This window comes from Virgibacillus sp. LDC1, from assembly GCF_025792345.1.
Lineage (GTDB): Bacteria > Bacillota > Bacilli > Paenibacillales > Paenibacillaceae > Paenibacillus_AQ > Paenibacillus_AQ lautus.
The window spans coordinates 2,018,502-2,076,172 of sequence record NZ_JAOXLZ010000001.1 but is presented as its reverse complement, the minus strand read 5'-3'; the positions used below and the strand labels follow the sequence as shown (position 1 = coordinate 2,076,172).

Annotated in this window: 46 protein-coding genes (2 of these 46 cut by a window edge); 38 read left to right on the top strand and 8 right to left on the bottom strand. The window is 50.1% G+C overall.

Annotated elements, in window-relative coordinates:
* From OHJ21_RS09285 to OHJ21_RS09245, 9 genes are all read left to right on the top strand, one after another.
* A protein-coding gene (locus tag OHJ21_RS09285) for a heparinase II/III family protein (protein ID WP_486021021.1) crosses the window boundary here: on the top strand, positions 1 to 1,254 show its 3' portion. The gene continues 1,251 nt to the left of window position 1, outside the view; the window shows 1,254 of its 2,505 coding nt (coding positions 1,252-2,505); the start codon falls outside the window, past its left edge; it ends in the stop codon at positions 1,252 to 1,254.
* The gene (locus OHJ21_RS09280) at positions 1,242 to 2,204 is read left to right on the top strand and encodes an ABC transporter permease (protein WP_326120551.1); all 963 of its coding nucleotides are present in this window, start codon (positions 1,242 to 1,244) and stop codon (positions 2,202 to 2,204) included. Before OHJ21_RS09285 ends, OHJ21_RS09280 begins: the two co-directional genes overlap by 13 nt.
* 33 nt (positions 2,205 to 2,237) lie before the next feature.
* Positions 2,238 to 3,113, top strand: coding sequence for a carbohydrate ABC transporter permease (locus OHJ21_RS09275; RefSeq protein ID WP_100537387.1), 876 nt, complete (start codon positions 2,238 to 2,240; stop codon positions 3,111 to 3,113).
* Between the two features lie 88 nt (positions 3,114 to 3,201).
* Entirely contained in the window at positions 3,202 to 4,797 is a 1,596-nt protein-coding gene (locus OHJ21_RS09270) for an extracellular solute-binding protein (RefSeq protein ID WP_486019896.1), read from the top strand.
* Between the two features lie 124 nt (positions 4,798 to 4,921).
* Positions 4,922 to 6,625, top strand: coding sequence for a polysaccharide deacetylase family protein (locus OHJ21_RS09265; RefSeq protein ID WP_486019895.1), 1,704 nt, complete (start codon positions 4,922 to 4,924; stop codon positions 6,623 to 6,625).
* A gap of 23 nt (positions 6,626 to 6,648) precedes the next feature.
* Complete coding sequence (locus OHJ21_RS09260) at positions 6,649 to 7,887, top strand: DegT/DnrJ/EryC1/StrS family aminotransferase (RefSeq protein WP_486019894.1); 1,239 nt, start codon at positions 6,649 to 6,651, stop codon at positions 7,885 to 7,887.
* Positions 7,868 to 9,775, top strand: coding sequence for a hypothetical protein (locus OHJ21_RS09255; protein WP_486019893.1), 1,908 nt, complete (start codon positions 7,868 to 7,870; stop codon positions 9,773 to 9,775). The genes OHJ21_RS09260 and OHJ21_RS09255 overlap by 20 nt, the downstream gene beginning before the upstream one ends.
* Positions 9,762 to 10,790, top strand: coding sequence for an alpha/beta hydrolase family protein (locus tag OHJ21_RS09250; protein WP_486019892.1), 1,029 nt, complete (start codon positions 9,762 to 9,764; stop codon positions 10,788 to 10,790). Before OHJ21_RS09255 ends, OHJ21_RS09250 begins: the two co-directional genes overlap by 14 nt.
* Before the next feature lie 92 nt (positions 10,791 to 10,882).
* Positions 10,883 to 12,334 carry an extracellular solute-binding protein gene (locus tag OHJ21_RS09245; protein ID WP_486019891.1) on the top strand — a complete coding sequence of 484 codons (1,452 nt, stop codon included), beginning with the start codon at positions 10,883 to 10,885 and terminating at the stop codon, positions 12,332 to 12,334.
* Between the two features lie 140 nt (positions 12,335 to 12,474).
* Here the strand turns inward: OHJ21_RS09245 and OHJ21_RS09240 are convergent, their stop codons facing one another.
* The gene (locus tag OHJ21_RS09240; protein ID WP_009595412.1) at positions 12,475 to 13,383 is read right to left on the bottom strand and encodes a helix-turn-helix transcriptional regulator; all 909 of its coding nucleotides are present in this window, start codon (positions 13,381 to 13,383) and stop codon (positions 12,475 to 12,477) included.
* Positions 13,384 to 13,481: 98 nt separating this feature from the next.
* On the opposite strand from OHJ21_RS09240, the gene OHJ21_RS09235 reads away from it, so the two are divergent.
* Positions 13,482 to 13,946: a VOC family protein gene (locus OHJ21_RS09235; protein ID WP_009595424.1), complete on the top strand. Its 465-nt coding sequence runs from the start codon at positions 13,482 to 13,484 to the stop codon at positions 13,944 to 13,946.
* A 78-nt stretch (positions 13,947 to 14,024) separates the two neighbouring features.
* On the top strand, positions 14,025 to 14,594 hold the full coding sequence (locus tag OHJ21_RS09230) for a YdeI/OmpD-associated family protein (RefSeq protein ID WP_009595404.1): 570 nt from the start codon (positions 14,025 to 14,027) through the stop codon (positions 14,592 to 14,594).
* Between the two features lie 74 nt (positions 14,595 to 14,668).
* On the opposite strand, the gene OHJ21_RS09225 is transcribed toward OHJ21_RS09230, so the two are convergent.
* Complete coding sequence (locus OHJ21_RS09225; RefSeq protein WP_009595399.1) at positions 14,669 to 15,166, bottom strand: SMI1/KNR4 family protein; 498 nt, start codon at positions 15,164 to 15,166, stop codon at positions 14,669 to 14,671.
* 251 nt (positions 15,167 to 15,417) lie between these two features.
* Between OHJ21_RS09225 and OHJ21_RS09220 the strand changes: the two genes are divergently transcribed.
* Both OHJ21_RS09220 and OHJ21_RS09215 read left to right on the top strand, forming a co-directional pair.
* Positions 15,418 to 16,173: an isocitrate lyase/PEP mutase family protein gene (locus OHJ21_RS09220; RefSeq protein ID WP_486019889.1), complete on the top strand. Its 756-nt coding sequence runs from the start codon at positions 15,418 to 15,420 to the stop codon at positions 16,171 to 16,173.
* Positions 16,174 to 16,507: 334 nt separating this feature from the next.
* Positions 16,508 to 19,573, top strand: a complete 3,066-nt coding sequence (locus OHJ21_RS09215) for a 3-keto-alpha-glucoside-1,2-lyase-like domain-containing protein (protein WP_486019888.1) — start codon at positions 16,508 to 16,510, stop codon at positions 19,571 to 19,573.
* A 222-nt stretch (positions 19,574 to 19,795) separates the two neighbouring features.
* Here the strand turns inward: OHJ21_RS09215 and OHJ21_RS09210 are convergent, their stop codons facing one another.
* Complete coding sequence (locus OHJ21_RS09210; RefSeq protein WP_486019887.1) at positions 19,796 to 21,247, bottom strand: RNA-guided endonuclease InsQ/TnpB family protein; 1,452 nt, start codon at positions 21,245 to 21,247, stop codon at positions 19,796 to 19,798.
* Between the two features lie 175 nt (positions 21,248 to 21,422).
* Between OHJ21_RS09210 and OHJ21_RS09205 the strand changes: the two genes are divergently transcribed.
* From OHJ21_RS09205 to OHJ21_RS09115, 19 genes are all read left to right on the top strand, one after another.
* Positions 21,423 to 23,186 carry a cache domain-containing sensor histidine kinase gene (locus OHJ21_RS09205; protein WP_486019886.1) on the top strand — a complete coding sequence of 588 codons (1,764 nt, stop codon included), beginning with the start codon at positions 21,423 to 21,425 and terminating at the stop codon, positions 23,184 to 23,186.
* Entirely contained in the window at positions 23,173 to 24,798 is a 1,626-nt protein-coding gene (locus OHJ21_RS09200; RefSeq protein WP_486019885.1) for a helix-turn-helix domain-containing protein, read from the top strand. The genes OHJ21_RS09205 and OHJ21_RS09200 overlap by 14 nt, the downstream gene beginning before the upstream one ends.
* A gap of 130 nt (positions 24,799 to 24,928) precedes the next feature.
* Complete coding sequence (locus tag OHJ21_RS09195; protein ID WP_486019884.1) at positions 24,929 to 26,332, top strand: ABC transporter substrate-binding protein; 1,404 nt, start codon at positions 24,929 to 24,931, stop codon at positions 26,330 to 26,332.
* 72 nt (positions 26,333 to 26,404) lie between these two features.
* Positions 26,405 to 27,304 carry a carbohydrate ABC transporter permease gene (locus OHJ21_RS09190; protein WP_486019883.1) on the top strand — a complete coding sequence of 300 codons (900 nt, stop codon included), beginning with the start codon at positions 26,405 to 26,407 and terminating at the stop codon, positions 27,302 to 27,304.
* A 152-nt stretch (positions 27,305 to 27,456) separates the two neighbouring features.
* Positions 27,457 to 28,359 (top strand): carbohydrate ABC transporter permease, encoded by a 903-nt coding sequence (locus tag OHJ21_RS09185; RefSeq protein WP_486019882.1) that lies wholly within the window; start codon positions 27,457 to 27,459, stop codon positions 28,357 to 28,359.
* 32 nt (positions 28,360 to 28,391) lie between these two features.
* A complete protein-coding gene (locus OHJ21_RS09180) occupies positions 28,392 to 29,402 on the top strand; it encodes a glycoside hydrolase family 130 protein (RefSeq protein ID WP_486019881.1) in 1,011 nt (336 codons plus the stop codon).
* Positions 29,403 to 29,441: 39 nt separating this feature from the next.
* On the top strand, positions 29,442 to 30,818 hold the full coding sequence (locus tag OHJ21_RS09175; RefSeq protein WP_486019880.1) for an FAD-dependent oxidoreductase: 1,377 nt from the start codon (positions 29,442 to 29,444) through the stop codon (positions 30,816 to 30,818).
* Positions 30,815 to 31,822: an SGNH/GDSL hydrolase family protein gene (locus tag OHJ21_RS09170; RefSeq protein ID WP_486019879.1), complete on the top strand. Its 1,008-nt coding sequence runs from the start codon at positions 30,815 to 30,817 to the stop codon at positions 31,820 to 31,822. The genes OHJ21_RS09175 and OHJ21_RS09170 overlap by 4 nt, the downstream gene beginning before the upstream one ends.
* Positions 31,823 to 32,108: 286 nt before the next feature.
* Complete coding sequence (locus OHJ21_RS09165) at positions 32,109 to 33,335, top strand: copper amine oxidase N-terminal domain-containing protein (protein WP_486019878.1); 1,227 nt, start codon at positions 32,109 to 32,111, stop codon at positions 33,333 to 33,335.
* A gap of 74 nt (positions 33,336 to 33,409) precedes the next feature.
* A complete protein-coding gene (locus OHJ21_RS09160; protein ID WP_486019877.1) occupies positions 33,410 to 33,745 on the top strand; it encodes a cupin domain-containing protein in 336 nt (111 codons plus the stop codon).
* A 295-nt stretch (positions 33,746 to 34,040) separates the two neighbouring features.
* Positions 34,041 to 35,318, top strand: coding sequence for a cytosine permease (gene codB, locus OHJ21_RS09155; protein ID WP_100537367.1), 1,278 nt, complete (start codon positions 34,041 to 34,043; stop codon positions 35,316 to 35,318).
* Positions 35,287 to 36,555, top strand: a complete 1,269-nt coding sequence (locus tag OHJ21_RS09150; RefSeq protein WP_486019876.1) for a cytosine deaminase — start codon at positions 35,287 to 35,289, stop codon at positions 36,553 to 36,555. The genes codB and OHJ21_RS09150 overlap by 32 nt, the downstream gene beginning before the upstream one ends.
* 386 nt (positions 36,556 to 36,941) lie before the next feature.
* The gene (locus OHJ21_RS09145; protein WP_100537365.1) at positions 36,942 to 37,973 is read left to right on the top strand and encodes a Cfr family 23S rRNA (adenine(2503)-C(8))-methyltransferase; all 1,032 of its coding nucleotides are present in this window, start codon (positions 36,942 to 36,944) and stop codon (positions 37,971 to 37,973) included.
* A gap of 173 nt (positions 37,974 to 38,146) precedes the next feature.
* On the top strand, positions 38,147 to 38,410 hold the full coding sequence (locus OHJ21_RS09140; RefSeq protein WP_100537364.1) for a CD3324 family protein: 264 nt from the start codon (positions 38,147 to 38,149) through the stop codon (positions 38,408 to 38,410).
* A gap of 444 nt (positions 38,411 to 38,854) precedes the next feature.
* Entirely contained in the window at positions 38,855 to 39,454 is a 600-nt protein-coding gene (gene rplD, locus OHJ21_RS09135; protein WP_486021020.1) for a 50S ribosomal protein L4, read from the top strand.
* A 336-nt stretch (positions 39,455 to 39,790) separates the two neighbouring features.
* Positions 39,791 to 40,270: a GyrI-like domain-containing protein gene (locus tag OHJ21_RS09130; protein ID WP_326113753.1), complete on the top strand. Its 480-nt coding sequence runs from the start codon at positions 39,791 to 39,793 to the stop codon at positions 40,268 to 40,270.
* 12 nt (positions 40,271 to 40,282) lie between these two features.
* A complete protein-coding gene (locus OHJ21_RS09125) occupies positions 40,283 to 40,771 on the top strand; it encodes a phage tail protein (RefSeq protein ID WP_326113517.1) in 489 nt (162 codons plus the stop codon).
* Positions 40,764 to 41,189 carry a DoxX family protein gene (locus tag OHJ21_RS09120; protein ID WP_326113518.1) on the top strand — a complete coding sequence of 142 codons (426 nt, stop codon included), beginning with the start codon at positions 40,764 to 40,766 and terminating at the stop codon, positions 41,187 to 41,189. Before OHJ21_RS09125 ends, OHJ21_RS09120 begins: the two co-directional genes overlap by 8 nt.
* A 382-nt stretch (positions 41,190 to 41,571) precedes the next feature.
* Entirely contained in the window at positions 41,572 to 41,934 is a 363-nt protein-coding gene (locus OHJ21_RS09115) for a hypothetical protein (RefSeq protein WP_100537359.1), read from the top strand.
* Between the two features lie 290 nt (positions 41,935 to 42,224).
* On the opposite strand, the gene OHJ21_RS09110 is transcribed toward OHJ21_RS09115, so the two are convergent.
* Positions 42,225 to 42,740, bottom strand: a complete 516-nt coding sequence (locus tag OHJ21_RS09110) for a hypothetical protein (protein ID WP_486019875.1) — start codon at positions 42,738 to 42,740, stop codon at positions 42,225 to 42,227.
* Positions 42,741 to 43,276: 536 nt separating this feature from the next.
* On the opposite strand from OHJ21_RS09110, the gene OHJ21_RS09105 reads away from it, so the two are divergent.
* From OHJ21_RS09105 to OHJ21_RS09090, 4 genes are all read left to right on the top strand, one after another.
* A complete protein-coding gene (locus OHJ21_RS09105; RefSeq protein ID WP_326113521.1) occupies positions 43,277 to 44,266 on the top strand; it encodes an ABC transporter permease in 990 nt (329 codons plus the stop codon).
* A gap of 16 nt (positions 44,267 to 44,282) precedes the next feature.
* Positions 44,283 to 45,194: a carbohydrate ABC transporter permease gene (locus OHJ21_RS09100; RefSeq protein WP_100537356.1), complete on the top strand. Its 912-nt coding sequence runs from the start codon at positions 44,283 to 44,285 to the stop codon at positions 45,192 to 45,194.
* A gap of 51 nt (positions 45,195 to 45,245) precedes the next feature.
* Positions 45,246 to 46,862, top strand: coding sequence for an extracellular solute-binding protein (locus tag OHJ21_RS09095; protein WP_486019874.1), 1,617 nt, complete (start codon positions 45,246 to 45,248; stop codon positions 46,860 to 46,862).
* Positions 46,863 to 47,034: 172 nt separating this feature from the next.
* Positions 47,035 to 48,051 carry a glycoside hydrolase family 130 protein gene (locus OHJ21_RS09090; protein ID WP_394055611.1) on the top strand — a complete coding sequence of 339 codons (1,017 nt, stop codon included), beginning with the start codon at positions 47,035 to 47,037 and terminating at the stop codon, positions 48,049 to 48,051.
* Positions 48,052 to 48,118: 67 nt separating this feature from the next.
* Here the strand turns inward: OHJ21_RS09090 and OHJ21_RS09085 are convergent, their stop codons facing one another.
* Positions 48,119 to 50,440, bottom strand: a complete 2,322-nt coding sequence (locus tag OHJ21_RS09085; RefSeq protein WP_486019872.1) for a helix-turn-helix domain-containing protein — start codon at positions 50,438 to 50,440, stop codon at positions 48,119 to 48,121.
* 190 nt (positions 50,441 to 50,630) lie between these two features.
* Positions 50,631 to 51,560 (bottom strand): LysR family transcriptional regulator, encoded by a 930-nt coding sequence (locus OHJ21_RS09080; RefSeq protein WP_486019871.1) that lies wholly within the window; start codon positions 51,558 to 51,560, stop codon positions 50,631 to 50,633.
* Between the two features lie 130 nt (positions 51,561 to 51,690).
* Between OHJ21_RS09080 and OHJ21_RS09075 the strand changes: the two genes are divergently transcribed.
* Both OHJ21_RS09075 and OHJ21_RS09070 read left to right on the top strand, forming a co-directional pair.
* Positions 51,691 to 52,782, top strand: coding sequence for a polysaccharide deacetylase family protein (locus OHJ21_RS09075; RefSeq protein WP_486019870.1), 1,092 nt, complete (start codon positions 51,691 to 51,693; stop codon positions 52,780 to 52,782).
* Positions 52,783 to 52,906: 124 nt separating this feature from the next.
* On the top strand, positions 52,907 to 54,148 hold the full coding sequence (locus OHJ21_RS09070; protein WP_486019869.1) for a YbfB/YjiJ family MFS transporter: 1,242 nt from the start codon (positions 52,907 to 52,909) through the stop codon (positions 54,146 to 54,148).
* Between the two features lie 97 nt (positions 54,149 to 54,245).
* Here OHJ21_RS09070 and OHJ21_RS09065 read toward each other — a convergent pair whose 3' ends face one another.
* Positions 54,246 to 56,852, bottom strand: coding sequence for a GH116 family glycosyl-hydrolase (locus OHJ21_RS09065; protein ID WP_486019868.1), 2,607 nt, complete (start codon positions 56,850 to 56,852; stop codon positions 54,246 to 54,248).
* A 192-nt stretch (positions 56,853 to 57,044) separates the two neighbouring features.
* On the bottom strand, positions 57,045 to 57,671 hold the 3' portion of the coding sequence (locus tag OHJ21_RS09060; RefSeq protein ID WP_165789644.1) for a LacI family DNA-binding transcriptional regulator. It continues 360 nt past the right edge of the window; only the last 627 of its 987 coding nucleotides appear in the window; the start codon falls outside the window, past its right edge; its stop codon occupies positions 57,045 to 57,047.

Sequence of the window (57,671 nt, the reverse complement as noted above, 5' to 3'; positions counted from 1 at the left end):
GCAGCGTTGTGGTACCTGCATAAGCATGCTGCAACGCATCACGCATCGCTTCTATATTTACGGAAAGAGACCTCACCAACAAGCCCATCGGAACTGTACGGCAAGAGCGCTTCCGCGGTGTTCCGGAGCATTGGCTGGGCCGCCCTGCGGTCGGGATGGGGCGATGAGGATCATCTGCTGTGCTTTACCTCAAGCTGCTCGGCAAAGGACCATAATCACAAGGACCAGAACAATCTGGTGATCAATGTCGGCGGAGAGTGGCTGTTGACCAATCCCGGCTACCAGGATTATGTACCTGGTCCGAAGGCGGATTACACGACCGGCACGGTCGGCCACAATTCGCTGCTCGTCAATGGTCAGGGGCAGATCCACCTGGGAGGCGGGGGTCTCCAAGAGGAATTGTTACTCCCGTCATTTGAGGCGGTTGTCGGGGACGCTGCGGAAAGCTATGGCGGGCTGCTGAAATCCTTCCGACGATCTGTCCTACATATCGATTCGTCATATTACTTCGTCGTGGATGAGGTGGAGCTTCATCAGGATTCGGATGAGGTCGAGCTGCTGTTTCATACGACCTCGGCGGTTCAGGATGGGGAAGAGCTCAAGGCTCCGGGCGAGAATCTGGGAAGTGAATCCGTTGTATTCCAGGGTGAAAAGGCCGCTCTGCAGCTTATGATTCCTTTTCCCAAGGAGAAGGTGCTCACCCTCCGCGAGTACCCCGGAGCTGAAACCTACGGTCCTTATGTAGCCGTGGGTGGTACGAGGGGGAAAAGACGGCGGTTCGTCACGTTGATCAATCCGCGGGTCCATTACGGCGAGAGGTTGGCCATCCGTCAGGAGGAGCAGGATACCGGAAGCCTGGCTGCCGGGTTAACGGTGGAAAGGCCCGGCGGGGCGGAGGATATCTGGCTGTTCTGCGCTGACGCTGTGGAAGCCTGCTACCGGGGGGTTACTTTCCAGGGAGAAGCCGCCCGCATATCGGGTAACGGCCTGCTTAATTTGTGGAAGGCTGAACGTTTGTCCGGCGGGGACATCGATTTTGAGGCGGAGCTGCCTCTGAGCGTATACAGCGATGCCCGCCGTTCATCCTGCATTGTTCATAACCCCCACCCTGTGGAGGTCTCCTTCAAGCTGAAGCAGGTAACTGCTGGCATGGAAGTCGAACAAACCGCACCACCTGGCTATTATGAATGGAATCTTATGAATATCGACAGAGGTGATCAGGCGGAAGGGAGAGAAGCTGTGTGGAAACCGTGATTTCGGAGGTCAATCCATCCGCTGCCGCCAAAAAGAGCGCATGGGAGCAAATCCGGACCCGAATGTGGAGGGACCGTTATCTGTACCTGCTGCTGTTGCCGGGCCTGCTTTACTTTATCGTGTACCGGTATCTGCCCATGCTGGGCATATCGCTTGCCTTTAAAGAATACAGCCCGTTCCGGGGGTTCGCGGAGAGTCCTTGGGTCGGATTCGCGAACTTTGCCCGGATTTTCGAAAGCCCGGAGGTTATCCAGGTTATCTGGAATACGCTGACCATTTCCTTTCTGCAAATCGCGTTCGCATTTCCGGCGCCGATCATTCTGGCCATCATGCTGAACGAGGTGGCAAATCCGCTCTTGAAAAGAGGGCTGCAGTCCATCGTTTACATGCCGCATTTTCTATCTTGGGTCGTGGTGGTCGGCATCGTGACGATCTTTTTCCGCAACGAGGGCTTGATCAACGACGTGCTGCGAGAATTGTTTGGCTTGCAGCAGACGATCCCTTTTCTCACCGAGCCCGATTATTTCCGAGCTTTTCTGGTTTTGGAGGTCATCTGGAAGGAAGCCGGCTGGGGAACGATTATTTTCCTGGCGGCGCTGGCAGGCGTTAATCCGGCTCTTTACGAGGCAGCCGTCATGGACGGTGCAGGGCGCTTCCGCCAAATCTGGCATATTACGCTGCCCGCCATCCGAAGTACGATCATTATCATGCTGATCATACGTCTGGGCGACGTGCTGGAGGTCGGCTTCGAGCAGGTGTTCCTTCAGCTGAACGCTTTTAACATGCACATCGGCAATACGCTCGACACCTTTGTGTATTACAAGGGGATCCAGCAGTCGGACTACAGCTTCTCCACCGCGGTCGGCGTATTCAAGGGTCTGGTCGGTCTTGTGCTGGTTATGGCCGCTAACAAGCTGTCCAAGCGGTTCGGCGAGCAGGGCGTATATTAGGGGCTTCGATTCTTTCTGGGAGGAGGTCGACGTATGAAGCAAAAATCCATTGCGGACCGCTTGTTCAGTGGCGTGAATATCAGCCTGCTGCTTGTCATATCCGCAGTCATGCTTTTTCCGTTTGTATATTTGTTCTCGGTTTCATTTTCCTCGTTCGAGGATTTTCTGGGCAGCAAACTGCTGCTCTGGCCGTCCAAATGGACGACCGACGCCTATGAATATATCTGGGCATCCAGGACGTTTCGGCAGGCGCTGCTGAACACGTCGGTGGTTACCGTGCTCGGCACCATCGTCAATCTGTTTTTTACGGCGACGATGGCATACGCCTTGTCCAGGCCGATCGTCGGCCAGCGCACCGTCATGTTTATGATCGTCTTTGCCCTCTTGTTCTCGGCCGGCATGATTCCGACCTATCTGGTCGTCCAGGAAACGGGGCTGCTTGATTCCATCTGGTCGCTTATTTTGCCGGTGGCGATCGCGCCCTTCAACCTGATTGTCATCCGTCAATTTTTCATGAACATACCAAGCGATATGATCGAGGCGGGCATCGTGGACGGCGCGAATGACCTGCAGATTTTCGGACGCATCATCCTGCCGCTCTCGAAGCCTGCGCTGGCGGCATTCAGCCTGTTTTATGCGGTCACGCACTGGAACAACTATTTTGCGCCGATTCTGTACATCAATGATCCGGCCAAATGGACGATCCAGGTCGTGCTGAGACAGATTGTGGTGGTGGGGGAAACGACAGGCACGCTCGGGGGAGATAACATGTTCCTCGAAAATCCGCCGCCTCCCGAAACGATTCAGATGGCCGCCATTCTGATGGCGACCCTGCCGATCCTGATCATGTATCCGTTCCTGCAAAAGCACTTTGCCAAGGGCGTTATGCTGGGCGCCGTCAAGGGTTGATGACTTCGAACGGCCGGATCATGGAGCTGTCCGAATGAATCATAAATGGAGGTCACACTCCAACATTGATAAGAATGGGGGAAAGCTCATGTTAAAGAAACGCAGACTTACCGCAGTCATGGCGGCATTGCTCTCCATCAGCATGGCTGCATGCGGCGGCCAGCCGAAAGCGGAGGAGCAGCCGAAAGCGCCGACTTCGGGAGGGAAGAACCCGTTAGAGGCTAACGAAAAGTTTACGATTACGGCAATCGATTTCCGTTACGGAGATCCGCCGCCGACCTCGAGTCCAGGCATTGACATGATCAACGAAAAATTCAATGTAGACTACAAGCCTGTCTTTGTACCGAATACCGCATTTGATGAGAAGATCAACGCCGTATTTGCATCGGGTCAGATTCCGGATATGATCGGCTTAATGTCGACCGACCTGAAAAATCGCTACAATAAGTTTGCGAAGCAGGGGGCGTTTTTGGATCTCGAGCCGTACATCAACGATTATCCGACCTTGAAGGCTGTGCCCGATTACATATGGGACTCCATGCGGGTAAACGGCAAAATCCATGCGATTCCGCAATATGCCCCGAAGTATCAGGTCGTCACCGTGCTCCGCAAGGACTGGCTTGATAAGCTTGGCATGAAACCACCGACAAATTACGAGGAGCTGAAAGAGGTAGCGCTGGCGTTTACGAACGGAGATCCGGACGGCAACAACAAAAAGGACACATACGGGATCGCCATCGGCCAGGACATTAACCCGAACTTTAACCAGGGACCGTATTGGGACCCGGATGCCTGGTACCATCAGGATGCTCAGGGCAACTACATCCCAGGCATCATTGGCGAAGGCCGCCGGGAGTTCATCACCATGCTGTCCGAGCTTTATAAGCAGGGAGCGATGTCGAAAGACTACGCGGTACTGAACTGGGGAGACACGAACAAGGAGTTTTACTCCGGCAAGGCAGGCATCTTCATCGGAACGCCTCGTGGAATGTCGCAGGATTATATGAACGGTCTGCTGGCGATCCATCCCGAAGCCGAGTTTGTGCATCTGGATCCGTTTATGGACCAATATGGGAACCAGGGACTTATGGCCGGAGCAGGTTATAACGGTCTCACCGTGCTTAGCGCCAAACTTCAAGATGAACCGGAAAAGCTGAAGAAAGTACTGGAGATGATCGATTTCGGACGCAAATTCTACCCGCAGGATCAGAAAAATGAAAAGAATGCCGATTTTGACTGGTATTCAGGCAAAGTCGGTTCTGGTTACGTTATGAAAGACGGCCTGCCTGTCTTCAACGAGAACTTCGGCAGAGACGGTCTTGGCCCATCAACGTATTATGTTGATAATTCCTCGTGGGTACCGCAGGACTCGGACAATGTATATTCCATTACGTATCAGACCAAGCAGCTTGTGGATCTTGTAGCCGCCATCGAGACGATGTACAAGGATATGAAGCTTTATATCAACCCGATCAATGGACTGGAGTCGCCGACCGACAACTCGAAAGGCGCCGAGCTGAGAAAGTATGTCATGGATGAGCAGGTAAAAATGATTGCAGGCACCCGTCCGGTTTCCGCTTGGGATAAACTGGTTCAGGAGTATCTGGACAAAGGCGGTGCCCAAATCATCCAGGAATACAACGCGAATATCAAAGAGAAGGATCCGAAGGCCCTGTTTAAGTGAGACTTTTGAAATGCGCCTTATACATGATCTGTAGGACAGCGGGGCAAATCTTTTTGCCCCTGTTCTGCATTGGGATACCTAGCGCCTATGGAAATGCGAGCTGTGGAGGAGGGAGACATGAATCATGAAAAAGACAGCGAAAATCGGTCTGTGGTTTAACAGGCAGTCGGCGGAATACTTCTGGGGACACGGTCAGGACCTGTTTCAGCTTTATGTGGAGGAGGTGCTTGGTCATGCAGGCATTCCTTATGCAAGGTTTGACGATGCCAAATCCCTTGAGTTATATGAACCCGATATCATCGTCGTACTGCACCCGGGAGAGAAGGAAGAGGATCTGAACCGACTGGAGCAGTGGGCCCGCCGAGGAGCGACACTCATCAGTTACGGCGGATTGAACCGCATGGCCGGCCGGCTGGGCTGTAGCCGCTTTGCCATCCGGGAAGCGGTGTATGGGGACCTGTCAGGGTTAAGCTATGCGCAAGGCATACCGGTTCTAAGGGCGGTATGCAGCGATCCGTGGATGGTGTCAGAGAAATCCGTCATCCCGGTTCAAGCGGATGGCGTTCTGCGCCGGCTCCGTAAAGCTGGTGCCGAGTCAGCCGCAGCCGTTCTGGAGTTTCCGCTAGGTGCAGGCCGGCTGATCCGCTGGAATGTGGACATCCCCGCGAATATCGTTATGCTGCAGCAGGGCAGCGGCCCGGTCGTCCAGGACGGCATCCCTGCACCGGACGGTACGGGAGCGGTGGACGAAGGCATTTTGAAGGCCGATGACCGGTGTGAGCTGGATTGGAATGAGGACCGCTCGGTGACGGAGACCGGGATGCCATACTTTGATACGCCGTATGCAGACTGGTGGCGCGAGGTGATGGTCCGCCAGCTGATGGAGGAAGCGGATGCGCAGGGAATGACACTTCCGTTTCTGGACTATTGGCCGGAAGGCGTCAATCAGGTGGCCATGATCTCGCACGACAGCGACTTCAACATGGAGGAGGCGGCCCGAACGACCCTGAGCGTGCTTCAGAATAACGGCGTCCGCTCGACCTGGTGCATGATCGAACCGGGCTATTCCCCGTCGCTCTACAAAGAAATTCAGGCTGCCGGACATGAGCTGGCATTTCACTATAATGCTTTGGAGCAGGAGAAGGGGATATGGAGCGCCGAGGAATTTGCCCGTCAACTGAACGTAATCCGGAGCACCAGCGGCGCGCCGATCATTTCGAACAAGAACCACTATACCCGCTTTGAGGGCTGGGGAGAGCTCTATGTATGGTGCGAGCAGAACGGCATCGAAGCGGATCAAACTAGAGGGCCGAGCAAAAAAGGAAATGTCGGCTTTCCGTTCGGTACCAGCCATCCGTATTACCCGATCGCTCGTTCGGATGACCGCAACCGGCTATACCGGGTGCTGCAGATCGGCTTTCTGACCCAGGACCTGGAGCATCCCACGCTTTCGGATGCGTCGGTGATTGCCCCGTTTCTCGAAAAGGTGGCGGAAGTCCGCGGCGTCGCCCATTTTCTGTTTCACCAGCAGCACATCCATCATCTAGGGAACGTCCGGCATGCGTTTTCGCTAGCGGTCGAAACCGCGAAGGGGCTCGGTTATGCGTTCTGGACGAGCGAGGAGATCACCCGCTGGGAGCAGGCCAGACGAGCTGCGGTGCTCCGGGTAGGCGCAGACGGTACCCTCATCACCGAGAATCTTCCGCAGGGAGCGGTAGTGCGCCAGCCGTCGGATGCAGAGGTGGACCCGTCAGCTTCGCAGGCGGTCATTCGCTTTGGGCGGCCGTGTGCAGAAGCGGCAAGCATTATGAAAACAGCATCCGAATAACGACAATGAGGAGGAATCAGACAGTGGCACCGTTAGCGATTCATGGGGGAACGCCGGTCAAGACCGGTCCTTTTGGCACAGGCAAAAGATTCGGGGAAGAGGAGGCCGCGCAACTGCTCGAAGCGCTGGAGCAGAACACGCTCTTTTATCATTTCGGCACGAAGGTTAAACAGTTTTTGGCCGATTTCAATGCGATGTACGGCCGGGAATACAGTGTAGCGACATCCTCCGGCACCGCGGCGATTCATGTCGCGCTGGGTGCGGCTGGCGTCTCCGTAGGGGATGAGGTCATTACAAGCCCGATTACGGACCAGGGAACGCTGATCGGCATTCTGTACCAGAATGCGATTCCCGTGTTTGCCGATCTGGAGCCGTACACTTACAATCTGGATCCGGTCTCGGTCGAAGCCTGCGTTACGCCAAGAACGAAAGCGATCCTTGTCGTCCATCTGGCGGGATATCCGTGCGATATGGACCCGATCATGGAGGTCGCGAGAAAGCACGGCATCAAGGTTATTGAGGATTGCGCACAGGCCTATCTGACCAGGTACAAGGGCAGGCTGGCCGGCACCATCGGCGATTATGGCTGTTTCAGCACGAACGATTTCAAGCATATCTCCACCGGGGACGGGGGCATGGTGCTGATCAATTCGGGAAAGCGCGAGGATTACGAAACCGCTCACGCCTTTGCGGACAAAAACTACCGCCGTCTCGGCACCACGGTTGACCGGGGAACCAGCTATATTGCGCCGAATTACCGGATGACCGAGCTGCAGGGAGCCGTCGGAATCGCCCAGCTCAAGAAGCTGCCCTGGATATGCGGGCGGCGTCAGCAATATGGCGACCGGCTCAATGAAGGATTGCAAGGAATCCAGGGCGTCATTCCGCCGCAGGTCGACCCGGAGCATGACTGTACATACTGGTTCTACATGCTGCGACTTGACTTGGATAAGCTGACCTGCAGCCGTGAAGAGTTCTGCAGGGCGCTGGAGGCAGAGGGAATCCCCAACCGTGCCGGCTATATCCCGCAGGTATGCTATTTGCAGCCGCTGTTCCAGAACCGGCAGGCTTATCCGGGGAGCCATTTTCCGTTTGACGGCAGCAGCGTCTCTTATGAGCCTGGCCGTTGTCCTGTCGCGGAAGCGATATTAGACACGGCGGTGCAGATTCCGATGAACGAATTCTACACGCCCGAGGATATTGAGCATATCATCCAGGCTGTTGCCAAGGTGGGCGCTTATTATGCGAAAAGCGATGAATAATATGGAAGAAGTGAACGACAGCAAGGCAACGGGGACGATGGGGGCTTTCGAGCGGATCGGCGTACCCGTTGATGTCGACGAGAGCAGATCCGCGGCGGTGTGCCGGAGAGCCGACGGGACCGAGCGCATCGTAATCGCAGCCCGGGGATATGTGCTGATCACGGATCCGGGAACAGGTAACAGCATCCAGCTTTATTTTCCGGAGGGCGAGGGCCAGTATCCGTTTGCGTCGATCAGTGATTCCCAGGGACGGTTCTATACGGGAGCCGGGTGCTATTTTTACGTCGTAGATCCGTTCAAACCGGCATTTGTCGGTCAGTACCGGGTACCTGAAGGGGAAGAGGGAGCCGGCTTTGCATTTGCCGTGAATGGAGATGGTCGGGTCTACGCTACAACTTACCCGGGAAGTTATCTGATTGAGCTTGATGCTTCGTCGAACTCCTCGCGTACCTTATGCAGGCTCGATGCCGAGAGGAAGTATGCCATGACGCTTGCCTGCGGGAGCGGCGGGAAGGTCTATGCAGGACTGGGCACGTCGTCGCCGGCCATCACCTGTTTTCATGAGGAGACCGGAGAGCTTGAGATAATACTGGAGGGAGCGCCGGGTACGACAGGCAGCGCTGCCGTTCACCAAGGCTGCGACGGCGCCGTTTACGGCTGGCTGCCATCCGGGGAGAACGGAGACGGCATATGGCACTGGCTGAGCGAGCAGGGGGCAGAGCAGGTGTCGGCGGAGGAGGTCAGCCCGTTCCTGTATAAGGGGGCAGGTTACAACCAGCTGCACCTGGACCTCGACGCCGGTCGAGTGCTGCTGAAATGGCAGCTGTCCGACAGGCAGATCGAAATCATGGAAGCGGACGAAAGCCTGAGCCGGATTCCGCTTACCTACAAGGGTGGCGGAACACCGCTCTCCCCGCTGTTCGGCGGTCCGGACGGCATTCTATACGGCACTTCCAATCACCCGCTTCATCTGTTCACATACGATACCGCAGCTGGACATCTGACCGATTGGGGCGGCGATATCGTGGAGCGGGGAGGCGGCGGCAATATTGCCGCTTATGCGGCTCAAGGCAGCATCATCGCGGGTGCGGCTTATGCCGGCGGCATGGTCCATTTGCTGGACACGGCGAAAGAATGGTGTACGGATCCAGGACCCCATCGGAATCCCCGCCTGATCTATGAAAATGCTGCTGTCCACAGGCCGAGATGCGCAGCCGCGCATCCGGACGGCCGCCATGTGTTGTACGGCGGCTTTCCCGGTTATGGTGCGGCAGGCGGCGGGCTCGGCATCGTGGATGTGCTGGCCGGGCAGGTGGAGATGCTGGAGAACCGGGATATTATCAGCGGGCAGAGTACGATTTCAATTGCAGTGCTCCCGGATGGCAGGGTATTCGGCGGCACCAGCATCGAGACGCCCGGCGGCGGGATCAGCACGGCGGAGGAAGCGGTGATGTATGAGCTGAATTGGCCTGCCCGACAAGTGATTCGGCGCTGGGTGCCGGTTCCGGGTGCCAGGGAAATCGCTCAGCTGATTTCCGGGCCAAACGGTCTTCTCTATGGCTTGACCTCGGAATCGGTGTTCTTTGTTTATGATGCGGGACTGCAAAAGGTCATTCATTGCGGCGATCTTTCTTCCTGGGGCGGTATCGTCCGGCAGGGACTGCTCATGATAGAGCGAAAGGGGCATCCATTCCTTCTGGGTCTGCTGAGCCGGGCTATGTTCACCGTAAATACGGCGAGCATGCAGCCGGAACTGCTGGAAGTGCTTCCGGTCGAAGCGACCAGCGGAATCGCCTGCATTAACGGAGACGTGTATTTCGGTTCCGGTGCTGAGCTGTGGCGGTATCGGATGGAAGAGGAGGGCGATTACTTTTATGATTCGGTTTAATGGGGAATTTGTGCCGCTGTTAGAGGGAATCCATACTCTTGAGGCCTGGAGGGAGAAGGAGTCCAGGCTGAGAGCACGATGGCTGCAGCTGCTGGGGGAGCCCCCGGAGCCGGTTGATTATAGGCCGAGAGCCGTCGCAGACAGCGGGGGCTTCCGGGTGCTTTCTGTGCATGAGGAAGAAGATCACATAAGACAGGCGATCATGTACGAATCACCGGACGGGGATTCGATCCCTGCTTATCTGTTGCTCCCTTCGGGAAAGCCTGCTGAAGGAGGATATCCCGCTGTACTTGCCCTTCACCCGACAACCGAGAATGGAAAAGACGATGTAAGTCTGGCTTCCGGAAGGGCGAACCGGCGATACGGACTAGAGCTGGTACAGCGCGGTTTTGCCGTGCTGGCTCCGGACTCCATCACGTTCGGCGCCCGAATCTATCCAGGAGAAGCGCCGTTTCAAACGGCTCCGTTCTATCAACGGCACCCTGCGTGGACCGCAGTCGGCAAAATGCTCTCCGATCACATGGTAGGGGTCGACGTGCTGACCTCGCTGCCCCAGGTAAATCCACGCCGGATCGGCGTTATCGGCCACTCGCTGGGCGGCTATAACGGCTGGTTTCTAGCCGGAATGGATAAACGCATCAAGGCCGTCGTCTCGAGCTGCGGATTTACGATGTTTCGCGGCGATCCGGAGCCGAACCGCTGGGGCCTTCGGGAATGGTTTTCCCATATCCCTTCCATTACGGACAGTCTGAACAACGGCTCTCTTCCGTTTGAGTGGCATGAAATCGCTGCGCTTGCGGCTCCAGTGCCGATGTTGATGTGGTGCGGAACGCGAGACCGGATTTTTCCGAACTGGAGGGAGATTGCCTCGGGACTGGGGGAGCTGGATGGTTTGTATGATTTTCTGGGAGCTTCATCTGCTTTCGAGAGCTGGATCGGTCATGAAGGGCACGATTTTCCGCCGGATATCCGGCAGCGAGCCTACGCTTTTCTTGAAAAACAGCTTGCGAAGTAAAATATAACCGCGTTCTTTATCCGGAGTGCATGGAATCCTGATGTCCCTCATGATATACTGAATGTTATAGACATGTATAGGAGCGGTATATATTGTTGCGTAGAAGAAATGAATTTCATGAGCGTTATGAACGCTTTATTCAGGAATTAAGGAATGAAATCGTTGCCGGTGTTCTTCAGCCGGGTGAATTTATTTTGCCGGAAAATACGCTTAGCCAGAAATATGAAATGAGCCGGGTATCGATCCGGAAGGCGCTGGATGAGCTGGTGAACGAAGGATTGATCGAGAAAATCGCGGGCAAGGGCAACCGGGTGAAGGTGCCGGATGAGGACAGAACGCCTGTCGTGCTGAGACTCGCCTGGTTCTCTTCCTCCTATGAGATTCCGATTATCGAAAAAATGATCGAGGCGTTCGAGCGGAAGCATCCGTTCGTTCAGGTGGAGATGGTGCTGTACTCCGAGGATTTCTACACCGAAACCATCATCCGTTCCATGGAGGACGGTCAAGGGCCAGATCTGTTTATCATGTCGGATCAGCATTTCCGGGAATGGGCCGAAAGCGGGCGCACGAATCTGCTGACAGGATATGTTCCTCCCCGTCTCATGGAGGAAGGAGCAAGCTATCCGCAGGTCTTCGAGCTGTTCAATCATGAAGGCGGCATGCTCGCGGCGCCGTTTGTGTTCTCTCCGGTAGTCATCTGCTATAACCGTTCGATCTTCCGTCAGCACGGACTGACTCACCCTGTCAGTCTTGGCGACTGGCAGGAGCTGCTGGAGGCGGCCAAAGCCTGCACATCGGCCCCGAACGAAGACGGAATGACCGATCATTACGGCTTCTGCTTCTCTTCGTCCCCCAACCGCTGGCCGGTCTTTCTGCTTCAAAATGAAGGCAGCATCATGGCTGCAGACCGCAGCCGGAGCACGATGGCGGACGAGCGGAACATCGAAGCGCTGGAGTATTGCGTATCGCTGATGTACAAGGAGCATGTGTCGCCGATCTTTTCCCATGGCAGCAGCCATTTAGCCGAAAGCCTGTTTATGAAGGAACGGGTCGCGATGATCATGTCCACTTATTATTTCATGAATGAATTCCGCGACCATTCCATCGACTGGGATGTGATGACCTTGCCGAAAGGGGCTAAACCCGCCACTATACTGTTAGGTGGGGGTCTGTCGATCAACGCTGCGAGCAGTCATCGGAATATCGCCGAAAAACTCGTGGATTTTATGACAGGCGAGGAAGCTCAGAAACTGCTTAAACAGTACGGATGCACCATTCCGGTTTTGCGGTCCGTGGCCGAGGATGACAGCCTGCTGAATCCGGACATTCATCCGCAGCACTATAACCGTTATCTCGAGGTGCTGCCGCATGCTTATCCGCTGCATATCCTCAACATGAACCAATCTGAAATATTGACGCTGCTGGATGAACTGAATCTGTTGTGGGCTGGCATGGAGACCCCGGCGGATACCTGCACCCGGATCGAGCAGCTCTTCAACTCCCAGCTGGGCTTGAAGGGCGCCGGTACCGGAATGGAGAAGTGATGAATCGGTAAGAAAAGCACCTTCAGGAGAACGTTGCTATGTCGTAAGATATGGAGGCGGTCTTGAAGGTGTATTTGTGTTGGGAGCAAGAGTCAGCGATCTGTTAGAAGACCCTAACATGTTAATGTAAAAAGGGACTTTTAAGAATATTTCTCGACCATTTTAAGCAAATAATTGCGAAACTCCTCCACGTATGATTTAGGTTCAACGATTTCTAAATTTGTACCGAAACTTGCTAAAAATTGAAATCCAAAAGGGTCTTGAGGAATATGGATGGTAGCCAGGAAATATTTAGAACTATAGCTTTCAATACTCTTTCGACCGTATCTTTCAATAAACTGATCTTTTATGCCGGGCGCAATTAACGCTTTAATGGTGACGAGTTGCGGCTGGTAACTGGCTGCGCCTTGTTCTAATGCATAATCTCTCGGGTTAAAGGTTTCTTCATTCATTTTTAGATTATCGATCCTGGATAATTTAAATGTTCTATAGCTCTGACGATGTAAACAGAATCCCTTCAAGTACCAACTCGTTTCGCTATAATGAAGCTGATACGGCTCGACGATACGATTCGTTATCATGCCATTTTTATCAATATAATCAAATGAAATTAACTTTTTCCCTATGATCGATTCTTGGCATGTCTTTAAGGTTTGAAGAATTTCGGACCGACCCTCCCAATCATAAAATGATAGACGGACTGAACCTTTCAGTGACATGGGGTGAACCATGGCCTCCATTTTTTTAATCGTGATTTCAACTTCCTCGCTAATTAGAATTTGTTCCAATCCGCCGAGGGCAGTCAGTATATTTTCTAAGTCGGAGCTGTTTAAAAGTCGCTTATCCACCTTGTATTCATCCATAATACCGTATCCGCCATGAATTCCATGAACAGAATAGATGGGAATGTTGGATAAGCTCAGTGTTTCCATATCTCGAAGAATCGTTCTCTTGGAAACGTTGAATAATTGTGCGAATTCTTTTGTTGAAACGATATCTTTTTTCAGCAATATCATGATAATGGATATTAATCTCTCAACCTTCTCCATAACGGCCCCTCTTTTGGTGCAAATTTTTAAATGGTGACATGCGTCTGTCACCACTAATAAATTATACTTCATCTATCAAAAGAAGGAGGTACAACTTTATGTCAGCCATTGCCTATTTGAACTTTGATGGAATCGCCGAAGAAGCGATTGAATTTTATTCGGAGGCTCTACATGCGAACGAGGTAAAAAAAGTGAAATTTAAGGATTTTCCGCAGGATCCAAACTATCCATTGCCAGAACATGAATTAAATATGATCATGGAGTCTTCGGTAGAATTTGCAGGCGGGAAAATCATGATGTCGGATATTTTGCCTTCCATGAAGGCGGTAACGGGTGAGTTGATGAGAGGAAATAACGTACTTATTAGTGTAGTCATGGATGATAAACAAACATTGGAAGACTACTTTTACCGATTGTCTGTTGGCGGTCATGTTGTGATGCCGTTATCCAATACCCCTTGGTCTTCGTGCTTTGGAATGCTGGTTGATCAGTTCGGAGTTGCCTGGAAATTTAATCGTGACGCAGATCGGTTTCTGGATAAAGTCATTTCAAACAAACAGTAACGCATTCAAAACATGGCCTTCCAATGAAAGGCCATGTTTTGATATTCTCTTTAGAAAGGAGGAGGATGGGTTTTAGCTATGATAATCGAGCATGTCATTCCAGCAAAATCGAGAGAGGATTTAAGGCTTTGGCTGCAGAACCATGGCACGACCGAGAAGTCTTGCTGGGTCTTGGTTAGTATGACGCCAACCCCTGATATGTTGTTATATTTGGACGTCGTTGAGGAGGCCTTATGCTTTGGATGGATTGATGGCATTAAAAAGAAAATGTACGAAACCGAGTTGGCCCAGAGACTGTCTCCTAGAACTAAAAAAAGCTCATGGACTGAATTGAATAAAGAACGTGTCCGCCGCCTCGAAAAGTTGGGGCTCATGAGTGACGAAGGCAGGAGGGTTCTTCCTGACATGGATCCTGCTTCTTTCAGAATAGATGAGGTCATAGAACAAAGGCTAAAAGAGGAAAAGCAAGTATATGAGAATTTCATGGCATTTCCGGATCTTTATAAAAGAGTTCGGATCGACACGATACAAAGCTATAAGAATCAGCCGGAATTATTTAAGAGCAGATTAGACAAATTCATAACCAACACGAGAGAAAACAAAATGTACGGTCAATGGAACGATCATGGCCGTCTACTTGAATATTAATACTCCCTGGGTCGAAGGCCAACAACCTTAGTCTGGTTGAGTACCGAACTAAGGTTGTATGCATTGCCTATTTATCATTGGAACTCTATAGTTTTCGACATAATCAATTCCAAAAACCCTTCTAGATTATGGGACGCTTTTTCAACTTCTTCAAATTCAGGTTCATATCCGCGCACGATAGCACCAACGTCATTGGTTAAATCAATCGCATAGAAGGAATACCCACCATCGACTGATATCACGATCGGCAGGTAAGAATCCCACCACGCAGTTATTTCTGATTTCCATAGTTCATCGCCCATTGCTGCCTCCAAACTGAGCATTTCAAATTCATTCCATTTAAATTCAGTATCGGAGCGATTATTGTATTCATCCTCGCAAAGAAACCAGGACTTCTCATCAGGTGTGATGCATCGTTTTACAACACTTAAAAATTCCAAATAATCATTAGGAATTTCCTTATATCTTGATAACAAGCTGCCAGCTAAATGTAACTGATGATCCTCATTCTTAGTTATCGTCCAACCGTTTTCTTCTGCCCAAATCATAAATTCATTTATTTTGTCATTCATGGTCGGTCTACCTTCTCCCACCGTATTCACTCCAATTTCTTATAGGCTCTGATTATTATTCTAGTCAGACATTTCCATATCCTTCTGGAACTCCAAGTGCATTCCATATTTCGATAGGTATCGAATAGTACTCGGTTTATACTACATACAAAAGTACGCCAGTCGATAATAGATGGGGAGAGGTATGGTATGGACATGACAAAACAGCTTGAAAAGCTTGCCGCCTTTAAAAAGCTTCACTCTAATTTATTTTGCCCAATGCATGGGATGCTGCGAGCGCGAACACTTTTGAGAAGTGCGGCTTCAAGGCAATCGGCACGACAAGTGCCGGCATAGCGGTTTCCCATGGGTATGCGGATCGGAATATGCCCTTCGATCGGATGTTGGATACGGTCCGCAGGATCGTGCAAACCGTGGATATTCCGGTTACCGTGGATATGGAAGACGGGTATGGACAAACACCTGATGAAGTCGCCGAGTCGGTTAAGCAGGTGATCAAGGCAGGCGCGGCGGGGATAAACATTGAAGACAGCGGCATGGATCGGCAAGCGCCGCTGCATGACATTTTACTCCAGCAAAACAAATTAGCCGTGATCCGGGCGCTGGGGAATGCCATGGGTTATCCTCTCTTTATCAATGCCAGGATCGATGCTTACTGGATCAAGTCTATGCCGCCTGCTGGGAGGCTTGAAGAGACGATCAAGCGGGCCCATGCCTACCAGGAAGCCGGGGCAGATTGTATTTTTGTTCCCGGAATCCAGGAAATCTCCGACATCCAGACACTGCGCCATGAAATAAGCTGTCCGATCAATGTATTGGCCGGACCGGGAATGCCTTCCGCAAAGGAACTTGAAGCGCTAGGGATTCAGCGCATCAGCACCGGCTCAGGACCTTTTCGCGCCGCAATATCGCTGCTGCATCGCATGGGCCAAGAAATGTTGGAGAAGGGAACTTTTGAGCACATGACTTCGAGAGTCCTTTCTTACGACGATTTATCGGAAAAGTAGCCTTGGTGCAATCAATGGAGACAGCGTCTGTGTAGATCTTCATTCCCGCAACGAAATGGCTGTCAGTGCATCGGCAGGCGAGAACAGTTAAAATGTGTCCCTGGAGAGTGGGCTTGCCCCACTCCATTTTTTATGGGCAGGGAATATAATCCATGGTGACAGAGGAAAGTTTGGATGGAGGGGGGTGAACGTCAGAGAGCGGGCTGCTTGCTTCCGATAAAATGTTAGCGCATTCAGAAAAAACCAAGCAAGAATACAACCGGGAGAACAGAAGCTGCGCTGCCTTATTATCGTGGGGCAGATGAATAATCTTGAGGAGGTATTTATGCTTACCATGACAAGAAAAGCAGTTAGTCTGTTGGTCGTGCTTGCCGTAATAATCACTGGATTCTCACCCCGAGCTGCGGATGCTGTAGAAATCGATAGCTATTCAATTTCTTCAATGGATATGACGGATGCCGCTGCTCCGGCATCTTTGGCACAGACCGCCGCTGCTCCGGCCACGATACAAAATTACCCGATGCCATCCATCTATACCGCATCCAGCGTGTTTTCGTTGAAAGCGAATAACGAAGCGATTCCTGTACTCAGTTATCTGGCTGATTATGATTATGCTCAATTTTCTTTTTCCGGCACGGTCCGTATCGAAGTTACCAACAATGTGCCGATTACATCATACTCCATCAGTCCTCAGGCTAAAAATATCGAAGGCACGGTCAACGGGAACAAACTAACGTTCTATCTTTCATCCTCAACCTATGTCATCGTGAAAATCAATGACCAGAGGAAGAAGATTGTTATCGCGGCAGATCCCTTGGAGACGGATATTCCCCCGTCCACAGGTGCCGGGATTTATAATGTGACGCAGTCGCCATACCATGCGGATAACACGGGTACGTCGCTGGCATCGGGTCCGATTCAGCAGGCGATCGATGACGCCCATCAAGCCGGCGGCGGCGTTGTATTCATACCGGCCGGTGTTTATAAGAGCGGGAACCTGACATTAAAAAGCAACGTAACCTTTTACCTGGCCGGCGGCGCCGTCATTGTCGGCACGGGCAGGGGGGAAGACTACGTGATTGATTTTCGCAAGGATTCACGAAACGCGGATGGAACGTATTTTATACGTACTGCCGTTGATTCCAGCAATATTACGATTCGGGGACGGGGAACCATTGATGGAAAAGGCATTGCGATGCGAGAGCGAAAGATGCCGGCGCCGAATAAAAATGAAGGGTTCCTCAATAACCTGCTCGTTCCGATCGCAACATCCAATTTTACTTTTGACGGCCTAATATTGCGGGATGGCGGTTTCTGGTCGTTCATGGTGGTTCGTTCCGACAATGTGACCATAAACAATCTTAAGGGATTCCAGGATTTATACAAAATCGAGAATGACGTTATCGATATCAACGAGAGTCAGAATGTGCTAGTTCAACATTCGATTGCCATATCGGATGATGACACGTATTCCACTAAAACTTGGCTGCAGACGGGGATGTCCAAAGACTGGCCGGGCGAGCTTGAACATTTGGAGAATGTGGTCTTTGATGACGCTTTTGCATGGACAAGATGCGCGGCTTTCAAGATTGGCATGGGCGTAGCCCAGCCGCAAATCGGCGTAACCATCCGAAATTCGTATGTCTATCAAAGCGCCCGAGCATTGCTTATTGATCATGGATACCAACTGAATACACTCCCGGAGGAAGGTTACGCCCAAAATATTACGTTTGAGAATATCGACATCGAACGCGTCGGTATCAATCAATTCGGGAACTATTGGCTTGGAGTGTCTACCAGCACTTCCGGCGATGTAAGCAATGTTGTAGTCAAGAACATTAATGTTCGCGAGACCGGCACCCAGAAATCCAGAATTTCCGGGAATGCCACGAAAGGCGGAAGGGTTAACGGGGTCACGTTCACGGATGTTTATGTTGGGGGCAAACTTGCAACAACCCTGGACGACTTGAATGTTACCGTTAATAACAATGTATATGGTATCGTTTTTGCCAATTCCAAGCCTCCGCTATTCAGCGACAATTTCGAAGACGGAAATACGGCGGGTTGGACGTCGATGTCCGGCGGTTGGACCGTCCCGACAGTTGGCACGAATCACGTGCTGTCCAGCGGAAATCAGACAACCACCTCCCTGATTACCGCTAATAGCGGAGGTTCATGGACGGATTACGTTTATGAAGCCAGATTAAGAATGCCCATCACCAATGCCAACGCGGGCATGGTCTTCAGGGTGCAGGATGCAAACAATTATTATATGTATCGCATTCATTCATCGAATCAACAGCTGGAGTTGTTCAAATCCGTAAATGGACAGCTGACGCTTGTAAACAGTATGCCGTTCACGGCCATTGAGAAACAGTGGTATAAGGTTAAGGCGGTTATACAAGGGAACACGATTTCCTGTTACGTGGATGGAGAATTAAAGATGGAATGGACCAATCCTGTAACCGAATTGACGGCTGGGGGGATCGGATTCCGGACCACCTCGGCGGGCGTCCATTTTGACGATGCCGTGGTTAGTCTCCTCAATAAAGCGCCTGAGGAGATTGCCCTTTCACACAACAGTGTTGTTGAAAACACGACGGCGGGAGGCATGGTCGGAACCTTTTCCACCAGCGACCCTGATGCGGAAGAAACATTTTCTTATATGCTGATAGCAGGTTCAGGGGATGAGGACAACGGCAGCTTCACCATTTCGGACAATAAGTTGTTACTAGCCGTAACGCCTGATTACGAAGCCAAGGACAGCTACAGCATCCGGGTGAGGAGCACAGATTCAGGAGGACTGTACGTTGAGAAGAACTTTACGATCCATGTCACGGACGTGAATGAACCTCCCGTGAATCCGGATCCTACGGTCATTGTATTCAGCGACGATTTCGAAGATGGAAATGCCGGAGGATGGACGTCTGCTTCAGGTTCTTGGGATGTAATAACTGACGGCACAAATGCCTTGATTCAGAATCAAGCTGCCACTGCAGTCATTGCTGCCGGCGATTCGTGGACGGATTATACGTATGAGGCCAAAGCGAAAATGCCCATCACCAATGCCAACGCAGGCATTCTCTTCAGGGTACAGGATGCGGGTAATTTCTATATGTTCCGAATCCATTCCGCAGCCCAAAAGCTGGAGTTGTACAAATCCGTGGACAACGTCATGACCCTTGTATCCAGTACCCCGTTTACAGCTCAGGCGAACCAGTGGTATACGATGAAGGCTTCTATTGAAGGGAACGCAATAAAAGGTTATGTGGATGGAGAATTAAAAGTGGAATGGACCAATCCCGATACGGAACTGACAGCAGGAAAAATAGGATTTCGGACCACTTCGGCAGGCGTAGCTTTTGATGATGCTGTGGTACTGGCACCTGATTCGATCTAACTTGAAGGCATCCCGTACCGTGTCAATAAAAGCCGATCCACAGGTCGGTCAGCGTTAAGAGGATCATACGAAGGAGCTGCCCCTAACGCCATGATTGGCTGCCAGGGACAGCTTCGTTTTTTTGCATTGTCGTACAGGGGATGCAGTGACATAATCAAAGAATGAATACTCCCGCCACTTACCTAGGCAGTCGCTTCGGTTGAAGTGCGGGTTTCAGATGTCTCAACCTGAAGGTTTCAGGATGCTTAACACCCTTGGAGTTGACACGTTGATGGACTGGTTACCATCCAACCCCTCTATCCCATCCGAAGGCTTAGCAGATACGTTTGGGAATACTTTGCGTATAATGTTGGCTGCTCCGTTCACATCGGCATGAATCACGCCCGCCTGGCTCGCATACAGCCCGCGATAAATCCGCTTGCCGGAGAAGAGATAGGTTCCTCCCTCACCGAAACGCGGCAACGGATCTTTATCCAGGAAGCTCGCTTTTGACGTATAGGCTTCTTCCGTCAGGATCACCGTGATTCCCTTTGCTGCTGCCTTATACTGGATCATCGCAATGAGCTGCTTGTGCGGGAGGTGACAGAACGACTGGTTGTTTCGCCGTCCCATGGCGGATTCTTGTTTCCATCCTGCATTATGACCGATGACGATCGTACCGATCCTCTGCTCTTCGGCCAGTCTGACGATATGATGACTGGCTTTGTGAAACAGGTCTTTGATCAGGCGGTGGCGCTGCAGATGCAATCGTTCCAATCGTTTGGATGTGTGTGTGCCTTCACGCGGGTTTTTACCCTGACGAAGAATACTCGTGTAGTGCGCTTTCATCTTGTTATAATACTGATTGATCGCTTTGACGATCCTGCCCTTCACGATCACCGGCTGTAAGCCGGTTGTCGTGACCATGGTTGCAAGATTGTCTACACCCAAATCAATCGCCATGATGAAATTAGAATGGCTGACGTCCGGTACTTGTTCCCCCTCTGTGTTCTGCTCTTCCATTGGACACGTGAAGACGAGTTCGATAACATAGTGCCCATGATGAGGTACGACACGCGCCTGCATGAACTTGCCGTCGGTACGCCCTAGCTTGCCGATGTTCAGTCTCAGCTTGGTTCGGGGGAACTTCAGGAACTTTCGGTCTTTGATGACGCAATCTTGATTCGAGAACACCACTTCCTTCACCTTGCTGCGGGCGTAGCCCGGAATCTTCGGCTTGCCGGTAAAGGTCTCCGGATGTTGACGATACGCCTTCATGCTGGCGAAAAAGGCCGCCCAGTTCTGGAAGACGACCTTCAGAATGCCTTGGCTGCTTTGGGCCGGGAGGGAGCGATAATCGGGTTGCTCCATCACTTTGAACAAGGCATCCAAGAAAGAATAAGACAGGAAGGGCTGCTCTGGCGAAGGCAACGTAAAGGGCCGGGAACGATTTTTCACGCTTCTTCGCTCGTTCATCGCATCCAGATGTGCGGACAGGGTGTTCATCACTTGTTGTTGCAACGGCTGACAAGCCGATAGCTGTCCCTTTGCGGTAAACACTTGCCGGATATAAAAGCTAGCCGTATTGTACAGGTTTTTTGCACACTGACCCAATGCATCCAGATAGGCAAACAACCGATGCCCCGGCTTGATCCATACTTGATAGGTTCTATACCCGAGTGCTGGAACGGACAAGATTTCACCTCTTTTCACTTCCGGAATACGAATGTATGTTCCTGTTTATTATACCGCTACATTGGAAGAAAAGAAAGAACATCTTGTAGGCCCGGACAAGAAATCGCCGATTCACCTCTCCACTTGCAGAAGTGGGAGTACTCTCGGCATGGGTAGATAGAATTTAACGGAAGGCGTGAACAGCTTGGACTACCTCCGCAGGCAATCATTCCGCAACAAACTCAAGGTCGCTTTTCTGGCTGTCATCGTGCTTTCTGTCCTGATGACCGGAGGGTTGTCTTATTATATCTCGGCTGCCACGCTGGAAAAGAATGCGCTGAAGCTCACGCAGGATACGGTGGTCAGATCCGCGCAGATCGTGGATGAGAAGCTGAACAAACTGATGCTGATTATGATGACGTTTATGATCAGCCAGCCATTCTACGACATGCTGAAGGATGCCGCCTCCGGGGATGCCAGCAGATATTACACGCATCTGAACGATCTTGATAACGTTTTCTCGCAGGCGCGGATCGCCGAACCGCTTATCCAATCGATCTACGTATTTACGCCGATTGGCGAATTTTATCCTTCGTCCATGAACCGCAATCGGCTCACCGAATTCGAGGATACCGTTCTGTATGCGCGCATCGAGCAGGAGAAAAAGAACCTGTGGGTGGAGGGTCATGAGGATATGCTCTTCTCCGGCAAGGAACGCGTCATTTCGCTTATTCTGGAGCCGATCTTTGACACCCCGGTCAGCGGTGTTTATATTGTCGTGAATATCCGTGAGGACGGTTTCCGCAAGCTGGTCCAGGGGAACATCGCGGAAGGGGCGTCCAGCTTCTTGCTGAACGCTGATGGAGAGGCGGTTTACCCCGTGAAGGAACCGCTGGTCAGGCAGGCAGTGGAGACGGGTAATTTGAGTGGCTTGATGAGCCGCTCGGAGGGAAGTCAGCCCTTTGAAATGGAAGGCCAGACCTATCTGCTTAATTATGCCCGTCTCGGCATTGCGGATTGGACCATGACCACCATCCGTTCCCGGGCCGACGTGCTCCAGGACATGGTTTTTGTCAAATGGCTGATCGCCGGGGTTACGCTGGCTGCTTTTACCGTCACCACGTTGATTTCGGGCGCATTTTCACGCTATTTGCTAAAACCGCTGCAAGGGCTGCTGAAGGTGATGAAGCGGGTCGAGAACAACGATCTGACCGCCCGTTTTGAGAGCGGCAGCGGAGATGAACTGGCTCAGGTGGGATTTCGGTTTAACCGGATGCTGGAACAGATTGTGGTGTTGATTGATGAGGTTACGGAAGCGCAGACGCATAAGCGATCTGCAGAGATCAAGGCGCTGTCAGCGCAGATGGACCCGCATTTTCTGTACAACACGCTCAACACCATCTACTGGAAATTGAAATTGAAGCAGATCGAGCCGTCGCAGCAAATGGTCATGTCGCTCTCACGCCTGTTCCAACTCGGATTGAACAATGGTCAGGAAATTACGACACTGTTGAAAGAACTGGAGCATGTGCGCCAGTATCTGGAGCTGCAGTTAAGCTGCTATGAAGGCTTATTCTCTTATGAGATCCATGTACGCGAACCGGAGGCGTCATCGCTTTCGATTCCGCGCATCATTTTGCAGCCGCTGGTGGAGAACAGCATTTTGCACGGTTTTCGCGACCTGAAGAACGGCGGCCTAATCGAAATCGAGATTAGCGGGGATGAGAAACGCTGGACGATTGCCGTACGTGATAACGGAAGGGGAATGGACCAGACCCAAGTGCGCGAACTCTTTTTGCAGGAGTCGAAGAAGGGATATGCGGTGTCCAATCTGATCCGGCGGCTCCGGCTCTATTATGGGGACGGTGCGGAATTTCACGTAGACAGTGCGCCGGAGCGCGGAACCGAAATACGGATTTCATTGCCCAAGAAAGGGGAGCATTTGGATGAGCAATCCTGAGGCGATCAGTCTCTGCATTATCGACGATATTAAAAGCGTGGTGGACGGACTGACCGCGATGAACTGGGAAGAGCAGGGGATTCGGGTCGCAGGTGTATCGAGCAATGGGGAAGAGGGGCTTACGCTGATCAACGGGCTGTGTCCGGATCTGGTTATTACCGATATCCGAATGCCGATCATGGACGGGTTGAGCATGCTGCGTTTGGTGCTGGAAGAGAACCCCGGCTGCAAGGTCATTTTGATCAGCGGCTATGCCGATTTTGAATATGCGCAGCAGGCGGTGCAGCTGGGGGCGTTTGATTTTGTGGTGAAGCCCTTCACAGAAGAAGATATGATGTCGGCTGTGCTGCGAGCCAAAGCAGAGGTTATGGAAGAGAGGTCCAAACGGTTAAGTTTGAGGGATATGGAGAACAAGCTTCGCGAGAGCATGCCGGCGCTGCGACAGGAATACTTTGCGCTGCTCATAAGCCACCGCACTTCCTGGGAAGAGGCCTCGGAACGGTGGGAGTTTCTGAATATTGAGCTGGAGCCGCGCGGATTCGTGGTAATGCTGATTGAAATTGATCGTTTCCGGGAGCAGGTTGCCGAGCAGTCCGTCCAGGAAATGGAGCTGATCCGGTTCTCGCTGTTGAATATTATGCAGGAGACGCTTGCGCATTATGCGCAAAGCGTTCTTTTCCGCGCCCGTCACGACCAGTACCTGGCCGTACTGAACGATACAGGACCGTCCTGTCCGATTGAAATCGCCGAGCAGTGCTGCCGGAATATTGAACGATACACCAAATTTACGGTCTCGGTCGGGGTCGGCGGCAGGGTGGAGGAGATCAGCGGTCTTCCGGATTCCTATCGCCAGGCTCATCGGGCGCTCTCCCATCACCTGTTTACCGAAGGCAATGCGGCCATTGAGTATGACGATATCCACCAGAGCGGAAGCCAGGAGCCGCTGGCTTTGGAGTACAAGGAAGAGCTCCTGCTGGCCCTTCGTTCCGGAAATGCTGTCCGGACGGACGCGATTCTAACCGCGATTTCGGAAGCGCTGCAGAAACGAATCTCCCGGCAAAATCCGGATTATCTCCTCAGCCTGTACGATGAGCTGGCAGCTTCAGCAATCCGCACGCTTTACGAAATGGTTCCCTATTCGGAGATACAGCCGATGATTCAGAAATTCAGAACGGTACAAGGGACGGCGGGGCTATCGCTAGCCTCTTTGCAGCGTCAACTGCTTGCCTTGTGCACGGAGGGAGCCGAGCTGGTTCGCCGGAACAGCTTATCCGAAGGGCAGAAGGTTATTTATAATGCCATAGGCTATATCAAAGGCCGCTTGTCCGAGGATATTACCGTTGGCGAATGTGCCGCCCATGTGCATCTCAGTGCCAGCTACTTTTCCAGCTTATTCAAGCAGGTGACCGGAATGACGGTCACACAGTATATCACCTCGGAACGCATTCAAAAGGCGAGACTGCTGCTGGTGGAGGGGGCACAGGTGCAGGAGGTGGCTGCGGCGGTAGGGTATGAGGAGCGCAGATATTTCAGCGAGATGTTCAAGAAGATCACCGGCCAGACACCGTCGGAATTCAGGGCGGGCTATCACATGGAGCGGCCAGAGGCGTGAGGTGCCTGCTGCAGGAGACCATAGAATTCTATCCCTTGAGAGTGAATTTGCCTCACTCCTTTTCCGAGAACGGGATTCTATAATAAAAAACGAGCTCACAATACAAACGTTAATCAAAGGGGTAGAATGTATGCGAAAAAAATGGTTAAGTCTCGGCTTGAGCCTCATTCTGGCAGCCGGAATCGCAGGCTGCGGCGGGAACGACAACAGCAGCAATGGCGGCACGACGAATGGCAAGTCTGACGGCGGAACGGCAGCACCATCAACCGAGACGGGCCAACCCGTACAGCTTAAATACTGGACTGACGACCGTCATGACCAGGAGTATATCAAGGAATTGATCAACAAGTTCAATGAAACTAACGGAGATAACATCCAGGTGGAATTGACGGTCATGTCCGAGAATTACGCGCAAAGCGTCGACATTGCCTTTTCCAGCAACCAGGCGCCGGATGTACTGCGTCTCAAGAGCGCCAATACGTCCGGATTTGTCAAAAAAGGGTATCTCGCCCCAATTGACGAGTATCTGACCGATGACTTGAAAGCGAAGTTCGGCAGCCTGCTGATCGACGATGTCAACCGTTTTGACGGCAAGGTGTACTCGCTTGCCAATACCGGTCTCACCATGCGTCTGGTCTACAACAAGGATCTCTTTGCCAAAGCGGGCATTGAGAATCCTCCGAAATCGCTGCAGGAAATGGTGGAGGATGCCAAGAAAATTACCGAAGTCGGCAAGGCCGAGGGCATCTATGGTTTTGCGCTGAACTTCAAAAATCCGAAGCAAGCATTTGACCGTTCCGTCCGGGAGATTCTTTCCTTGAGCGGTTATCAGGGACTTGGCTTTGATCTGAAAACAGGCCAGTTCGATTTCGAGCCTTACTCGCAGGTCATTGAATATTTCAAGCAAATGCATAAAGACGGAAGCATTCTGCCTGGCGCGGAAGCGCTGGACATCGACCCGCTGCGCGCCCAATTCGCCGCAGGCAAAATCGGGATGTATCTATCCTTCTCGACGGAGCCCGGCGTGTACATGGATCAATTCCCGACCGAAATCAACTGGGGGGGCGCATTGGCTCCAACGCTTGACGGTCAGATCAAGGGAACTTCCGAAATCGTGTCCGCCGGAACGTGGCTCGGCATCAGCGCCCAATCGGCCAATAAGGAAGCGGCTTGGACATTCATGCAGTATATGTACGGCGATGAGGTTCTGAAGACCTATCACGAAAAAGGCTTCGGGATTGCCATTGTACCGAGCATTGTAGAACAGGCTAAAGATCCGGAGATCAATGGCATGGAAGGCTTCCTGGTCGGGGAACACGACTCGCTCTGGCCTGCTTCGCCAAACGTTACTCCGGAGGGATCCACCTATGCGGACGCTTTCTTCAAATATATCCTTACCGATGAAGACCTGAAAGCGATTACGGAGGATTTAAACACAAGATACAACGCCGCATTGTCCAAAGCGGTGGAGAAAGGCGAGGTCAACGTAACGCCAAACCCTGCCTTTGATCCAACCAAACCGCAGGGAGAATAACAGGCGAGGATGGGGCTGCCGCACGCATTTTTGGCGGATGCCCCTTTTCTTTCCCCGAAGGAGGAACCCATCGTGAATATGAAATGGAAACGGCTAGGGGAGAATGCTCTTTTTCTATCGCCGAGCATCATTTTGACGGCTGCCCTGGGCATCTACCCCTTGATATGGATGCTGCGTTATATGTTTTATGACTATGCCGGGTATGGCGAAGCGCTGTTTGTTGGGCTGGACAATTTTCGTCGGCTGATGCGCGATGCGCTGTTCTGGGAATCGGTTGGCAATACCTTTGTCTACGCCGGAGGCAAGCTGCTGCTGACGCTGCCATTGTCCCTGCTGCTCGCGGTCATCCTGAACGGCAAGCTGCGAGGCGGAAAACTGCTGCGAGGGATCTATTTTATGCCGACAATCATCAGCACCGCAGTTATCTCCGTGGTGTTCTATACGATCTTCAATTCCTATAACGGGATGGTTAACACCGTATTGATGAAGCTGCACCTGGTCTCGCAGCCGATCGACTGGCTCGGGCCGAAGCATGCGATGCTTACGGTCATTATGGTGGCGGTATGGGGCGCGGTCGGCAATTATATGCTGCTGTTTCTGGCCGGACTGCAGAGCATTCCGCAGGATTTGTACGAGAGCGCGGCCATGGACGGGGCAAACGCCGGAAGACGGTTCTGGAGCATTACGCTTCCGATGCTGGCTCCGGTAGCCCAGTTGGTCATCATGCTCGCAATTATCGCATCCCTGAAAGGCTATGAGAGCATTATGCTCATCACGGAAGGCGGACCAATCGGCAAAACCGAGGTCATGTATCTCTATCTATACAAACTTTTATTCCCGGTATCCACGGGTTCGCCTGTGGAGCAGCAGCTTGGATACGGCAGCGCCGTAGGCTTCGTAACCGCTGTTATTGTGGGAGCGATCACGGGCTTGTATTTCTTATTGAGCCGGAAAATGAACAAGTTGTATTAAAGTTTCTTTTAAAAAGCTCACTTAACATGATTTTCGAACATGCACTATATGCAACAATAGATGCCAAATTTAGCGAAGGCCCTTACGATTTGACAACAACGCCGCAGATCGGTTGATCATGAACGGCTGCAGGCGTGCAGGAGGATCAGCAAATGAACGAACAGGTATTACCCCAACAACCGGATGCGCGCGGCAAAATCGCCGCCCGCCCGCCTTCCGGTCCCACAGGCAGAATTGTGGGCCGTACGGTGATGTGGCTGTTCTTATTGATAACGGCGATACTGACATTATTTCCACTGTTGATGACATTGTCCGGTTCGCTCAAGACCGGCGCCGAAATGATGACCGGCGGCAGCCTGCTGCCGGCCAAGCTGCAGTTCGTCAACTACGCCGAAGCCTGGAAGCAGGCTAATTTTGCCCGCTATACCTGGAACAGCGCTTTTGTCAGCATTATGGTTACTGTTGGCACCCTGCTGGTAGCTGCCATGGCGGCTTATGTGGTGGACCGTCGCTATTTTCCCGGCAAATCCCTGTATGTGACGACGCAGGCGTCGATGATGTTTATATCCGTCGGTGCCATTGTGCTGCGCCCGCAATTCGATTTGATGGTCGCGCTGAACCTGAATACCACGCTGTGGGGCGTGATCCTGATTCTCATCAGCGCCCATTCCAGCACCTTTTTTATGCTGCTGGGTTTCTTCAAAGCGATTCCCCGCGAGCTTGACGAAGCGGCCATGGTGGACGGCTCCGGGTTTATCCGAACCTTCTTTCGGATTATTCTCCCGCTCCTGACACCAGGGCTTGGCGTGGCCGGGCTGTTTGCTTTCCGTCATGCCTGGAACGAATACATTCTGCCGCTGGTGTTCACGATGACGAATCCGCAGCTGCAGACGCTCACCGTCGGGCTGGCGAATCTCCGTTACGGTTCTTCCGCGGCCATGCAGATCCATTTGATGATGGCGGGAGCATGTCTGTCGATCCTGCCGATGCTTCTTGTTTATATTGTGGCGAACAAGTCGTTTATTCAGGTGACAGCGGGTTCAGTCAAAGGTTAAACACAATACCATATACAAGGAGCATGATGCACATGAGTTTTAAAGTAGGACCTTTGTTTTCCAGCCCGGTCATTACCCGGCATTCGGCGAATCCGATTCTGACACCGGGTGATGTGCCCTACGGTCCGGCGTTGGTCTTTAATGCCGGGGTTACCAAATTTAAAGGCAAGTATGTGATGGTTTTCCGCAATGACTACGGTGATGAACATCAAGGAATTGTTGCCCCTCATCATACGACGAATCTTGGGCTGGCCTTCAGCGATGACGGCATAAAGTGGGATGTGCAGCCGGAACCGTGCTGGTCTTGGCATGATGAAGAGGTCATCCGCGTGTATGACCCGCGTCTAACGGTAATCGGCGAACAATGTTATATGTGCTTTGCGGTCGATACCAAGCACGGGCTGCGCGGCGGCATCGCCGTCACCGAGGATTTCCGATCCTTCGAGGTGCTGAGCCTGTCGCTGCCGGACAACCGCAACATGGTATTGTTCCCAGAGCGGATCGGGGGCAAGTACGTCCGGCTGGAGCGTCCGATGCCTGTATACAGCCGGGGCGGGATCGACCGCTTCGACATGTGGATGAGCGACTCGCCTGACCTGAAATACTGGGGCAACTCCAAGCTGCTCCTGGCGGTTGAAGATGTAGCTTATGCCAATGACAAGGTAGGCCCCGGCGCTCCGCCCGTCAAAACGAACAAAGGCTGGCTGACTCTGTTCCATGCCGTGGACATCGATCCCAGCAGAGGCAAGAACGGCTGGGAGGACAGCTGGAAGAAGCGCTATACATCCGGCATTTTACTTCTGGATCTTGCCGATCCCAGCCGGATCATCGGCATGGCGGAGACGCCGCTGCTTGCCCCGGAAGCCGATTACGAGACCGATGGGGGCTTCCGCAATCATGTTATTTTTCCGGGAGGCATGATTCTGGAAGAAACCGGGGAAGTCAAAATCTACTACGGCGCCGCCGATACCGTAGAATGCCTGGCAACTGCGCATGTAGATGATTTGCTGGATCTCTGTCTGAAAGGCACAGTCCATAAGTAATGTTGACATGTTAAAGCTATACAGAATGGGGAGGTTTCTATGAAAGGACATATTACGTTGCCATCCGCCAGCATTCCGGTTGCCCGCGAGGTGGATGTGCTTGTCATCGGAGGAGGTGCTTCCGGCATCGCCGCCGCCATTGCCGCTGCGAAAGGGGGGGCGCAAACGATGCTGGTGGAGCAGCGAGGGTTCCTTGGCGGTATGGGCACGGTTGCGCTCGTTCCGGCTTTTTGTCCCTTTACGGATAAGCGGAAGCCGATTATCCGCGGTCTCGGCCTTCAATTGATGGAACGGATGAAGCAGGCATGCGATCCTCAGTACCGCGAGGAATATCAAGAGATGCTGGATTGGGTGCCGATCGATCCCGAAGTGCTGAAGCGGGTTTATGATGATGCCATTCTGGAAAGCGGTGTGACGACGCTGTATCACACCTTTGTTTACGATGTTGTCCGGTCTGAGGACCGCCGGAAGGTTGAAGGTGTCGTTGTCGTTAACAAAACAGGACGGTCTTTCATCCCCTGCAGGTATATTATCGATTGCTCGGGAGATGGGGATATTGCCGCTCTGGCGGGAGTTCCTTTTCAGAAGGGCGGGGAAGCGGGCGAGCTTCAGCCCGGCAGCATGTGCTATCTGCTTGCGAATGTGGACCGTCCACGGTTCAGACGGTACCTGGAGGAGAGCGGGGATACGGGCCAACTTCACAAGACGGTGGAGCTGGCGATCGAGGACGGTGCGCTGCCGGAGGGCCGCAAGTCGATCTCCGGCCTTGCTTGGGTCAGCGACTATTTGGTTGGCGTCAACTTTGGCCATGTATTCGGCGTTGACGGCACCCTTGCCGAGGATTTGACGCGGGGGGCGATTGAAGGGCGCCGCACGGCGGAACGTCAGCTGCAGTTCTTCCGCCGCTACGTGCCGGGTTTTGAACACGCCCATATGGTGGCGAGCGGGGAGCAGCTCGGCATCCGGGAGACGCGGCGGATCGAAGGGGACTATATCTTGACGGTCGATGACTTCCTTGCTGCGCGTTCCTTCCCGGACGACATTGCCCGCAACGCATACTATATCGATATCCATCTCGCCAACAGCAAAAGTGAAATGACCTTTAACCACCTGCCGCCGGGTGTTTCACACGGCGTCCCATACCGGATTATGCTGCCGGTTGGCATCGACAACCTTTGGGTTGCCGGACGCTGCGTATCCTCGGACCGAGCAGTGCAAGGCTCCCTCCGGGTGATGCCGAACTGCTTCTCCATGGGCCAGGCCTCGGGTACGGCGGCTGCATTGGCGCTGCGGGATGGCATCGGCTCGCGCGGCATTTCCGTAGCCGAGCTTCAGCAGCGGCTGCTGGAGCAGGATGTATGGCTAGGAGAAGATTTCATTCCGGCTGAGAAGCAGAAGGAAGGGAATGCGCCGTGAAGCAGCTTCCATTAACGGACGAGTGGTTCCACGGTGCCGTTTCGCTCGAGCACCGGGAAGAGGGTATCAAGCCGTGGCGTATTCCTTACATGGATTACGAGCTGTATCCGCCTGCGGGAATCGATGGCAAAGCCGAGATATGTGCCGGTGTTCGCCTGCGGCTGCGTACGGACTCCACCGAGGTGGCAGTATCTTTCGCGCCGCTTGCGGATGCCGCCGCTATGGATTGCGTGGCAGGAGGAGAATTATATCAGACGCTTAGCCTGGCCGTCGGGGCAACAGAAGCTTTGTTCAGTGGACTTGAGGGCGGAATCAAGGATTTGGAGATTTGGCTCCCGCAAAATATAGGAATAACGGTCAACGGCCTGCGGATCAGCGCCCATGCTGTCGGAGTCCCGCTGCCGGACACCCGGCCCCGCTGGATTACGTACGGGAGTTCCATTACCCAGTGCGTCGGGGCTTCCAGCCCTTCCCGCGCTTGGCCTGCCATTGCCGCCGAAGCCTGCGGCTTCAGCTTGACCAATCTCGGCTTCTCCGGCAACTGCCACATGGAACCGATGATCGGGCGCCTGATTCGCGACTTGCCGGCCGATTTCATCTCGATATGTGCAGGCGTGAACATCTATGGCGGGGGCACCTTAAGCCCACGTATGTTCAAGCCGCTGCTGATTGGACTGCTGGAGACGATACGCGACAAACACAGGGATATCCCGCTGCTTGTCATTTCTCCGATTTATGGCACCGTCCGCGAAACGCAGCTCAATTCGTTGGGTTTCACCCTGCCCATTATGCGGGAATTCATCCGCGAGACCGTGGAGCTGCTAAGGGCTCGAGGCGATCGCCAGTTGTTCTATCAGGATGGCTTGAACTGGTTCGGTCCGGAGGATGAAGCCTTTCTGACGGATGGTCTGCACCCTGGAGCCGAGGGGTATGAGCTGCTGGGCCGGCGTTTCCATGATCTTCATGAATTTGCGTTCCGGGCTGTACATCGAAACACGGAGTGATGAGTTTCTACTATATTCGGTATGACCCATGGGAAATCATCATAGCAACCCAGATGAAGAGAATATCGAATATAAAAATCGGTTGATCTATCTTTATGTTAAAATATTAAATTTATAAAACCCGTTGATGATCTTGATAAGTCCAACGGGTTTTATTTTTGTATATCAGAAGACGATCAAGCCTGTTGATCTTGTTACCAATTATTACATACCTTATAATCTCATTGTGCGACAATGCGTGCACAGTAAGGATAAGAACAAATTCAAAAAGATGAGGAAGTCACCCATGAAAAAATTGCTAGTATGCGCATTAGCTATCATGCTAAGTTTAACTGCGTTTCCCCCCGCTATTTACGCTTCTGAAGTCCGAGTATCCGTGGATGGGCGTGAAGTACAATTCCCAGATGAGCACCCATACGTTGATCAGAGATCCAACCTTACGATGGTTCCACTTGCTTTTGTATCCGACAAGCTCGGAGCTACTGCGAAATGGAACGGAAAATTAAAACAAATCACGATCTTGCTTAACCGTGACATCATTATTTTGGTGATTGGCCAAAATCATGCACTGGTGAATGGAAAAAGAGTAGACTTTGAAGGGTCGGCGGTGCTCAAAAACGGTCGCACGATGGTTCCGCTGCGCTTTATTAGTGAAACCTTGCATGCAATTGTGGAATGGCAGCCCGCGCACAATCGGGTGAACATTATGTCCTCAGTTGCTAGTGTTCCGAAAGGAACATGGATATGGGACAGTAACATCATCAAACAAGATCAAGATATCATTATAAGCTTCGCAAAAATGAAAGGTGTGACATCTATTTACCTTCAGGTTGATAGAGATATAGATCCTACAATTTATGAGGGCTTTATTCGAAAAACGAAGAGCGAAGGAATTCAAGTAGAAGCACTTGAGGGTCGTCCCGAATGGGCCTATAAGTCTAAGCAGGAGGAGATTCAAAAATTTATAGCCTGGGTCAAAGCCTATAACTCCTCTGTCGGTCCGGAAGCAAGCTTTTCGGGATTGCATTTCGATATTGAACCTTATGCGCTAAGTGAATGGACGAAGGACAATACGACGATTCTTGAAAGCTGGATGGACAATATGAGACTGATCGAGAAAGAAACCAAAGGAAGCGGCTTGAAAATTGCGATCGACGTTCCATTTTGGCTAAATACGATTAATGTACCGGGGAAGGATTACAGTATGAGCGCATGGATGCTGGAGAAGTTCGATTGCCTCGTCATTATGAATTATCGGAATCATGCGTTAGGCAGCAATGGAATTGTGGAAAATGCGCAGGCCATGCTGAGAGAGGCCTCCACGCTGAAGAAGAAAGTTGTTGTTGCTGTAGAAACGCTCATAAGCAAAGAGGGTCCGAGGGTCTCATTCTATTCCATGAGCAGCGAAGTGATGGAAAAAGAGCTGCAGTCCGCCCATAATCAATTGGCGCACTACGCAAGCTATGCCGGCTTCGCCATTCACGATTTCAAAAGCTGGCAGGACATGAAATAGAGGACAAATTGTATAAATAGGCAGGCAACTCGGGTATATCCCGCCGAAACTGAACCTCGTTTGCACAATTTTTTGTGGGGCAAAGTTATCTTAAAACCTTGATCGCCGACCCTAAAGTAAATGTTGGTGTGGGGAATGTAACCTTTGAACCGGGATGTCGAAACAACTGGCATATCCATCGAGGTGGATTCCAAATTTTATTAGTCACTGGAGGCGAAGGGTGGTACCAAGAAGAAGAAAAACCGGCTCAATTCTTAACGGCTGGTGATGTGATCGTCACTCATGATGGTGTGAAACATTGGCATGGTGCCGCCAAAGACAGCTGGTTTGAACACATTGCGATCACGGCGGGTAAGCCGGAATGGTTGGAACCTGTCTCGGATGAAGTATATGGGAGAGCAGCTATATAAACGGGACGCAAAATAAACACCATTGGATAATTATAACATTGACAATCGTAGGTTTTTCCAAAATAATAGAATGTAATTGAATACTGGTACCTTTAATTCAGTCCAGAGAGGCTGGCAAGGGCAGCGGATTTTTATAATCACGCGTGTATGAGCGAGTATTCCGTCAGGGATGCTCTGCGTCTTCGCGCGGGTTATGATGTACTAAAAAGAGGCTACTTGTCAGTTTAAGACTTGACGAGTAGCCTCTTTTTTCTGCTTCTTTGGTATCAGAACACTTTAACCTGGAGGTATTCTGATGAGCAAACAAGATCAAGAGTTTTCGTGGCAAGAGGTGCCGAAAACGCAGAGAAACCATTTTTGGAAGACGTTATCCGTTATGTTAGGGTTCACTTTCTTTTCGGCAAGCATGCTGGCAGGGGGGACATTGGGCGTCAGTTTGACGTTCATGGAGTTCATCGGCGTCGTGCTGGCGGGCAATTTGGCGCTCGGCATCTATACGGGAGCGCTGGCACATATTGCTGCCAAAACGGGCCTTTCCACGCATTTGCTGGCAAAATATGCGTTCGGTGAGAAAGGGTCGTACCTGCCTTCGTTCCTGCTCGGCTTTACGCAGGTCGGATGGTTCGGCGTCGGCGTGGCGATGTTTGCGATCCCGGTCGCCAAAGCGATGGATTGGAACGTGTACCTGTTGATCTTCTTGTTTGGTCTCGCCATGACGGCATCGGCCATCTTCGGCATGAAGTCGCTCGTCATTTTGGGTTATATCGCGGTTCCAGCTATTACCATTCTCGGTGGTTACTCCATGTTCGAGGGCGCAGATACGCTGGGCGGACTTCAAGGGTTGCTCGATTACACGCCGACACAGACACTCACCACGGCAGCGGCATTGACCATTTGCATCGGTTCATTCATTAGCGGCGGAACGCTGACGCCCGATTTTGCACGGTTCTCCCGGACTTCCCGGCAGGCAGTTACCGCTACGGTCATTGCGTTCTTCCTGGGGAATTCACTCATGTTCCTGTTCGGCGCTGTCGGCGCAATGGCCTATAACCTGGCAGATATCTCGGAGGTCATGTTCCTGCAAGGGTTGATCCTTCCCGCGATCATCGTACTAGGGCTGAATATCTGGACGACCAACGATAACGCCCTTTACGCTTCCGGACTGGGATTTGCCAACATCACAAAAATTTCGAAAAAATTCTTCGTTATTGTAAACGGCATTGTGGGTACCGTATTGGCCATGTGGATGTACAATAATTTCGTCGGTTTTCTGAATGTGCTGGGTGCGGCGGTACCGTCCATCGGGGCCATCATCATCGCGGATTACTTCTTCGTGAAGCGCAGAAACTATAAGCCGTTTGCCGACATGACTTTCAAGAAGGTAAACTGGATAGCGATGGTGGCTTGGGCTATCGGCGTAGCGTTCGCCCAGCTTGCCCCAGGAATAACGCCATTGAACGCACTAATTGGTACGGCGGTGGCCTACATCGTGTTAATGCTGATCGTTCCTGCCAAAGAATCCAAAGAAAAGGGGAAAAACAATGATTATACAGAACGCAAAATTGCGGGGTAAAGAAGGTTTATGGAATATCGTCGTGAACGACGGGAAGTTTGTAAAAATAACGCAGGCGCTGGAAGCGACAGGGAATGAGGAAGTCATTGACGTCAACGGCTCACTTGTGCTGCCGCCGTTCATTGAACCTCATATTCATCTGGACACCACATTAACGGCGGGCGAACCGGAATGGAATTTGAGCGGTACACTGTTCGAAGGCATACAGCGTTGGTCAGAACGCAAAGCATTCCTGACGCATGAAGACGTCAAAACACGCTCCAAAACGGCACTGAAGTGGCAGATGGCGCAGGGCATCCAGCATGTACGGACGCATGTGGACGTCACCGATCCCAGCCTGACCGCAGTTAAAGCGATGCTTGAAGTGAAAGAAGAAATGGCTCCATACATCGACATCCAGCTCGTTGCTTTTCCCCAGGAAGGCATTCACTCTTACCCGAACGGCGTGGAATTGCTGGAAGAGTCCCTGAAAATGGGCGTTGACGTGGTCGGCGGCATACCGCACTTCGAATTCACGAGGGAATATGGCGTCGATTCCATGAAGGTTGCGTTTGACCTCGCCGAAAAATACGACCGTCTGATCGACATCCATTGCGACGAAATCGATGACGAACAATCCCGCTTCGTGGAAGTCGTTGCCAAAGAAGCCTACGAACGCGGGCTGGGCTCGCGTACAACGGCAAGCCACACGACAGCGATGGGGTCATACAATGATGCATATACGTACAAATTGTTTAGATTGCTGAAGATGGCTGACCTAAATTTCGTCTCCAATCCTCTGGTTAACATCCACCTGCAGGGACGCTTCGATACGTATCCGAAAAGAAGAGGGCTGACTCGCGTCAAAGAGCTGCAGGAAGCGGGTCTTAATGTGTGCTTCGGTCACGATGACATCTTTGATCCATGGTATCCGCTAGGCACGGGCAACATGCTTCAGGTGCTGCACATGGGCATCCATGCTTCGCAGCTGCTCGGATACGATCAGATCGTGAATTCGATCAATCTCATTACGAAAAACAGCGCAAGAACGTTGCATATCGAAGATGTGTACGGTATTGAAGAAGGTAAGCCTGCCAACTTCATCGTCCTTGAAGCAGAGAATGAATATGAGGCTATACGCAAACAGGCCGGAGTGCTTTATTCGTTCAGAGGCGGCCGTAAAATCGCGGAAACGAAGCCGCGGGACACGTCGATCATTCTTGAAGGCGGTTCGGAGAAGGTCACTTTCAATAAATGACATCTAAGACTTTTTCGCGGATCTATATCAATACTTAGAACAACTAAAGAATTCTATACCTGTAAATGACTCTTCTTGACCGTAATATAGTTATTGTGTTAAGTTTTTCATGTGATAATGATGAATAATGATGGGAGGGATAAAGTGATGACTGCTTCTGAAATTGTAGATGTAAATGTGAACCTGTCTTTTAAAGCGATGTTTGACAAGGTTCACAAAATAACAAATCAGATACCGGAACTTTATCCTTCTATGCATATATACAATTCGTGACTCATTTATAGTTAGTCTCTTACTTTTGTATAAGTATAGTTAGGTTAATGTACGCAAAAAAGCACCGGTAAGCTGGTGCTTTTTTGCGTTTCTCCGTTAAAAGGGAGATAGATATGAAGCATTTATCAAAGTATGAGAAAATTCGTAAAATCTTATCGGCTCTAAAACAACCTAATTATAGATATTCGCAAATAACAGAGGCAATTTTCAAGAACAAGATTGGAAATTTTGAAGCAATGAACAACTTGCCAAAGCCATTAAGAAATGAATTAATCAAAGAGCTTGGAAACGAAGTGTTAAGCATCACACCAAAAATGGAGCAGAAATCCAATCAAGTTAGTAAAATTCTGTTTGCCATTCCTGGTAATGAATACATTGAGTCCGTAAGATTAAGTTATAAAACGGGATGGGAATCGTATTGTATCTCTTCGCAGTGTGGTTGCGGATTTGGTTGTACATTTTGCGCTACGGGAACACTTGGTTTGAAAAGGAATCTCACGACGGATGAAATAACGGATCAACTTCTTTTCTTTACTTTGAATGGCTATCCATTGGACAGTGTGTCCTTTATGGGGATGGGGGAGGCACTTGCAAACCCATACGTGTTTGATGCATTGCATGTGTTGACGGATCCTCAGCATTTCGGTTTAGGGCATCGAAGAATTACGGTTTCTACAATAGGTTTATTACCTGGAGTAAAAAAGTTGACGAAGGAATTTCCACAGATTAATTTAACGTTCTCCCTGCATTCACCATTTAATGATCAGAGAAGTGAGTTAATGCCAATTAACAGTCATTTTCCATTAGAAGAAGTTATGACCGTGTTGGATGAGCATATTCAACAAACGAAGCGAAAGGTCTACATTGCTTATATACTTCTAAGGGGAATAAACGATTCCACTAAACATGCTGAAGCTGTTGCTGATTTGTTGCGTGGAAGAGGGTCATGGGAACATTTATATCATGTTAATCTAATCCCTTACAATTCCACTGATGCCACACCACAAAGTTTTGTAGAGTCGGATCAGAACCGTATAAATACGTTCCTTAAAATCTTGAAGTCAAAAGGAATCCATGTCACCGTCAGAACCCAATTTGGATCGGACATCAACGCGGCATGCGGTCAACTATATGGATCAAAATAAGTTTATGGAAAAATTATAGCTGCTAGGAGGGAATTACAATATTCCATAAAAATACATCTATAACACATGTGTTACTCCATGCAGAGCCGGTTTTGGGTATTTGCATGGAGTAGCCAATAGCATTTAAACTGGCTTTGCTACTTGAACTATAATTTTCAAGGAGTGAGTCGCTCGTGAGATATATTAATGCTTCTGTCGTCTTGCCGGAGGAATTAGTTGAAAAATTACAGGAATATGTTCAAGGTGAATACCTCTATATACCAGCTAGAAAAAATGAATATAAAGTCTGGGGAGAGCTGTCTGGCGCACGAAAAGAGATTAACAAAAGAAATGATGATATTCTGAATGCCTATTTATCTGGCGCTTCCGTCGAGGAGCTCTCAGAATCATTCTTTTTATCAACCTATGCTATCCGAAAAATAATATATCAGAAATAGATACCTACGTTCCCCTTCAAGTGTGCTAAATCGAGCACGATTCTTGAAGGGGTTTTTTATAATAAAAAGAAGAGTTTCGGAACACTGAGTATCCACTTATAAGTTAATTAGCAACAGATATATGTTAACTAATATAAAATACTACAGCATCGTTTTGTATATAGATCATGATTTTTCAATCTGCTATCGTGTAGATGTAGGGGAACATGGGATTTAAACCATTTAAATTTGCACCAGGAGGGGGTCGAAGTGATGGATGTTATCGTACATACTTCGATTGCAATATAAGTGAGTAGGAAGAAAAGGTTGATTTTCTAAATCTAATAAAACAACTGATTATCATGATTTCTGCTCACTTTTGAGCTATACGTTCCTATATAAAATCCACTTTTTATGATGATAATCAGGAGGTAGCTAAGATTGTTAAACGTCTCTGTTTATAATATGGAAGGTAAAATTACGGGTGAAATGGAACTTGAAGAATCCATCTTCGGCATTATCCCCAATGAATCGGTTCTGCATGAAGCTGTTGTGAACCATCTTGCGAACAAGCGTAGCGGGACACACTCGACTTTAACTCGTGGCGAAGTTAGAGGTGGTGGCAGAAAACCCTATAAACAAAATAAAATTAATAAATCTAGAGCGGGTTCCATTCGTATGCCGCACTGGCGTCACGGAGGTATTGCCTTCGGTCCCAAACCTCGTGACTATGGATATCGTCTCAATAAAAAGGTTAAACGTCTTGCGATCAAATCAGCTCTATCCGCCAAAGTACAAGATAACGAACTCATTGTAGTTGACCGTATTACACTTGAAAGCTACAGGACAAAATCGATCGTCGCCATGCTTAAAGCTCTTGATGCCAATAAGAAAGTGCTTCTCGTAACTCCTGAGGTGGATCACCTTGTGTATAAAAGCGCAAATAACATTCCTGAGGTGCAGACAACTAAAGCAAACTCGCTGAATGTATATGATATTCTTAATTGTGATACGTTCATTATAGCTAAGGATGCTATAAAAATAGTTACAGAAATATATATCTAAAAAACAAACGGAAATGAGGTGATCACGAAAAGCAAAAGAACATAAGTGAACATTTAGAGTCGCAGATAATCCCCTTTAAGTAGACAATGTGTAAAAAGCGCATTAGGTTTACTTGAAGGGGATTTTTCATGGGCGAAATACGGAAGACATCAATTACTTAGCCCATTAGATGATGGTCTAGATTGGCGCATGGTTCTCGATATACCGCATGATGATATTGATCCGTCTGACCTTTTTTCATCGACTCCATAAACAGTATCACTTTTTGACATGATTTAAGAATATGATAAACCCATCAAGTAAAAAGAAAATTTAAAGAAGAGGCAGGGATTGAATATGACAAACTATACGCTTGAGGAAAAAGACAGCTTTATCGTATTAGGAATTGGAACGGAGCTTCAGAGCGATTATACAGACTATGCTGGCATAAGCAAGGAGAAGGCCGACTTTTGGGAGGCCGTGCAACAAGATGGAAGGCTGGACACGTTAAAGGCCATCGCTGCAAATGACTACATTTTTGCCGTTAACGAAGCGGTGAATAACAAGATGATGTACTACGCTGGCGTTGTGACTGAGGAATCGGTACCCGAAGCAACCCGCGTTATCCAATTTCCTAAAGGGGAATACCTCGTTGTAAAAGGGGAAGGGAAGACGGCTGATGAGTTGAGTAATAAACTTGCTGGCATTGCCTTTGGTCAAGTATTGCCGGAAGCCAAGAATTTCGCCTATGTCGGCGGGCCAAATGCAGCGGTTGAGATGGGGCAGCGAAACGGCCTCGCATTTGGTGAAATGTGGATTCCCGTTGTCAGGAAATAAGGAGGGATGAACATGTCGAATATCGTTGATTTTAAAAATGTGTCTACGGTTGGCTTAGAATCTTCACCCGTAGCAGATGCGCTTGCTGGGTTACGAGCGAATGAAGCCCGTTACTTTATGAACAAATATAAGCATGAATTTACGGTTGTACCCGCTAGAGAAAGCCAGGAAACCCTTGATTATGTAAACCGAATTTTAAAAGAAGAACGTGATCTTGAGTTTGCGGCTAAACCGTTAGAAACGTCGCGCTTTCAAGTGGATAACATCCAATTTGCCTATGTATTTTATGAGAATGGTCTTGGACTCAATGTCATGTATACGGTTGATGACCGTAAGAAGCGGGCCGTTGGTTTTAAGCTTTCGGAGGGGATGGAGGTACCAGAGGAGTTAGAAGGGAAGTTTAAGTTTGCTAGGCAGAAGTCGAAATTAGCCGGAACCATTCGGGGCTCGTTCTTTGTAATGAAGAGAAATTATATTGATGAGGTGGAAACTAATGAATAAGATGATCGGTGTTGAAACAACGATGAAAGTAAATGCCCGTCCGCTCGGAAAAATGGTAACTTATTGGACAGTCACAGTGCTACTCGCAGCAGCTATGATGTTAAGTGGTATCGGACAACTGATGCAATTTGGAGGAAACCTCGAGTTGGTGACGAATCTGGGCTACCCATTATACGTCCTGACCATTCTCGGGATTTGGAAAGTGCTTGGAGCCATCGCTCTTGTCGTGCCAGGTTTACCTCGACTCAAAGAATGGGTTCACGCTGGTATCTTCTTTTTAATGACGGGTGCGGCATTATCCCATGCATTTGCTAACGATTATGGTGATTACGGGTTTAATCTGATCCTCCCGCTTTCATACGCTGCACTAAATATCTTCTCGTGGGCGCTGCGGCCACCGAAGAGCCGCTTACAATAAGGAGATGGAGAACGTTCACGGCGATCCCTTCGTACTACCAACAATTTCTCTTGTCCCAAAAGATCTATTGGTGGGGGGGCTATGAGCGAGAACAACCAAAGATATAAACAATGAAAGCCGCATAAGTTGCGGTTTTTTTGTTTTAAGTAAATAAGTTTTTGTCATTGAGTCATGACCAACCATCTTAAGAGAAAACATTAAAGTACAAAGATAATCTTTTTATATTGATATTAGGGAAATCAAGGGTATGCCCGCTTTATCTTTGCACTTGCATACATGTTGTACACTTATATTGGAAACGAAAGCTCAGGAGTGGGTGCAGCGGCCTTTGGATTTCGCACTTACGTTCAGTACAAATACATAACAAGTGAGGTTTGAAAAAATGAAAGCTGTTAGCCCAGAACGCCAAACATTGTTGATAAAATCGATGCAGTCCACTTTAAGCAAACTCGAAAAAACCTATAAGAATATGATTGAGAAAGGATCAAATGCAACCCTGGCTAAGAAACGGCTGGATGCAGTGAAAATCGCCTTAGATAGTCTAGAAAATGCTTGGTATGGAACAGAATTTTCATACGAGAAGGAAAACATCCTTGAAGCCCGAAATGTCATAGTTGATATTCTTCCATCTGTTGAAAAACAGTATGGTCACGCTAAAGAAGGTAGTCCTCAAAAAACGTTACTTGAAAGACGCATTGCTTCTATTGAAGCAGCTATAGAAGCACTTGATGCCCACACCCAATAAATTCCATGAGAAATTCTGGCTAGTAGAAATACACTGCCTAAAGTAGCCGTGAGAGGGTTTCGAAAATGTGATTAAAGGTAGCTGGGCTTCGGGATAGCGGTGTCAGGCGACATGAATGAGATGTATAGGTTCAAACCGTACCTAGTTTTACAGATGTATCCCTATTAAGATTATGATGTGGAGTCATTTAATTAAAGCATATTAAAGACCAACTTTAATGATAAGTTGGTCTTTTAATATGCTAATGAGAGTATTCACAATGACTTAGTTATCATTTCAATCCCGGTTGTTTAATCCCAAAACTTCACAGAACCGGATCCACTGAAGCTTTCATAAACGTAAAATTCTGCCTTCTTGTTGTCCCCGTCGACATAGTTGCTAATTCCCCGATAGATCAGTGTGTCGCCAGGGTACAGAAAGTATTCATAGCCAGTCACAATTTCGTCGGTATTGCTGCCCGGATCATATTCCCGCAGCTGATACCAGGCCCCGCCGCCCGGACCGCTCTCAACCTGGAACTTGAAATCACCGCCGCCAGAGTGAACGTAGTTTGCCGGGTTTTGTGAGGAAACCGTTGAGAGTTTACCGAGGTAATCCCACTCGCCTGCTCCCATCGGGGTGACGACATCCCCGTTGGCACGAATAATCGTGATGTTAGGGGTAGATTCAACAGTTCCTTCCACAGCTCTGGATTCCAATTCGGGTTCGGTGGCAAACATCGTGGAGACGGGAGCCGCGACTATAAGCGTCAGGGTGGCCAACATAACGCGCAACCAACCGACACCCATTTTTTTTCGATCCTTCACATTCATCGTCCTCCTTATTATTTCAATGTATAAAATCAGAGATAATGTAACACACCTAGAATGTCATAACAACCAAAAATTACTAAAAATGATTTAATTATAAAAAAATGCAACTATATGTCTAAGTCTTAGGTCTCTCTATGCCTGGTCTGATGACTCAGCATATTGTTGACGTGACACCACCTAGGATCTATACATCGTTCGATCTGGCAGGTTCATTAGGATTATCCTACGGGCTCGGGCAGCTAGATGGAGCGCAATATGTAACTTATGAAACTTGATAATAGGTTCATATGTTACATATTTTCCAGATCATATATGAGCAAGGATCGCGAAGATTTGGATGAGAAAAAAATGTTAGTAGCGGGATTTCACCGCACAGACGGATGACAATGCACATCTTACACATTTACGATATCATGCTGTCTTCTCTACACTTTGGAATGTAAGCGTTACCTGTTATTCACTGAAACGTGATGTACGTGAGTGAACCAGATAACCTGACATGAATCGATAGGTAAGAGAGGAGGGGAAACATGAGGGGAAGAAGACTACTTGCTGTGATATCCGGAAGACGTTCCATCCATCGCGAAACGAAGCCGCCTAATCCAGGTGTAAACCAAACGTCCCTTGGTAAAAGAATCAGCGTGAACTGGGAGCTCTATCTGTTCTTGGTGCCGGCCTTACTGTATTTCCTTGTATTTCACTATGCGCCGATGTATGGTATCCAGATTGCCTTTAAGAACTTTATCCCTAGCAAAGGAATCATGGACAGCCCATGGGTGGGCTTCGATCATTTCGAGCGTTTCTTCAATTCCTACTATTTCTGGGATCTGCTCTGGAATACGTTCAGCCTCAGCTTCTACGAGCTGTTAATCGGGTTTCCGCTGCCGATCATCCTGGCGCTCGCTTTTAACGAAATCCGGACGGGTCCCTTCAAGAAAATCGTCCAGACCGTTACGTATGCGCCTCATTTTATATCCGTTGTTGTCATGGCGGGTATGATTATTACCTTTTTATCGCCGTCCACAGGCATACTGATCCAATTTATCAAATGGATGGGCATCGATGCGCCAAACTTTCTTTCGGATCCGGCTTGGTTCAAGACCGTATACGTTCTGTCCGGGGTCTGGCAAAGCACCGGATGGGGGACCATTATCTATCTGGCTGCGCTGTCCGGTGTCGATCCCCAGCAGCATGAAGCCGCGATAGTGGATGGAGCGAGTCGTTTCAAACGATTGTTGCACATCAACCTGCCGGCCATACTCCCGACGATCACCATTTTGTTGATTTTGAACATGGGCAATATTCTTACGATTGGCTTCGAAAAAATACTGCTGCTGCAAAACTCACTGAATATGGAGTCTTCCGATGTCATTTCAACTTATGTTTACCGAACCGGTCTGGTAGACGCGCAGTACAGCTTCTCGACAGCCGTTGGCCTGTTCAACTCCGTTATCAACGTCATTCTACTGGTAACGGTCAACCGGATTGCCAGACGCACCAGCGAGAACAGCCTATGGTAGAAAGGAGGGAAGTACATTGGTTACCGCAATGAAGGAATCGAAGTGGGACAAGATTTTTCTTGGCAGCGTCTATGTCTATTTATCCATTGCTCTGATTGTTGTTCTGTATCCGCTCATTTATATTCTCAGCGCATCGATCAGCAGCCCGCAGCAGGTGAATTCCGGTGCGATGTGGCTGTTTCCCAAAGAGATTACCTGGGCCGGATACCAGCTGGTCTTCGAAAACCCGAAGATTTGGAACGGATATCTGAACACGATCGTTTATACTGGGATAGGTACGCTATTGAACCTGGCCGTGACACTGCCTGCAGCCTATGCACTCAGCAGGTCAGATTTGGTCGGTCGTCAACTGTTCTTGGGATTTATTCTGTTCACGATGTTTTTTACCGGGGGGCTTGTGCCAACGTATCTCGTCGTCCGGAATTTGGGGCTGATCAACTCGATGGGGGCGCTCATTCTTCCCGTAGCAGCATCGGTATGGAATATCATCGTTGCCCGGACATTCTTCCAGTCGACGATCCCGAAGGAACTGCAGGAAGCGGCATATATGGACGGCTGTACCAACCTGAAGCTGTTCGCCCGCATTATTCTGCCGCTGTCCGCGCCGATTATTGCAGTCATGGCATTGTTTTATGGAGTCAGTCACTGGAACAGCTATTTTCCGGCTCTGATCTATCTCAACGATGAGAGCAAGTATCCTCTGCAGATGGTACTACGGCAAATTTTGGTTCTTCAGGAAATGACGGCGGAAACGACTGGTGCCGGAATCAGCGGGGATGCGGCCAGGGCAATGAATTCCAAAGCCGAAACCGCATCCCTGATCAAATACGGGGTTATCGTCGTATCGACGCTGCCGATTGTGGCTCTCTATCCTTTTTTACAGCGTTACTTTGTTCAAGGGGTCATGATCGGTTCTGTAAAAGGATAATGTAAGCGTTTTATCAAAAAGAGTTTGAGTATTCAAAGGGAGGAAACATGAATGAAGATGACAAGCAAATCGTGGAAGCTGGTGTTGACGGGCATGACAGTCCTGTCCCTGCTCGCCGGATGCAGTTCGGCCAGCGATACGAATTCTACCGGAACGAAGTCAACAGAAGCAGCCGCTGTGATTAAAGAGGGCTTCCCGATTATGAATGAACCGATTACGCTGACCATGATGGCACCTGATGTCGGTGTTCAGAACTGGAAGGATATGGTCGTGCTGCAGCAGATGGAGGAAAAGACGGGCATTTCATTCCGATACTTGAATGCACCGAAGGATAGCTTTGACACGAAGAAGAACCTCGTATTTGCCAGCGGCGATTACCCGGATGTCTTCTATGCTGCAGGCTTGACGGCGGCTGAACAGATGAACTATGGCGAGCAGGGAATTCTGATCCCGCTTGAGGAGCTTATCGAGGAATATGCTCCGAACTTCAAGGCGCTGATGGACGAGATTCCGGAGATCCGTAAATCCATTACGGCTCCGGATGGACACATCTACTCCTTGCCTGCAATCGATTTAAGCCAGCACTGGTATCGCAACCCGCTGTGGTACAACGGTGATTTCCTGGAGGCCCTGAATATCGACAAGCTTCCGGAGACGACCGAGGAGCTTTATACCTTCCTGAAGCGTGTAAAAGAAGAGGATCCGAACGGCAATGGAGTTGCCGATGAAATCCCGATCTCTTCGGTATCGACAGCTACGACCAATGCTCGGGATATTCGTACTTGGCTTCTTGGTGCTTTCGGCGTCTATGAAGACGAAATTTATGTAGACGATGAGGATGTTGTACATTATACCCCGATAGAAGAGGGCTTCCGAGAGTATCTGGTCTATATGAACCGTCTATGGAAAGAGGATCTGCTGGACCACGAAAGCTATTCGCAAACCGCAGAACAGAAAAAGGCCAAGGCACAGAACAATCAGGTGGCCCTGTTCTCCGACTGGCATGCCTACATGACCAAAGGCGGGGAACCGTCCACCCAAGATCCGATGTTTGCTCCGGTGAAGAGCGATTTGGTAGACAAGCCGGCCATCGCCAAGAACAGAGGGATTACGACAGGGGCTTTTGCCATCTCGGTTACCAATCCCGCCCCTGAAGCATCGATGCGTTGGGTGGACTACCTTTACTCTTATGAAGGATCGCTCTTTTTCAACAAAGGACCAGAAGGCATGCTGTGGGAGTACACGGATGAAGCCAATCGTGTGAAGCGCTATCTGCCTGTTCCGGACGGCATGGAAATGGAGGATTACCGTGCGACTTTGACGCCAAACTACGGCATTCCGGCTCCTACCATCAACACGGACGATATCAATAAAGGATTGAAGACCGACTTTGATCTGTGGGTTGAAAAAGAAACGAAGGAAAAGCTGCTTGATCGCGGAGCCAGACCCCCGTTCCCTGCCTTGTTCCTTACCGTTGAAGAGCAAACCGAGATCAACAGTCTGAACTCGGATCTGAGCACGTATGTACAACAGATGGAGGCCAAATTCGTTACTGGAGCAGAACCATTGTCCAATTGGGACAACTACCTGAACACAATGAAGAAAATGGGTGCTGACCGGGTCGTCGAAATCTATCAAGGTGCATATGACCGCTGGAAGTCGAGCTAAACATAAAAATGTGTTTAACCGAAAGGTGCCTACAAACTGAAGCACTTGAGATGACAGAAGCTTTTAAGGAAAAGGTGGCCTGGAGAGGTGGGATGCCTGCTTCAGGCGTACCTATGAATGCAAGAAGGCCTGATTCAATCCTGAAGATCATGCAAATGTGGAGGCATAGCCTATGAAAATTACGAGACATCCGAGCAATCCGATCGTCGTTCCGGGAAAATACGACTGGCGTAAAGTCACCGTATTCAATCCTGCGGTTATTATAGACAACGGCAAGTTTTACATGATCGAACGTACCGCAGGCTCGCTAACGCCTTGTAAGAATGTTTTGGGACTGCTCGAGAGTGAAGACGGAGTGAATTTTACGCACGTGAAAGACGAGCCGATCGTGACGCCTGACATGCTGGGCTTTCCATATGGAAGCGTCCAGGACCCGCGGATCGTCAAAATGGACGGCACGTACTATTTAAACTATGCCCTTAGGCCATGCGCCATGAGTTACTATCCGACAGGAGCGGGCATACCGGAGCGGTCGATTCCGAAATATCCGGACGGCTGGGGGGAGGAGGAAGGCCACTGGCTCACTCGCTCTTCGATTCTAAAGTCAGACAATCTGATCGACTGGGAATTCGTTGCCGATACGACACCGCTCAACATCAATGACCGTGACAACATTTTGTTCCCTGAGAAGATTAACGGAAAATATGTATTGCTGCGCCGTCCGGAGGAATACGTGGGTGCTGCTTACAGAACGGACAGCGCTGCGATATGGATTACGTACTCCGAGGATCTGGTTCATTGGGAAGAGCCGAAGCTTCTGGCCAAGGCCGAGAATCCTTCTTGGGAATCCAGGAAAATCGGCGGAGCAACGCCACCTGTGCGAACCGATAAAGGCTGGCTGGTCCTTTACCACGGCGTTGATGATCAGGTCGTTTACCGTGTTGGGGCGATGCTTCTTGACCTGAACAACCCTGAGAAGGTCATAGCAAGAACGAAGACTTTCATTATGGAACCGGAAACCTATTATGAGAAATTCGGTTATCAAATTCCGAATGTGGTGTTCCCGACAGGAAACGTGGTCAAAGACGGCCTGCTCTATATCTATTATGGTGTCACCGACACTGCAATTGCACTGGCTACCGTGCCGGTCGATGAGCTGGTAGAGCATATCTTGAACGAACCACAGTGAGTGAAGCGTGAGTGAAGTAGAAACAGAAGGGCCCTTTTGAGACATAGTCTCCTAAAGGGCCTTTCTGTTAGATATCCAGCCTGTTCGAGTGATGTTGTTTGCGGTACTGACCGGGCGTAAGCCCGGTTTCTTTCTTGAATTTGCGGATGAAATTGGGTGCATCCAGGTAGCCCACCTGTTCGATGATTTCCTTCAGGGGAGCGCTTGTCGTCACAAGCAGCCGAATGACTTCCTCCGTACGCCTCTTCCAGATATACTGGGAGAAACTGATCCCGGTCTTCTCTTTAAAGCTGCGGCTCAAGTAAGAGGTAGAGACGGAAAATTTAAGGGCAACATGCTCCAGGCTGAGCGTATAGTCGGCAAACTGCTGATTCACATAATGTACGATATCATCGATCAGTTTAGGCGCTGCTTGCTCATGGTTACGCTCAACCTTCTCGCAAACCTCTGCCGTCAGCGACAACAGCTTATCCTCAAATTCCTCCAGCGTTTCAAACGACGTATAGTCCGAGATGTTGCTGAATACTTCGTTCATTCCGACCTCAGAGGCGGACCGAAGCAGTGCGTTCAGCAGATCGAAGCAAATGCAGCGCAGATGAATCTGCAGCGGTTCGCTCCGGATGGTCTCCATCATCTCGGCGATCATCTGCACAGCCACCGACTCGTTGCCTTGCTTTAGGCTTTGCTCCAGCTTGAGCAGCGACTTTCTTGGAAGCCACACGCCTTTGGCGACAGGATAATTCTGCTCAGCCAACTGGTCGAAATAGGTGATACGGCTGCTGCCAACCATTCGGTGCTCCAGAGCGGTTGCGGCTTCGATGAAGGATTGGTTCAGTTGCCCCAAATCCCGGTAAGGCGTACCTACGCCCATGCTCGGATCGAGCCGAGTGTTCTCGGTGATCAATGCCTGGACCGCATGAATAATCTGCTCCATCCGGATTTTCAGCAAATCTTGACCAGGGTCAGGAAGGGATACAATCAGCGCAAATTGATTATCGGCTGAGAATTCAACGCCATAAATATTTGCTTGAAGCCCTGATGGCTCAGCATAGCTGAGAATTTCATGCACCTGTTGACGATCATGCTGGACTTCCTCGGCCGCATCGTTTTCTTCCCAGGACAGAATCACACAGAAATAAATGACTTGTTCTTGGGGAGGTTCCAGTCCAACTCCGGCGATCATTCGCTCGATTTCGGGATCATCCGGCTTGCCGTGCTTCAGTAGAAGCAGCATGCATTGGTTGCGCACGAAGGGCTCCTGCATATCGATTCGGGCACTGTAATCGTGAAGGGTCTGACGAATCCATTCCCATTCATTGCGCGTTTTTGGCTCTGGGGTATCATTGACTCTGAGCTTGGCGAATTCCATCAAATCCTTAATCGGGTGATACTGGCGTTTAGCCAGCACAAAGGCGGCGAGCACTCCGGTTATGACTGCGATGCCAAACACCAGCAGAATGAGCGTCTGTACATGAGCGACCCGGCCGAAGAACTGGTAGCTTGGCATGATGGTCATGTAGTTCCATCCATTCTCCCGGGATTTGACGGATACGACGGAATACTTGTCATTGTTCAGGGAGAGATTGTGTATGCCGGCATCAAGCGCAGCCAATGTCCCGAGATGCTCTTGAGACAGGGATACGCCGTGATTGTTGGCTGTTAGCACTTCATCCTTTTGATTGAAAATATAGCTGCTCCCGGTGAAATCGCTAAGAATGGAATCCATGACCCCGGTAAGATTGGACTCTTTCACCATATATATGACACTTCCGTAGGGATAGGGGGCATTTGGCTTAATGGGTACGATTACGGTCAGCATCGCCTCCTGTCTAGAGCTGTTGATCGTAACATTCTCGGCAGGGCGTATTACCATCTGATTTGTTTCGTTCAGAGCAAGGATGACATCTTCCAAACTCCAATTCTCATAACGATAATAGGAATCGAACGCAACGTTAACATTTGTCAGACCGCGGTAAGAATAGACAACTGGGTCGTTATGATAGTATAAGAAGATGTCTTCAATGATGCTGCTGTTTGCCTTATAATTAGCCAAAGCTTGAATGGCTTCAACTCTATAATAAGAATCACGAACCATATAAGGGGTTAAACGTCTGTCATAAGCGATTCGGCCGGAAATCTCCCGAAGCTCTGCGATACGAGAGTCGATGGTCATTTTCATCTGGTTCAATTGATTAATGTTGGATTGTTCAATCTCGGAACGAAGCCCGTTGACAGCGCTATCATAAACAAAAATCGTTACCCCCGTCAGGGGAATCAGGAAGATCAGAATATAAGACAGCACGTATCTTAAGAGCAGTTTCGACTTAAAGTGATTCCAGTTTATTTGGAAAGTGGATACGATGAATGATTTGAGCTTGTGAATTGTCATTTGGGTAAATCCTCCATTGTATGCTTTCATGTCATGCGAAAATCCGATTTCATCAACAACAACGATTTGCCGACTAAAACATTATATCATTATAATGATTTAATTCCGTGAAATATTAAAAATAAATAGAGATCCAAAAGGACCTCCATAAATCCATAATACATTTTTCTGCTATTCTTTATCATAGATGTTAAGTCCCCGTCTTTTTCCCTTCAGGCCCTGTCGAATTTTGTAGCGTGTTGGGTTCACGGATGCCCCTAATTGCTTCCATTAACCATAATGCTGCCTTGCCTAGGAGGTTTTTGTCTTTATAAGCGATGCCTATCGTGATGACAGGATTCAAATCGGTTATAGGTCTTATGACCATGGAGCCTTCCTGTTCCAGACCGCTGTAAATCGGAACAATCCCGATGCCGAGCTCTGCCTTAACCATTTGTTGAATGACAAAGAAGCTTCCAACCTCCATACAAGAAAACAGGTATTGCCCCGACTCACAAATCGCCGTTTCCCAAAGCTCTCGATAGATACAAGTCGGTTCTTTGACTAGAATGGTATGCCCCGCGAGGTCGCTCGCCGAGATACTATCTCGATCGGCTAATGGGTGATTCGTATGTAACATGATTCCTAATCTTTCCTCGATCAGCGGCTCAAACTCCAGCATGAGCTTCGAAGGGGGGGCCGAGCAAACACCAAAATCCAATTCGCCGGCCCGAACCCTCTCCGCTATGGATCTGCTGCCGCCTACTTCCATCGTTAACTCCACTTTCGGTCGAGTCTTGTAAAAATCAGCAACAACGGTCGCTAACTGCTGGCTTGCGACGGGCTCAATAGCGGCAAAACGCACCGAGCCGTTATCTCCCGAAGCAATATCCGAGACGGTCTGCCTCATGGCTTCGATGGATTTCAGTAAAACCGCTGCCTCATGATGGAGCCATCGGCCGGCTTCGGTCACGATCACACGTTTTCCGTCGCGCACGAATAAAGAAACCCCAAGATCAGCTTCTAGACGTTGAATTTGAAGGGTTACCGTAGAGGGAGCATATTGGAGTTCCTCTGCGGCTTTCAGAAAATGTCCAAGACGCACGCAAGCCTCGAAGGTCTTTAAAGCTCGAAGATCCATTGTCATCACCTTTGTTTAAGTTATTCGAACCATTTATTCATATTATTCAATTTTACAAAACATTACCGGGATTTTACAATAGGTTCAAGTGGTATCATGGTGGAAAGATATCACAGAAGGGAGTTTTACAATGTCAAATTTGGTCATTACCCGCGGCAATCCGGCGGTTTCTCACTGTGCCTTTACGTTTGATGACGGTCCTATGCGGATTCCTGTTGATGCATGGCTGGATGCCTTGGAGCAGGGAGGCGCCTACGGGACGTTTTTTCTAACAGGAGAATGGTTCGATAGGTTCCCGGCGAAAGCAAGAGAAATGATAGCCAGGGGTCATGAGCTTACAACGCATACCTACCATCACCGCAGAATGGCAGATGTGACCAAAGCCGTATTCTTCGAAGAGCTGAAGTTGGCTGAGCTCGCTTATCAAGAAGCAACGGGAAGGCCGGTTCCGACCTTCATGCGTTTTCCTTATGCCTCTTATCGGGAAGAGAATTTGGAATGGCTCCGGGAGTGGAGCTATCTGGTCATCGAGGGGGAGGACACCGTCGACTGGTCGGGACCGCCAAGCGGGCAGCTTGTGGAACGGGTGATGCCTAAGCTGGATCATGGGTCCATTTTAATGTTTCATGCCAATGAAATCGCCAAAGAGACGCCGCAGGCCGTTAAATCGCTTGTACACCATACTCACGCCAAAGGTCTTGATATGGTTACGGTATCCGAACTACTTCATGCTGATGGCATCAGGGCAGGCGAACGCAGCTGGCAAGTCCGCTTCAAACCGACTCTCCAAAATTCTTTCCATAGTGAGCAGTGGAAGCGGGTAGACGGGGAAGATGAATTGCGGAAGCTGGCTGCCGATTCACTTGAATGGGGGAACCCGAAAGCCCCGACAGGGACCGGCGCCTATAGCAAATGGCTGCAAGCGCTCTCCATGCAGGTCCAGTCGGATGGCGAAACACGTTTTGTCGCCCGCAGCTTTGCCGACCAGCACTGGGCATATGTGCGTACTTCGGTCCGCGGCGGTGTGCTTGTGCTGGAGGACTTCGCTACGAAGGAAGCCCATGCGGATGCGTTGACATATATCCTGCAATGGGCGGCTCACGAGGCATCAACCTTGGGTTGCGAATGGGTTACCAGCACTCAGGACATGCGCCGTATTCACAAGCTGTGTGAACAGCTGGGCATCGAAGCGGAGATTGTTTTGCAGGAAAGCAGCGGCTAACATATGTCCAGTAAAGCTAAAAATACAACCACAATGATATGACTCAGGTTTAACAAAGATCGCGTAAATGGTTAGTGAGCTATATAAATGGACCGCCTTATTATTTTGAGGGAAGATGGGGGATATGGGGACAAAATCCGCATTTAATTGGATTACTCTATGGGCATCGTTATTGTTTGTTGTCATACTCGGTTTTTCCAGGCTTTCCTACGGCATGTTTTTGCCTGGAATCCAGAGGGTCATCGGGGGGAGCTACGGACAGTTGGGTATACTCGGCACCGTCAACTTTATCGGTTATTTTGTCGGGACATTGTGTCTTTCTCCTTTGATCTCGCGGTTTCCAGACCACAAGCATGCCATGAATCGGATGACGTGTTTATGGCTCGGACTAACTTTGATCGGCTCGGCATTTAGTGATCATTTTATCGGGCTTGGGCTTTGGCGGTTCGCCAGTGGATTGTTATCAGCCTTCGCTACCGTGTTAGTCCTGTCCATTGCAATGGATGCCGTTCGACCGGCGGAACGAGGAGTGGCATCGGGCCTTATATGGCTGGGCGGATCTGCCGGCATTTTAGTGACGGGTTTATTCGCCCCCTATACCATAGATCCTTCACACTTGCAGGGGTGGCGATATGCATGGGTGATCATGGGCGTATTCGGTGTAATTGCCGCAGTGGGTTTCGAGTTCGTTGTTACCAGAGAGAGGCGAACAGAAAAAATACCCGCACCGACCGATTCGGAGCCACTGGAGCAAAAAAGCGAAAATGTATATCGTCTCTTGTTGAACCCAAACAAGCTCCTGTTCCTAATTGCTTCTTATTTCTTCTTCGGCTCAGGATACATCATCTATTTTACGTATTTGATTCCCTATCTGGTGAGCAAAGGCATTCCGTCTCTCTATGCCGGGCTGATCTGGTCTGGAATCGGATTTGCGGGTTTGTTTAACGGATGGATCGGAGGCAGAGCCATTGACCGATGGCCGAGTGGGTACACGCTTGCGTCGGGATTAGCCTTGGGGACAATCGGTGTGAGTGGGGTAACCACTAATAATATGTTATTTACTGTGCTTGGAGCCACCACGATCGGGCTGGTTTCCTTTATTACCCCGCCGCTGATGACAACTGCACTTCTTCGTCGTCATGTCCCTCACCATGCGTATGCGTCTTGCCTTAGCATAGCCACTGCCTTTTTTGCCGCTGGACAAATTGTCGGTCCGATCGTTGGAGGCGTGGGGGTCGAACAGTTCGGCTTGCAATTCGGCGTGGCATCCAGCGCAATCTTTATGGCGATTGCCGCTGTGCTCGCTGGTTTGTATGGACAACAGCAACGAAAGCTTGAGATCCGTGATTTGCCTATTCGTGGTTGAAAAAAAATAAGTAATGACGAGCTAGAGGAGGAGGGGGAGCCCCTCCTCCTATTCACCTAGTACCAGACCGCTTTAACTGAAACTAATAGTCACTCGTCTATCCGAGCTTAATAACCAACGAATGCCCGGCATTTATCCGAACGGTTGAAAAGAAAACGAGCACTCCTTCGTCCCAGTTGCAGTCAAGGACTTCCGTGCCGTCTAATGAAATCCCGTTTACATTCTGCCCTTTCATAAACGGCAAGTTCAGGCAACGTATCTCCAGTTCCCCGTAAAGCAGGCTCAGTTCGATCCGGTCGTTCTTCCGCACGAATGTTCCCCAGCCTGAATCCAGCGACCAGAAGCAGCGGAAATATACTTCCCCGGTTATGGGCTGAAAGCCGATCCTTTTCTCCGTCATGTCGTATTCGAATCCGCTGAAAGCGATCAGCAGCGCATAGCTGGCCATCGATCGGGCATAGTTGCTTCCGCATTCGAACTCGTTCCACGGATTCCGTCGTTCACCATCGTACCGGTCGCGGATCGCTTCAACGATCTCCATGCCTTCGGCGACCATTCCTTCCTGAATCATATGAATGGCCGCCTGATATTCGAAGCCGTTCATCGTTTCCGTCGAGTAGGTGAGTGGAACGGTCGGTTTCACAGTGCCTTCCGGCCATGTACAAATCATTAAGCCTGCCTCGTCGTTCAAGCTGTACAAGCGCCATGGGTTGAATACGTTTCGCATGCTTTTTTTGAAGTTGTGGCGGTAGATGGATGCGAGGGACTTCCGGGTCTGTTCCGGATCGAAAATCTCACCCAAACCGCACAGGTTGGCGTGCCACTGGGCCAGCACCTGGTCGATAACGCAGCCGTCCGCCACCTGATACTTGATTTCCTTCGCTTCGTCGTTCCAATAATCCCGCACAGCGCTTTCGTCGTATTTCTCCAGTACGGACCGATCCTTCAAATCGACGGTTTGGACATAATAATGACCGTTAAATAAATGTTCGTCCGTCCATGTTTTCCCCTTGGAAAAAAGCGCCAAGTATTGTTCCGCCGCGTCCGTTTCTCCCAAATGACGGGCCATTTCAGCGCCTGCCTTAAGCGCGGTGAGATAAAAACCGTTCAGCCAGGCGTTTGGTCCGTACAGTTCCATATCGAGAGTATGATGCTGCCTGCCCTCCAGCACGCCGTCCCGGTCGGCGTCCCAGCCGTCCTCGTTCGTATCGGCCCAAGCAAATTCGATCGACTTTTTGACGGCCGGCCATATCGATTTCAGCCATGCCGTATCGCCGGAAATCTTCCAGTCGCGGTACGCTTTGATCACGCCGCCGAACTGGCCGTCCGCACACGCCCGGAAGTCCGATGTCGATCTGCCGAGCGGAAGCTGCAGTCGGAAGGCCATTTTGCCGTCTTCTCGGATGTTGTACTTGAAATCCAGATCGCGCATGGATCGCTCCAACTTCGGAAAAAGAAACGGCAGGGCATAGGCGTAATTCCACACGTGGGTACAGGAGCCTTCGCAGCAGCCCTCATTGCAGATGCAGCCTTCGAAGCCGTAAAACGATCCGTCCGGTAGCCGCAGGCAGGTCGGCGATTTCAGGATCGAAATGTTGGCCGAAACGGCGTCGAGCGCGGCGGGAGGGAGACTGGACGAGTACAACGCATCCTTGAACAGCTTCGTTTCGCCGTACAACCGCTCCCAATGCTCGAGCGCGTAGGCCGCGCTTTTGGTGGAATCAGAAAATAGCGTTGCGTAATAATTTTTCCACGTTGCGGGTTGCGATGGCTTGCAATCGTCGTCGCTGCAGCCGCAAGATTCCGGATGCCAATAATTGTGGCAGTTCGGGAAGCTCCAGGTGATCACGAAGCGGACGTTATTCTTTTCCCCTGGCTTCAGCACGAAGTGCGCGGCGAGGGAGCAGACGTCACCACCTTTACCTTTTGTCGCGGCCGGGTCGTAAGTACGATTCGTAAATCGGGCCGCCTCGGTGAAGTCCCTCCAGAACATCTCCAGATTATCGAACCAGCCGCCGCGATACCAATACTCCTGATAGCTGACTACTTCCGCATCCGTTGCAATGGACAGGTCGCCGAATTCGGGGGCGCTGAAATCAGGGCCGCGGGACGACAGTTTGATCAGCTGAATTTTGCCATTCCTCGCATAACGGTGATAACGTTTATGATCTTGCATCGGATTCGTCAGCGAAAGATTGACCGTATATGTAACCGTCCGGTCAGTCGTATTATGCAGCGCGATGTCAAAAAACGCACCGGGAATGCTCGAATCTTTGTCGTTAAGCGGAATGAACGGATTAAAAGCCGTCAGCTCCACCGTGCCCGGGAAACAATCGTCGGCTGCCTGAAGACGGGCAAACGGAAACTCGCCGATAAAGCGTGTATGCTGAAAATGGGGGACACCCGCCAGCGTCGCCTGGTTGGGCCCGAAGCCGTAACCGCCGTGTTTTCTCGTTTGGATGTTGCCGGTGTAAGAAGGCAACAGATCGCCGTTCAGCACACGGGCGTCGAGAAGTTCGCCGTCCGCTTCAGCTTTCACCGCAAAAAAGCTGAACCCGTTCTCGCTTTGCTTGTTCGGCCGGTTGAAAATTTCCCAGTCGATCAAACGGCCGTTTCCGGCAAGACCGATGCAGCCTGTTCCAATGCCTCCAAGCGGAAACGAAATTTCTTTTGTTTTGGAGCCTTCATAAATAAATCTGCTCATCGCCGCATATCTCCTTTTTTGAACAGGAAATGGTTTGTTCCGTTCACGTGAACGACTCTATCTTAGCATAGGCAAATAACCTTGTGAACTGTTATTCGTTCACGTGCACGGAATTGCTATGCTCACTGAGCCTCACTTTTGAGAGTCTAGGTTGCGGCAGTCCATAGCAGCTTTATTGGTGAATCGAGGGGATCAACACGATTCGCCCTCGATAATTTGATGCTCAACGAGCGTAGTCAGCGGCACTTGCCGGCCTTCAATTTGTCCGATCAGACAGTCGATGATCCGGTTGCCGATGGTTTCCAAGGAGTACGATATCGTCGATAAGGCAGGGGAAATATATTTGAGCGTTTCGATATTGTCGAATCCCATCAGTCCGACATCCTCTGGCACGCGAACCCCGTTTTGCTTCAAGTGGAGCCAAATTTTCAGCGCGTATTTGTCGCTTGTGCAGAAAATGGCTTTACGTTTGCCGCCCTGCGCAAGAAGCTTGTCGATCTCTTCGATATATCCTTTATGGCCGATGACATGGGACTTGAGATGGCCAGCCTTTTTCAGTGCATCCTGAAAGCCCGCGAATCGTTGTTCCACGGCATAAACGTTCGTAATTCCGCGAAGAGACAAGGGGGGACTGACATAAATGATTTCCTCATAGCCTTTGGCGGTGAGCATTGCAATCGCGTCGCGGACGGCCTTCCGGTCGTCGATCCATACGTACGGCACAGTCTTGGAGACCCGGTTGCCAAATGTGACGACTGGAATATTCAATCGCTGAATAAATTGCTCGAAGGCCGCACCCGTGTTGACCGATAATAGAAT

What these genes read in the sequence shown, in the direction of transcription:
- OHJ21_RS09230 (WP_009595404.1), top strand. Translation starts at nt 14,025, where the DNA reads ATGATAATCGAGCATGTCATTCCAGCAAAATCGAGAGAGGATTTAAGG.
- OHJ21_RS09065 (WP_486019868.1), bottom strand. Translation starts at nt 56,852, where the DNA reads ATGAGCAGATTTATTTATGAAGGCTCCAAAACAAAAGAAATTTCGTTT.
- OHJ21_RS09215 (WP_486019888.1), top strand. Translation starts at nt 16,508, where the DNA reads ATGACAAGAAAAGCAGTTAGTCTGTTGGTCGTGCTTGCCGTAATAATC.
- OHJ21_RS09265 (WP_486019895.1), top strand. Translation starts at nt 4,922, where the DNA reads ATGAAAAAGACAGCGAAAATCGGTCTGTGGTTTAACAGGCAGTCGGCG.
- OHJ21_RS09085 (WP_486019872.1), bottom strand. Translation starts at nt 50,440, where the DNA reads ATGACAATTCACAAGCTCAAATCATTCATCGTATCCACTTTCCAAATA.
- OHJ21_RS09200 (WP_486019885.1), top strand. Translation starts at nt 23,173, where the DNA reads ATGAGCAATCCTGAGGCGATCAGTCTCTGCATTATCGACGATATTAAA.
- OHJ21_RS09150 (WP_486019876.1), top strand. Translation starts at nt 35,287, where the DNA reads ATGATTATACAGAACGCAAAATTGCGGGGTAAAGAAGGTTTATGGAAT.
- OHJ21_RS09185 (WP_486019882.1), top strand. Translation starts at nt 27,457, where the DNA reads ATGAACGAACAGGTATTACCCCAACAACCGGATGCGCGCGGCAAAATC.
- OHJ21_RS09105 (WP_326113521.1), top strand. Translation starts at nt 43,277, where the DNA reads ATGAGGGGAAGAAGACTACTTGCTGTGATATCCGGAAGACGTTCCATC.
- OHJ21_RS09240 (WP_009595412.1), bottom strand. Translation starts at nt 13,383, where the DNA reads ATGGAGAAGGTTGAGAGATTAATATCCATTATCATGATATTGCTGAAA.
- OHJ21_RS09130 (WP_326113753.1), top strand. Translation starts at nt 39,791, where the DNA reads ATGACAAACTATACGCTTGAGGAAAAAGACAGCTTTATCGTATTAGGA.
- OHJ21_RS09165 (WP_486019878.1), top strand. Translation starts at nt 32,109, where the DNA reads ATGAAAAAATTGCTAGTATGCGCATTAGCTATCATGCTAAGTTTAACT.
- OHJ21_RS09075 (WP_486019870.1), top strand. Translation starts at nt 51,691, where the DNA reads ATGTCAAATTTGGTCATTACCCGCGGCAATCCGGCGGTTTCTCACTGT.
- OHJ21_RS09270 (WP_486019896.1), top strand. Translation starts at nt 3,202, where the DNA reads ATGTTAAAGAAACGCAGACTTACCGCAGTCATGGCGGCATTGCTCTCC.
- OHJ21_RS09250 (WP_486019892.1), top strand. Translation starts at nt 9,762, where the DNA reads ATGATTCGGTTTAATGGGGAATTTGTGCCGCTGTTAGAGGGAATCCAT.
- OHJ21_RS09125 (WP_326113517.1), top strand. Translation starts at nt 40,283, where the DNA reads ATGTCGAATATCGTTGATTTTAAAAATGTGTCTACGGTTGGCTTAGAA.
- OHJ21_RS09225 (WP_009595399.1), bottom strand. Translation starts at nt 15,166, where the DNA reads ATGAATGACAAAATAAATGAATTTATGATTTGGGCAGAAGAAAACGGT.
- OHJ21_RS09080 (WP_486019871.1), bottom strand. Translation starts at nt 51,560, where the DNA reads ATGGATCTTCGAGCTTTAAAGACCTTCGAGGCTTGCGTGCGTCTTGGA.
- OHJ21_RS09275 (WP_100537387.1), top strand. Translation starts at nt 2,238, where the DNA reads ATGAAGCAAAAATCCATTGCGGACCGCTTGTTCAGTGGCGTGAATATC.
- OHJ21_RS09120 (WP_326113518.1), top strand. Translation starts at nt 40,764, where the DNA reads ATGAATAAGATGATCGGTGTTGAAACAACGATGAAAGTAAATGCCCGT.
- OHJ21_RS09180 (WP_486019881.1), top strand. Translation starts at nt 28,392, where the DNA reads ATGAGTTTTAAAGTAGGACCTTTGTTTTCCAGCCCGGTCATTACCCGG.
- OHJ21_RS09235 (WP_009595424.1), top strand. Translation starts at nt 13,482, where the DNA reads ATGTCAGCCATTGCCTATTTGAACTTTGATGGAATCGCCGAAGAAGCG.
- OHJ21_RS09175 (WP_486019880.1), top strand. Translation starts at nt 29,442, where the DNA reads ATGAAAGGACATATTACGTTGCCATCCGCCAGCATTCCGGTTGCCCGC.
- OHJ21_RS09115 (WP_100537359.1), top strand. Translation starts at nt 41,572, where the DNA reads ATGAAAGCTGTTAGCCCAGAACGCCAAACATTGTTGATAAAATCGATG.
- OHJ21_RS09070 (WP_486019869.1), top strand. Translation starts at nt 52,907, where the DNA reads ATGGGGACAAAATCCGCATTTAATTGGATTACTCTATGGGCATCGTTA.
- OHJ21_RS09145 (WP_100537365.1), top strand. Translation starts at nt 36,942, where the DNA reads ATGAAGCATTTATCAAAGTATGAGAAAATTCGTAAAATCTTATCGGCT.
- codB (WP_100537367.1), top strand. Translation starts at nt 34,041, where the DNA reads ATGAGCAAACAAGATCAAGAGTTTTCGTGGCAAGAGGTGCCGAAAACG.
- rplD (WP_486021020.1), top strand. Translation starts at nt 38,855, where the DNA reads ATGGAAGGTAAAATTACGGGTGAAATGGAACTTGAAGAATCCATCTTC.
- OHJ21_RS09095 (WP_486019874.1), top strand. Translation starts at nt 45,246, where the DNA reads ATGAAGATGACAAGCAAATCGTGGAAGCTGGTGTTGACGGGCATGACA.
- OHJ21_RS09090 (WP_394055611.1), top strand. Translation starts at nt 47,035, where the DNA reads ATGAAAATTACGAGACATCCGAGCAATCCGATCGTCGTTCCGGGAAAA.
- OHJ21_RS09195 (WP_486019884.1), top strand. Translation starts at nt 24,929, where the DNA reads ATGCGAAAAAAATGGTTAAGTCTCGGCTTGAGCCTCATTCTGGCAGCC.
- OHJ21_RS09255 (WP_486019893.1), top strand. Translation starts at nt 7,868, where the DNA reads ATGCGAAAAGCGATGAATAATATGGAAGAAGTGAACGACAGCAAGGCA.